Source organism: Kistimonas asteriae (assembly GCF_018263925.1).
Lineage (GTDB): Bacteria > Pseudomonadota > Gammaproteobacteria > Pseudomonadales > Endozoicomonadaceae > Kistimonas > Kistimonas asteriae.
In genome coordinates, this window is the sequence record NZ_JAEVHF010000005.1 from 57,672 (window position 1) to 115,342 (window position 57,671).

The following is a 57,671-nucleotide window of genomic DNA, read 5'->3' on the forward strand; positions in this document are numbered from 1 at the left end:
CCTCCCAGCGGGTCGGTACATTGGGCAACGCCCGAACACTATCCCTATCCCCACAGGGTTGCAAGGCAGCTGGCTGACGGTCATCCGCTTTATTTTCTTACGAGCCATTGACGCTGATTACGGCGCCCCGTTAGCAATACATGCGTCGTAGACCAGTGTGGCAATGATGATGTCCTGCACCGCTACGCCGGTATAGTCAGCGACAGTGAGCCTCGCAGCAGAAACATCATGTCCTTCCGCCAGTGCCTGTCCAAACGATACAGCTCGGGCTGCGACCGGTTCCGACGCATACTGGAGTTCGCCATGATCACGGCACTGGTCGTAGCTGTCCACCAGCAGCAGGTCCGCACGTTCCAGCACATTGGCACAGAGTTCCCGCTTGCCCAGGGAATCACAGCCGAAGGCATTCACATGGGCACCGGGTTTCAACCAGTCGGCATCCAGGTAAGCTTCCTTACTTGGCGTCACGGTTGTGATGATGTCCGCCTGTTGGCACAGAGACTCGATGTCTGACGCTGGTGTGACGGCTATATCGTAAGGCGCCAGCCGTTCAGCCAGTGAAGCAATCGAGGCCGGTTTACGATCAAAGGCGATCACCTGGTTGATGCCTAATGCCTGGCAGGTATCGCGTGTCTGGTAATACCCCTGAATGCCACAACCGACGATACCCATGGTTTTCGCCGACGGTGCAAACCGTTTGGCCATCATGGCACCGGCCGCCGAGGTTCTCAGGTCCGTCAGCAGGCCTTCATCCTGCAACAGTGCGAGTGGGAAACCGGTCTCAACATCGATCACCATCAGGCAACCAGAAGACGACGGCAGCCCCTTGCTCGGGTTCACATAACTGCCCGCTGCAATTTTGATCACCGCATAGGACGAGGTGGCAGCCCGACCATACTTCAGGTGCAGCTCGCCGTGGGGCAATGCCAGGTAACCCACCGGGGGAATATCGTACTGACCCTGGGCGTACTCACGGTAACCATCGGTAATGGCGGCCATCAGTGCCGACAGGGACGGCAGGTTGGCTTCGATGTCCGCTTTAGTGAGTATTTTCATGGTGCTCGCCCCCGCTGTTGATAACCCCCTGGAACACGACATCCGTGATGTTCTGTCCACACAGCACCACCACAACCGTTTTCCCCTGGTAATGCGCCTTCGCCTGCAGCAATCCGGCCACCGCAACACCCGCCGCACCTTCAATGACATACCCGTGCGCGCTATGCACGAGGCGCATGGCGTTGGCAATCGCGTCTTCGGAAACGGTCAGGGTTTTCGTAATGGTCGCTTGGCACAGGGGCAGGGTAATAGCATCATCATCAATCCCCCCGGCAGTGCCATCGGACAGGGTGTCCTGCTCTTCAACCTCAATGACCTTGCCTGCCCGCAGGCATTCCAACATGGCGGGGGCGTTGGACGGCCAGCATCCGACAATCTCGACATCCGGTTTCACCGCAAGGGTGTTGGCGCCCAGGCCGCTGATCAACCCACCGCCGCCGACACTGGCAAACACAGCCTCGACATCTGGCAGATCAGACAGGATTTCGCGCCCGATGGTGCCCTGTCCGGCAATCACATCAGCATGGTTGTAGGGGCTGACGTAACAAAGCCCCTGCTCACGGGCGTCCCGTGCCGCGACCTTTTCTGCCTGATCACTGCTGCCCGGCACCTTGACCAGCTTGGCCCCGGTGGCCAGGATTTTCTGTTCCTTCGTCGGGCTGATGGATTCCGGGACATAAATCGTCACCGGGATACCCAACGCGGTCGCGGCGGTTGCCGTGGCGGCGCCATGATTGCCGGAACTCGCCGTTAATACGCCCTTGACCCGATCCTCAGGCGCTAACCGCAGCATGGCGCTGACCGCCCCCCGGATCTTGAAGCTGCCGGTGGTCTGTGCATTCTCACACTTCAGGTACACCTTGCAGCCACTCAGCGCTGATAACGGCTCTGAATAGATCAAGGGTGTCTTCACAACCCGGCCATCGGCATAAAAATCCGCATCCGGCAGGGCCTCGGTCTTCGCCACAATGGCTTGTCTGTCTACGGACATTCTGACATCTCCAAACTACCAAAATAAATACTTTTATGTATACTATGGACTTTATAGTACACGGTAGATTTTGAGTGTCAATCGCACTGAAACGTTGGATCATGTGCCCAACGCGTACGGACAGGTATCCGAGTCTCCATCAATTTCAGTGATGCCTGGCGCTCAAAAACAGTGTCCGTTCAACGACATCAGGTAACTTCATGACCACCCACTTACCAAAAGCCACACTCATTCGTTATCCCCAGGGGGAGACCAACGCCACGGGAACCGTAACGAAGACCGTACCCCTGGACGACAACCGGAGCGCCATATTGGTGGACAACACCCCCTTCCATCCGGTCGACTACCAGTGGCCGGATCAGCCCGGCGACCGTGGCGAGATACACTGCGATGGGATGGTTTACCCCATCGTATCCTGCCTCACTGGCGCCATTAATCTGGAAGATGACGCGCTTTACCTGGATACCGATATCCCGGTCAAAAAAGGCGCTGACGGCTGGTGTTTTGTAGTCGTGCATGTGGTTGAAGGTACACCGGATCTGGCCGGCAAAACGGTTCAGCTTCAGGTGGATGCATCCTACCGTCATGCCCTGGATTGCGGCCACAGCGCCTGCCATATCACCGCCCTGGCGTTAAACCGCGCCCTCCAGGGTTACTGGAGAAAAGACCCGGGACGACACGACGCCCTGGGACAGATCGATTTTGACCAGCTGGCCATCACCCAATCATCCATCGGTGAATACCAGAGCACTGACCGCTATCGCTGCGGCAAATCACTGAAGAAAAAAGGCCTGTGTGCAGCGGATCTGTTCACCGATTTAAACAACATTGAGCAAGCCGTTAACCAACAGCTGGCTGCCTGGCTCGCAGAGGGTGGTGAGATCCATGTCCGTTGCGAAGGGGAGACACTGACTGACCGTCGATACTGGGAATGCCAGCTGGGTCAGGAAAACAAGGTTGTGATTCCCTGCGGCGGCAGTCATGCGACCACGCTGGGAGCACTCGGGAACGTCTCGGTGTCGATGCACCCGCTGGATGAACAAACGTTTGAAGTCATCACCCGCTGTCAGCTATAACCCAAACAGGGCATACGCCCTGTTGGATGGTTTGATCATCCTGTCATAACCAGCGCGCTATCGGCTCCGGTGCAGTGATCAGCGGTTGAGCGGCGGTTGTCGAACAGGCTATACCGTTTTTCTGCAACAACTCACAGGCATACAGAGCGATTTCATAATGGGTATGGGCGCTGGGATGCACCGTATCGAAGAAGAAATGCTCATCCGGATTGGAACACATGCCTATGCCCTGCCCATCCGCAGCGGCACTGGCAACGTGGGCAGCATCCGCCAGCGACGGATTCTGGAGAATATGATTCACCAGGGATTCTTCTGCGCTCTCTTTACGTCTGTTAACGGTTGGCAACCCGGGCGTACTGTCCAGGCAGGCTTTATCCGTGACAATGCCTCGCTGGGCAGCACCGGCCAAAAGCTGGTTCAGCATGGCGGCAGCGTCCAGCTCAATCAACGCAACATCCGGATAACGGGTTCGCAACTGGGCCAGTGACTGTTTCAGCTCACGGTTATTGGTTTCAATGGCATTCGCCATCCACGTCTGAAGATGCTTTGACGCCTCACGATAACGGGGGGTCAGACTGATATCCGGCAGGTTAATCACCACCACATGTTTCGCGCCCAGCCGAATCAGTCGTGTGATATCCGCCGTGTATTTGTTCACCACCTGTTGCGAATCGGGCCACTGGTTGAGGTAGTCATTAGCACTGTTGAAGAAAATCACCAGCGTTGAGTCACTGTCGACCGTACCAGTCTGATCTGCCCAGGCACTGACGATCAGCCCTTCACACGGCGGCACCAGACTACCGGAGACAAACTCCTCGGCCATACTTTCCGGACCGCTGCAGATATGCATCAAGTCACCCAGGTGATCCATCTTTTGAGTGGGGCACAGCGTCCAGCTGCCGGCCATGGCCCGGTTATCCAGTTCGGCGCCCAGCATCCGGTAAAGGTAGAGTGGCCAGACGCCCTTGTAATCGGTACCGCCGGTAAACATGCCGGTCAGGTAATAATGTGGATCAGGCAATATCGGGATCGGCAGCGTTTTTGTCATATCCAGAAAGGCAGTGAGCGCATGCTTTTCCAGGCTGGTTAACTCATCCCTCAACCACTCGTGGTGGGTCAGTTCCGCATAGCCCGGCACATCCTGCTTCAGAGCATTATTCAGGAACGGCTGCAGATTCATCATCGGCTGGCCATTCACCGTATTCCCCTTCAGGGTATTTAACAGCTTCCAGGTGGAGTAAGTGCCATTGCTGTCAGAAAGACTGTCGCCAAACACCAGAACCTTTTTGACCTGAAGCTCATCCGCCTGACTGCCAATAGGCAGGCAAAAAAACAAAAACAGCGCAAGGAGCCAACGAGCCCCAGCAAGTAAAGCTTTCATGATAAGGATCCTGAACAACCCGGTTCGTTTATGAAAGTAGTCGTATAAACCCGGTTGCTCCATTCACATTGCACCAACGCAACAGTCGTGATTTACCGCATGGCATTGGCGTTCCAACAGGAATACTATGTCGCAATTTTTTTGAGCTACTGACCGGATCCCTGCCGTGACTATCGACCTTCTGGCGCTCCTCAACCAGAGTTCTGAGCTACTCCTGTTTGTTATCCTCGGTATTGGTTTGCTGATTGGCAAACTGTCGATTGGCACCTTTAAACTCGGGGCGACGATCGGGGTACTGGCCACCGCGCTGGCGTTCGGTGAGATGGGATTCTATCTGCCGCCCGGTATTGAAAGCGTCGGTTTCATGGTCTTTATCTTCTGTGTTGGCATTGAAGCCGGGCCCCACTTTTTCAGCGTCTTTCTGCGGGATGGCAAGTACTATGCGTCACTGGCCTTGTTCCTCACCGGCACCGCCTTCGGCCTGACCGTGCTGATGTCAAAACTGTTTGATTTTGACAAAGGCCTCACCGCCGGCCTGCTCGCCGGTTCACTGACCTCCACCCCTGCCCTGGTCGGTGCCCAGGAAGCCCTGAAAAGCCTTAGCAGCCCTGACGTGGTGGGGCAGCTCAGTAAGCTGCAAGACAACATGAGCATCGGCTATGCCCTGACCTACCTGGTCGGTCTGGTCGGTTTAATGCTGGTGGTTCGTTATCTGCCGCGCATTGCCCGTATTGACCTACCTGATGCCGCCAGCACCATCGCCCGGGAACGGGGAATAGACGACAACGAAAATCAGAAAACCTATCTACCCATTATTCGCGCCTACCGGGTCAGCAAGGATCTGGCGGCCGCCTTTGCGGGCCAGAACCTGCGTGAAGTCGGCATCTACCGGCGCACCGGTTGCTATATCGAAAGAATCCGACGCAAAGGCATTCTGGCCGAACCCGCCGGCGACGCCATGCTGCAGAAAGGTGACGAGATCGCCCTGCTGGGTTACCCGGACAGCCACGCCCTGCTCGATCCCCTGTTTCGTGAAGGCAACGAGGTCTTTGACCGGGATCTGCTCGACATGCAGATTGTCACCGAGGATATCGTGGTCAAGAACGATCAGCTGGCGGGCAAGCATCTCAGTGACCTGAACCTGACCGAGGCCGGCTGTTTTCTGAACCGGATTACCCGTTCCCAGATAGAGATGCCGGTTGAGCGAGACATTCTGCTAAACAAAGGGGATGTGCTACGCGTCAGTGGCGAAAAACGACGGGTGGCCGCCCAGGCGGACAAGATTGGTTTCGTCAGCATCCACAGTCGTGTCACCGACCTGGTCGCCTTTTCCACCTTCCTGGCCATTGGCTTGCTGATCGGGCAGATAACGCTGCGTTTCAACAACTATGACTTTACGATCGGTAATGCCACCGGCCTGCTGATTTCCGGGATCATGATGGGTTATCTCCGCGCCATGCACCCCACCATTGGCCATGTGCCGGAGGCAGCATTACGCCTGTTAAAAGACCTTGGGTTGCTGGTGTTCATGGTCGGGATCGGTTTGAATGCGGGGCGGGGTATTCTTGAATACATGGGCCAGGTCGGGCCTGTGATCATTGCATCCGGCCTGGTGGTCAGCACGGTGCCCGTTATTTTGTCGTATATCTTTGGCCGTTATGTCCTGAACATGAACCCTGCCCTGCTGCTCGGCGCCATTACCGGCGCCCGCACCTGCGCACCGGCCATGGAAACCGTGAACGACCTGTCCCGCAGCTCCATTCCCTCACTGGGCTATGTGGGCACCTATGCACTGGCTAACGTGTTGTTCACGGTGGCCGGCTCATTGATTGCCACGCTGTTCTGACAATACGTCAGACCCCTGTCGTTATCCTTCTTTGTATTCAGCAGATGTTACCGGACGCGCTTCATTGCTACCGGCAACATCCTGCTGAACTAACGGATCGGCACAAGGCCAATCGCCAACAAGACGAGTCTGTAACGCTGGCAACAATCGGCCCGTCGTATGCAGCAAACGATACTGGTCAATCATCAGGTCATGATCTGCCGTCGTATACCGATTCTGGGCCGCGAAGCTTTCCTGCTGACTGTCCAGCAAATCAATCAGTGTGCGTTTACCCACCAGAAACTGTTTTTCGTACAGGCTACGCGCACGATCAGCCAGCGAGACATGGTTCTTCAACGGTTTGAGTCGAGTACGGCCAAACTCAACCGCCACCCACGCCAACCGGACGGATTGTTCCATTTCCTCAATCTGATGCTGTCGACTTTCAATGGCCTCACTGACTTCATAGCTGGCCTGCTGTCGCCTGGCCATATCGGCACCGCCATTGAACAAGTTATAGCGGATGTTCAACAGCGCGGACTCATCATACTCCGTGCCTTTGACCCCATCCCTGTCCTTGGCCCAGGAGGTTCCCAGGGTAACGTCCAGCTCAGGCATATACCCGCTTTTGCTGGCGTCATAGACGGCTTCTGCCGCACGGATATCGGCATCGGCGGCCGCAAGCAACGGGTGACCTTCCATCAGTTGCTCAATCGCCAACGCCTGCCCGGCCGGCAACCCAGCGGCCAAAACGGGTCGGACAAATTCATCCGGTAACGCGCCAACCGCTTTCCGGTAATGGGTTCGGGCATTCCTTAGCGCAGCCTCTGCGCCAATCCGGTCAGCCTGGGCCAACATCAACCGCCCTTCTGCCTGGGCCAGATCGGCATCATTGCTGACGCCCTTCTCGCCCTGTTTCCGGATCAGGGCCACCAGCCGTAGGTGTTCATTGAGATTGATCCGGGCATGATCTCGCAGGGTCTGCGCCTTCAGAACATTGAGGTAAACCTCTGCCACCTCCAGCCCCAGGTTTTCGGCAGAGACACAGACCTGCTGTTCTGCCGCCTGTTGCCGGGCACGCTGTTGACTGACGTCACCCCGGGTCGCAAAGCCATCGAACAGCATCTGCCGGGCGACCAGAGAGGCCTCCCGCCGGGTTCGCACCTGTGACTTGTCATCCGCGTTGCCATTGCCATAAGCGGCAACCGTCGTTGTATTACGACTGTTCTCGTAACCAGCCGACGCATTGAGATCAAGGGTGGGCAGGTAACCGGCACGGGCTTCCTGAACTGATTCGCGCCTTGCATCGGCCACGGCCATGGTCATACGAAGTTCAGGATTGTCCCGTAATGCTTCTGCGACGGCTTCCTGCAACGTCATCGCCGAACTACTGCCAGCATACCCTGCCAACGTGACCGCCAGTAACCATTCCCTGATATTGGCGTGTTGCATGATCTCCGCCTCCTGCGTTGCAACCGGACTTTCGTGTAGTGTCTGTCTGGGCTATACGATCAATTGCCCATTCGTGATCAGCTGTAATAACACATCATCGCCGTTTAACAGGTTATCCCTGTTCTGGTCAGACCAGTGGTTTTCATCCAAACCCTGGAACTGCACCACCAGCTGGTGCGTTTCCCCTTCAGCCTGCGCACTCACCTGCAGGGTGGTTTGTTGCTGTTCATGCTCAATGGAAGCAATCACTCCCTGTGCCTTCAGGGACTGCAGCAAATCGACGGGTTCCAGGTCAATGCCGCTGGAAAAATCCAGCAGTTCTGATAAATCCAGCCTGTCGGCATCACTGCCGAGGGCTGCTGGCTGCCCCAGGGTAAAATCCAGAATACGATCCAGCTGATAGCGATCATCCTCGACAAGATCCGCCAGACTGAACCGGAAGTCATCACGTCCCGTACCACCGGTCAGCACATCGTCACCCTGTCCCCCCATCAGTACATCATCCCCGCTGCCACCATCCAGTGTGTCGTGGTCACGGCCGCCCATCAGAAGGTCACGATCCTCACCGCCATACAACCGGTCATCGCCGCCACCGCCAATCAGCGTGTCATTGCCCGCTTCGCCGGAAAACGTATTGCTGTGGGCATCGTAATCAACGACCAGGTCGTGACCACCGCCCGCGGCAAAATCATCATCCACATTGCCGCCATCCTTGAAATAATCGTCCGCAGATGTGCCGGATTGCGTGCCGTTTCTGTCGGTGATGCGATTCAGGTCTTCAGCAGCTATATGACTGAACACCTCGCCACTGTCCGTGACTGCCACATCAACACTGCTGCTCACACGACTGCCGTCTGAATCCTCGACAGTAAAGTCAAAGGTCAGGTCAATCGCGTTCTCTACATCCGCTGGCCGAAAAACATATTCACCGGTCAGGTAATTCACCGTTAACCAACCCGCCGTGATGTCCGGTGATGCCTGTACCTTGAACTGTGTATAGGGTGCCTGAGGGGTGGTGTTCAGCAGTTGTTCCCCCGCCCCGTCACGAAGATCCACACTGTAAACCGTGACCAACCCATCTCCGCCGATATCACGGCCAACCAGATCCCCTGTTGCGAGTCGCTGCGGTACAGTCTCTACGAGTCTGTCTGACAGTGTGCCAGCGGTATTTTCATCCAGTATTTGGGCATTGCCAGGAAAAGCGATCGGTTCCAGATAGGCCAGATCAGGGCCTGTGACCGACTCCCCGGGCTCCCTGGTCATGATGCCGATCGCATGGACGTCGCTGACACTGTGGTTCTGCAGAAACGTTTCCCATGCCCCCTGATCGGGCCTGCCGGTACTGCGTGAGGGTTCTCCCGCTGTAATAAAGTACATCGCATGATTGTCCGCAGGATCAATCTGGCCATTCTCCAAGCCGGAGATAAAACCGTCCTCAGCCTTCTGCAGAGCACCTTTGTAGTAGGTGCCACCTTGAGGATCAGAAAAATCATTAATGGTATTCAGGGTCTGCAATACCGCATCGTCCCCCGTATGCCAGCCGTATGATTGATAATTACCACCGCTGAACGTCACTACCTGAATCGCCAGCTCAGCCATAAACTGGTAATGGTTCAGCAGATTTGCCAATGCCTCCTGCATGAGTTCCAGACCGGTCTTACCCACATTTTCTGCCGACGGCCAGCCCATGGGTTCGGATAAATCGAGCATCAGTGTCAGGTTGAGTTTTTCTGCCACACTGTCGTCAATACCCACATCGAATGACGGTGGCTGCGGCGCCCTGTCCTCTACCGTAATGATGACATTCGCATCATGGGTATTCCCCTGGTTATCGGTTGCCTGGTATTGGACGGTCACCGTCTCGGTTTCACCCGCTTTCAGGTTGAAATCATTCTCTGTGGTGTAGGCGAGACGGTTATCGACAATTATGACCGCCCCCTGACCAGAAGAAATTTCTGCCCCAGTCAGCGGATCAACAATCATCGCACGCTCAAGCGTCAGTGAAGTGTTATCACCTGCCTGCGCACGGTCATTCGTTAATACATCGATTAACAACTCACTGTTTTCGGGTAGCAGCCCAATGTCATCAATTGCAATCCACTGAGGACTTTCAGGTTCTATTTGATTCGCATCATTGACTATTGAAAACCGGAAACGAGCCTCTTCTTGAAAGGGTCTGGTTTCCAGTGACTCATCCATCCCTGATAGCGCATGTTCATCGTTTGATAACGGTGATGCCGGTTCAATCGGAGGCAACCCGTCGGTCGTTGTGAACGTAGCGTCCGTATCAGTCAGGCGGTTAAAACGACTGACAGGTGGCGGGTTGTCAGAGGCAGGCTCTGATGATGCTTCACGGTTTGAGGGCGTACCCGCGAGTGGCGGGGGAAATAACAGGGAAGGATCGACACCATCAGCTATCAGTTGTTCAACCGACAAGGCCAGTTGCTGCCACAGTTCAGCCATTTCCAGCTGCTGACCGGCAAGGATTTCAACACTCTCGCCATTGACCAGATCCAGGTGGGCAAAACCACCCTGCAGGGCAACCAGGGTTTCATCATTGTAAACCCGGTCGCCAATAGACAGTTGTCGTATTGAACCGTCCGCCGCCATGGCGCCGACATTGCCGGAGACATGATGAAGAGAACCTATCGCGACAACTGTGCCTGCATCCATGATGACAATCCCTGTCTCTCAACGTAGTACTGGTTCGAAAGTACAACTATGAGCATAGACAGGGATACAGAGACCAGCCAAAGCCACGTACGTTATGATGCCTGAGCCTGCTCCTCACGGATAATCCCCAGCTTCTGCATACGCGACAGTAACGTAGTTCGAGGCAACGCCAATTCACGAGCCACCGCAGAAAGATTATGACTGTGTCGTTGTACCGCTGTGCGAATCAGTTGTGTTTCATAACTGGCCAGACTTTCCCGCAACGGTCTTGCAGCGGGTAGCGGTAACGCGCCACGGTTATCCAGTCCGGAGGCCAGGTCAGACAAACTGTCCGGCATCAGGGTAACGGTTTCCATAGTGGCATCATTACCCGCCAGCAGTAGACTGCGACGAATCACATTTTCCAGTTCACGCACATTACCCGGCCAGTTATGTTGCTCCAGTTGCCGGATCGCGGTTCCCCCCAGGTGAGTCACTGCCGGATTCAAAGCCGGGCCATAACGGGAAACAAAGCGCCGGGCAATAAGACCAATGTCGTTCATTCGATCTCGCAGGGGCGGAATCACAATAAAGCCGACACTGATCCGGTAATAGAGGTCTTCACGCAGGTTCCCATCCCGCACGGCATCAAACGGTGGCTGGTTCATGGCGGTAATCAGACGGATATCCGCTTTCAATGGTTCCTGGCTCCCCAGCGGCCGGTAATAGCCATCCTGCAGAACCCGTAGCAACTTGCTTTGCAGGGTAATGGGCATGGAATTCAGCTCATCCAGAAACAATGTGCCGCCATCCGCCAGTGCCAGAAGCCCCTTGCGGTTTTCTGCCCCGGTAAATGCGCCGCGGGTCGTGCCAAAGAGCGTACTTTCGAGCAGGTTCTCAGGAATCGCCGCACAGTTCAGGCAGAGCATGGATCGACCTGCCCGGGGACTCATGGCATGGGCCCGGCGGGCAAACAGTTCCTTGCCGGTACCTGTCTCCCCGTATATCAGTACGGGCAGTTCACTGGCGCCATAAATATCAACCGCCTCGATCTGCCGACGCATGGCCGGGGCGTCACTGATAATCTCCGGGATTTCATGTTGCTTGTCGTTTTTATCCGGCCCAGCAGTCAAGACACGGCCAATTTCGATGGCGCCGATAATGTCGCTACTTCGCCCGTACAGCGGCATGGCACTGTGCATATAGTGCAGCTGCTCACCAGCCACACCACTGTAAGCCTGATAATGATCCGTAAAACGGGTCTGTTCCGACAGGCAACGTAGCAAGGTACTGTCGTCTGTCTGTAGCCATGGGCTGACCTCAAGGACATGGTGGCCCAGGATATTGGCCGGATCGACCCCATCCATTCGCGCACTGGCCCGGTTGTAGTAAACAAAATACCCGTCGCGATCGACAATTGTGACCGGTTGCGCCAATGAATCCAGCACATGTTTCATGCACAGAACCAACCAATTCAGCTCTTCCACCCATCCCCCTTTATCGTTTTTTCGACAGATCTTGATCAACACCCTTTGTTATCAGGCAACTTTATCTGTCGTATTTTCGACAGCTGTCGAAAAATAGATAAACACACCGGCAATCATTGCTGAAAGCGGCCTACTGCTCCAGAAAAAACACTGAAAAACCGGACAAACAGCACCTTTTTCCTGATCTGTATCAATTCTCACCGACACCATCTTGGCACGCATGTTGTTAGAGGAAGAAGCGTAGATACAACGACGAAAAAGGTAGCAGTTCATGTTCAAGCACATCATCGCCCGTACCCCCTGTCGTGCACTGGTTGACGGCCTGAGTGAAGCTAGCCTGGGCAAGCCCGATTACGCAAAGGCGCTGGAGCAACACAACACCTATATCCGAGCCCTGCAGACCTGTGGCGTTGACATCACCATTCTCCCTCCCGCTGAAGACTTTCCCGACTCTGTTTTTGTTGAAGACCCGGCGCTCTGTACCCCCCATTGTGCCATTGTCACCCGCCCGGGTGCCGACAGCCGTCGTCAGGAAGCGGAACTGATTGCCCCTGTGCTGCACCGTTTTTACAAGAACGTTGAACGCATCGTTGAACCCGGCACCCTGGATGCCGGTGATGTGATGATGGTCGGCAGCCATTACTACATTGGCAAATCCGCCCGCACCAACGAGGACGGCGCACAACAGCTGATCGCCATTCTGGAGAAGCATGGCATGACCGGCTCCATCGTCACCCTCGAAGAAGTACTGCACCTCAAGACCGGCCTCGCCTACCTGGAAAACAACAATCTGTTGGCGGCCGGCGAGTTTGTCACCAAACCCGAATTCCAGCAGTACAACATTATCGAGGTGCCGGTCGAAGAGTCCTATGCCGCCAACTGCATCTGGGTCAACGGCACGGTCATCATGCCCTCCGGCTACCCCAACACCCGCGACAAGATTGCCTCCCTGGGATACGAAGTGATTGAACTGGATACCTCCGAATACCGCAAGGTAGACGGCGGTGTGAGCTGCATGTCTCTGCGTTTCTGAATCATCCCTGATGGTTCACACCCACAACAGGGATGCCCGTGCATCCCTGTTCCCGCCCTTACCCACAGGCAGACACGGAGTACACAATGACGCAGGGGCATGAGAAAAAGCTGGGCGTTGTCGCCATGACCGCCCTGGTGGTCGGCGCAGTAGTCGGCAGCGGCATTTTCAGCCTGCCACAGAACATGGCGGAAGGCGCCGGCGCCGGCCCCATCCTGATTGCGTGGGTCATTACCTTTATCGGTATGCTGGCACTGACGCGTATCTTCCAATGGCTTTCCCTGAACCGTCCGGATATCAACGACGGTGTTTACGGTTATGCCCGCACCGGCTTTGGTGATTACCTGGGATTCAACGCAGCCTGGGGATACTGGATCTCGGTCTGGGTGGGCAATGTCGGTTACCTGGTGCTGCTGTTCAGCGCCCTCGGCTCCTTCTCATCACTGGGCTTCTTCGGGGAAGGCAGCACACTGCCCGCCATGCTGTGTGGCCTGGTCGTTCTCTGGACGCTGCACAGTTTTGTCCTGCGAGGCATCCGGTCAGCCGCCATTCTCAACATCATTGTGACCCTGGCCAAGATTGTACCAATCTGCCTATTTATTCTCTGCGTTATGCTGGCGTTCAAGGTAGAAACATTCCAAATGGATTTCTGGGGTCACGAAGCCCTCGGCAGTATTACCGACCAAGTCAAGAACACCATGCTTTATACCGTCTGGGTATTCCTGGGCATTGAATGTGCAACCGTCTATGCCAACCGTGCACACAATATGAAGGTGGTCAGCCAGGCGACTCTGATAGGCTTTTTCATTACCATCTCATTGCTGGTCTGTGTATCGGTACTGTCTCTTGGGGTTGTGCCACAGGCGGAACTGGCCACCATGCGTAATCCGTCCATGGCAGCGGTGATGGAACGGGCGGTTGGCCCCTGGGGTGGCGTATTGATCAATCTCGGTCTGATCATCTCTGTTAGTGGTGCACTGCTGGCCTGGAGCATGATCTCTTCCGAAATGCTGTACCTCGCGGCACGGGGAAAGCAGAATACGGCACCGACTTTTTTTGGCCGCCTCAACAGCCATGGCACGCCTGCTAACGCCATGTGGCTGACCAACGCACTGATCTCACTGTTCCTGATCATTAATCACTTCAACGACGCCGGTTACAACCTGCTGATTCAGCTGGCCTCCTCCATGGCGCTGATTCCTTACCTGCTCTGTGCAGCGTTCGGACTGAAACTGGCGCTCAAGGCCGAAGTCCGTTCCGTCACGTTGATTGGTTTAACTGCACTGGGAACATTATATGGTGCCTGGTTGATTTACGCCGGCGGCACGGAATTCTTGTTGCTGTCGATGATCCTTTATATGGTGGGAGCGCCGTTTTATCTCAAAGCGCGGCATGAACGGGGTGAGAAACTGTTTGCCTCACCGCTGGAAACAACTGGCGCGGTTTTTGTTGTCGTGCTGGGGATCTCTGCACTGTACCTATTAAACGTCGGTGAACTGGTTATCTGATTTTCTACATCGACCCGTGTCATCGAATCTTTTTTGCAGATTCACATCCAGCCGGGCTGACAACGTAATGCTTTGTCAGCCCGGCTGTCCTGTTTGTTATGTTCTTCCTCAGGCTCTACAGTTAAAAAAATTGCAGCAAAAATAACAATTGTTGAACAGGGTTCAGCCCTGTAGTCTGCAATCCCTTTTTTACCTGCTGACCGGAACCGGGACGACACATTGATTACCACCGCCAATATCACCATGCAGTTCGGGGACAAGCCCCTGTTCGAAGACATCTCCGTCAAGTTTGGTGACGGCAACCGCTACGGCCTGATCGGCGCCAACGGCTGCGGAAAATCCACCCTGATGAAAATCCTGAGCCGGGAACTGGAACCGTCTTCCGGTACGGTCAGCAAGGATTCCAATGACCGCGTCGCCAAGTTGAGCCAGGACCAGTTTGCCTACGAACAGCACACGGTGGTTGATACGGTCATCATGGGCCATGCGGACCTCTGGAAGGTCAAGCAGGAACGCGACCGTATCTATTCCCTGCCGGAGATGACCGAAGAAGACGGCATGCGTGTGGCTGACCTCGAAGTCCAGTTCGCGGAAATGGACGGTTACTCTGCCGAAGCCCGGGCCGGTGAACTGCTGTTGGGCGTCGGCATTCCCACCGAGCAGCACTTCGGTTTGATGAGTGCCGTTGCACCTGGCTGGAAACTACGTGTACTACTGGCACAGGTACTGTTTGCGGATCCGGACATCATGCTGCTGGACGAACCGACCAACAACCTGGATATCAACGCCATTCGCTGGCTGGAAGGCGTGCTGAGCCAGCGTGACTGCACGATGATCATCATTTCCCACGACCGTCACTTCCTGAACAGCGTCTGCACCCATATGGCTGACCTGGATTACGGCGAACTGCGCGTCTACCCCGGCACCTATGACGAATACATGACCGCCGCCACCCAGGCTCGCGAACGTCTGCAGGCTGACAATGCCCGCAAGAAAGCCCAGATCGCTGAACTACAGTCCTTTGTCAGCCGCTTCTCCGCCAATGCTTCCAAGGCGAAACAGGCGACATCCCGCGCCCGCCAGATCGACAAGATCAAAATCGAAACGATCAAGCCTTCCAGCCGACAGAGTCCATTTATCCGGTTTGAGCAGGAGAAAAAACTGTTCCGCCAGGCGCTGGAAGTGACCAACCTTTCACAGGGATATGGTGATGAATTACTGCTTAAGGGCGTCAAGCTGCTGGTAGACGTCGGTGAACGCATTGCCGTGATTGGCCAAAATGGTATCGGCAAGAGCACGTTCATGAATACGCTGGCCGGTGTAATGGCGCCGAAGTCGGGTGAAGTGAAATGGTCAGAAAACGCCAATATCGGTTACTACGCCCAGGACCACAGTGCGGACTTTGAGTCCGACATGACCCTGTATGACTGGATGGACCAGTGGAAACCTGCCGGTAACGATGAACAGTTCACACGAAGCTTCCTCGGTCGGATGCTGTTCTCCCAGAACGACATCAAGAAATCCGTAAAGGTGATTTCCGGTGGTGAGCAGGGACGGATGCTGTTCGGCAAGTTGATGATGCAGCAACCCAATATCCTGCTGATGGACGAACCGACCAACCATATGGATATGGAATCCATCGAAGCCCTGAATCTGGCGCTGGAGAATTACGAGGGTACGCTGGTCTTTGTCAGCCATGACCGGCAGTTTGTGTCATCTCTGGCGACACGGATCATTGAGATTTCAGAAAACGGTATCACCGATTTCCATGGCAGCTACGATGATTACTTACGCAGTCAAGAACTGACCACTTAAAACTACTGTTTAAAATACGGCCACATGTGGCCGTATTTTAAACAGATCTAATGATTAATTTGCTGCCGCATCCTCATCACATCACTTTTTAAGTAATCTTTAACATACTGATGTGAGGCACTGTCAGATCAGATCTAAACCTCTACAGGTCGCACACCTGCAGGCGTGTCAAATTTGTGGATGTCCTTCTTATATAGGCTTTTTCAGGAATTCCACATTTTAATGTTCCATTAAAACAGGTAGACTCGCCCCAACTTTCATTTGCACGAGGGCATTTTACATAATGACTCCGCCTTAGATGCTTGCCAGCATCAAGCTGTAAGCCTCCCTGCTTCCCGCCTCTGATAGATACAAAAAGGTATCAATTTTTCTATTTGAAAAAATAGACTGCTTTTTTCCCCTCAAGCTTCTGTGTTGAGGCGGATTGTTGTGTTTAAAAAATATTGTCTGTTGAGTCTCTATGTTGCGAAGTTTCAAATCTGCATGGTTATCGAACCCTAAAAACGACCTGCTATCTGGCGTGGTTGTAGCGCTAGCGCTCATACCAGAAGCTATCGCATTCTCCATCATTGCGGGTGTGGACCCTAAAGTCGGACTGTATGCTTCATTCTGTATCTGTGTTGTTACGGCCATTACCGGTGCGCGAGCGGGAATGATTTCAGCGGCTACAGGTGCTATGGCCCTGTTGATGGTGACCTTAGTTAAAGACTATGGCCTTGAATACTTATTGGCGGCATCATTACTTACCGGTGTTCTTCAGATTGCTATTGGTCAGCTGAAACTGGGTAACTTAATGCGGTTCGTGTCTAAATCCATTGTAACCGGGTTCGTTAATGCATTAGCCATTTTAATCTTTATGGCTCAGCTACCAGAGCTAACCAATGTCACCTGGCATGTCTATGCGCTTACTGCAGGTGGTTTGGGTGTTATCTATTTGTTCCCGTACCTCCCAAAAATCGGGAAGCTGCTGCCTTCTCCCCTTGTGTGTATTCTGATTATTACCGCTTTAAGCCTAAGCCTGGGTCTGGATGTGCGAACAGTGGGGGATATGGGGGATTTGCCTGACTCATTACCGGTATTCCTATGGCCAGATGTCCCTTTAACAATGGAAACATTCAGAATCATATTACCTTACTCCCTGGCGCTTGCGATGGTGGGTATCCTGGAATCACTCATGACAGCCACCATTGTTGATGATCTGACTGATACTGATAGCGACAGAAACAAAGAGTGTAAAGGGCAAGGCATCGCTAACATTATTGCTGCGCTTATGGGGGGAATGGCGGGATGTGCCATGATTGGCCAATCAATTATCAATATCAAATCCGGTGGCAGAACAAGACTGTCAACGTTCTCAGCTGGCGTGTTCCTTTTGATAATGGTTGTTTTTCTGGATTCATGGCTGAAGATGATCCCTATGGCCGCTCTCGTAGCTGTCATGATGATGGTAGCTATCGGAACATTCTCATGGCGCTCACTGGTTGAACTTAAAGATCACTCTCTTTCTACCAATATCATTATGATTTCAACGGTTGTTGCCGTTGTCTTTACTCATAACCTGGCTATCGGTGTTATTACCGGTGTTATTCTGGCTTCTGTTTTTTATACAAATAACAGTAGAACAATTATGAGAATTACTGATGATGTGATTAAAGAAGGTAAGCACACCACGCACCGTGTTCATGGTCAGGTATTCTTTGCCTCTTCAGATCAGTTTGTTCAGCTGTTTAATTATGATGACCCGGCAGAGCTGATATCTATCGATCTGACCGACGCGCACTTTTGGGATATTACGGCGGTGGCAGCTCTTGATAAGGTTGTGTTGAAGTACAGAAAAAAAGGTGCTGAAGTCGAAATCATAGGCATGAACGAGGCCTCGTCGACAATCATAGGTAAGTTCGCGGTATATGATAAGCCAGAAAAACGACTTAAAATGGTTGAAGGTCACTGACCTCCCCTGGTAGTGCCGGGTGGGAGATCTCATTCGTGAATCTCGACCAATATGTTGTGGGAGTTTATGGAATTTGGGGGCATAGATGCTCCCACCGGGCTTCTGATGATATGTAGCGGATCAAGTTTGTCACTTGTTTTTACAGGTGTCCTATTTTCACAGGTTTGCCAGGCGGTGTTTAACTTAATAGTGGATTGACCAAATAGCCCTATAATGACTGCTGGTTGTACATTAACGTCCCATAAAGATGGGGAAGTTGTCATTGATCAGCAGCCGTTCCTCACTCTTCTTGACTCCATCAAGTCTTTCACCCCACTTCATTTTCAATGAACTCTGCAGATTGATGTAACTTTTTGACTTTCAAAGTACATTTAACAGATCATCGAGGGCAAACGGCTTCTCCAGGATAACATCAGCACCTTCCCGTTGCGCTTTACGCAGATAAGAACCGACCAGGTTATGGTTTTCCTCGGAGACCTTTCCGCCGCCTGATATCGCCACAATCTTCATACCAGGCCGGCTTTTCCGTATTTCCGTGCATAACTCCATGCCATCCATTTTTGGCATCAGGATATCCGTAATCACAATGCTGACATCTTCCTGTTGCTTCAGCACGTTCAGTGCCTCCACACCGTTTTCTGCCTGAAACACCCGGAAGCCTTCATCTTCCAGGCAGAGGGCCAACTCTTCCCGGAGTTCGACCACATCATCCACTACAAGTATTGCCTTAGTCATTGTTATGCTCCTTATCCAATGTCAGGATGAAACAGGTATTGGGGCATTGGGCATCCACACGAATGACACCGCCATGCCCGCGGATAATGGTCTGAGAAATACTGAGCCCCAGGCCTGTGCCCTTACCAATCTCCTTGGTGGTAAACATGGGATCAAATATCCGTTCCCGAATCTTGGCGGGAATACCGGGACCAGAGTCCATCACCCGGATAATCACCTGCTGTTCGGATTGACTGATCTGGATACGAATCCATTTTTCGTCACACTCACTGACTGCATCACAGGCATTATTCAACAGATTGACAATCACCTGGGCCAGGTGCAGCCGCTGGCAGTCGATGACAACCTTATCGGTTTCTTCAAGGTATTCCACCGAGAAATCAATACCGTTGACCTTGCACTTTTCCTCCACAAGGTCGGAAGCATCAGTAATAAAAACGGCAACCTGACAATGTTGAAAATCTTCGTTGTGACTGTTTCGGGAAATCTTGCTGAGACTATTGATAATGCCGGATACCCGGCTGACCGATGCAGAAATTTTATTCAGTGAAACAAGATCCTTTTCACCCAGCGTCCCTTTCTCCATCTTTCGCGTTAATCGCTCGGCACTCAATTGAATGGCCTGTATCGGGCTGTTGATTTCATGGGCCATGCCACTGGCTATATCCCCCAGCGCCGCTTTTTTGGCTGACAGCATCGCCTTGGTCTGGTTCTGTAGAACAGCAAATTCTTTTTTCTTGAGCTCCCGGCGCATGGCTTCAAAAGCCCGGGCCAGGTCACCGATTTCATCACGCCGCATCTCAGGCAATGAAACCGAGTTGTCACCATTGGCCAGCGCATCAGATGCCTTGATCACATCCTTCAGCGGATTCAGAATGCGCCGTGTCCAGGCACCGACAATGATCATGCTGACAAGCACCAGCAACGATAAATAAAAAAGATTCCGGTTGAGCAGGCTGATGGATTCATCCAGCATGGCCTGCTCAGACGCCAGTAGGAAGACGCCAACAAATCGATCATTACTACGTGAATCAAACTGTGCACGTACCATTTGCAACAACCAGGTATCCTGGTTGTTGTCAAAATGCTGCACGCCGCCGGCCGCAGTCGCCTCCATCGTCCAAAGTTTTTCCGGCACCCGTTCGCTAATGCTGGAGTCTTCATCAAATTCAAAGGCAAAGTTCAGTGAGCCATCGGGGTTGACCAGAATATCGCCCTGGGAATTCGTCAGGTACATCGAGTAATGTTTAGGTGACGAAGCAATGATGCGCTGAAACACAGGTTTGAACGCCATACTGATGACAATCAGACCATAGAGTTCTCCGTCGATATAAACAGGGCTGGACGCCCGCATGACGGGCGTATACGGTTGCGACACATCCCCAAACTCACGATTCAGGGTGATGTCGGAGAGATATACCCCACCAGCCTCTAGCCTCAACGATTGCTGATAAAACGGTCTGTGCCGTTTATTTTGCAATTCGTAGCCAGGCATCAGATAAACCGCGTCGCCATGCCGTTCGATGGCCAGAATCTCTTCACCGCCATTTTTTACACCAATCACTCGTACCTTGTAGTAATTGGGTTTTGATCGAGCGAAGTGCACCAGCAGATCCACAAGGTGTGTTTTATCGTGACTGTTTTGGTGTCCCTGCGGAGAGTCGGTAGACGTTTCGCCCAACACAGAAAGTACCGAGTGCAGGTTACTCAGGAAGACAGCATCGCTGCTGAGGTTATCGATCTCCTCGACCAATATCATGCTGGCGATATTGGCTTCGGTGGTCAGATGCGATTCCGCCTGCTCGAACAGAATATGCGACGACCCCCGGAACAGCATTAACTCCACCGCCACCGCCGCCAGCGCAACAGAAACGCCCGTCAGCAGGGAGAATTTCCCCGTAATGGTCAGCGCCCGCCGGAACGGCCAATAGAGCTTAATCATCCCTGAATGATGCCTGATAGTATTCAGTACCCCAATCTATTCAAGATAGTTCATCGGGCTATTGAGCCCTCTCCGCTTCGGACATGAAAGGCACTAATCTGAGGGTATACTTCTCACAGCAATGAAAATGGCCGCCAAAATAACAAAAAAATGGCAGACCATACGGGTTTAAGCGACAGACCTTCCCGGCAGCATCCCTCAATCAATAAAGACGAGCGACAGCCCACAATGGTCTGGATAGAACTTGATGAAATAATAAGAACGATAAACCGCTTTTATTGATGTAATGCAGGCAGGGGAAACACGGGGAAATGATATAACGACGCAGACAACAACCCTGTACAGCAGTCACCGGCTATGTCTCATTTGCAACAGATCTATGATGTCGATATCAAACTGCTGCGGCTGTTCATGGCCATTGTCCGCTGTGGTGGGTTTTCGTCAGCCCAGACTCAGCTGAATATGAGCCAGTCCACGATCAGCCACCAGATGAGTCAACTCGAAGAGCGGCTTGGGCTGGTGCTCTGCCAGCGGGGACGGGGAGGGTTTTCACTGACGCGGGAAGGCAAGGCGGTATTCAGTGCCGCAGAACGGCTGCTGGCCGCCGTGGAAACGTTTCGGCAGGAAGTCGGCACCATCACCCATGTATTGTCGGGTGATCTCAGTATCGGTGTCGTCGATAACACCATCACTGATCGCAGTATGCCGCTGACAACCGCCATTCGTGAATTCAGAAAACTCGGCGGCGATGTCAATATTCACATTACCGTGGACTCCCCCGAACATCTGGTAGCGGATGTCGTACAGGGAAGACTTCACCTGGCCATCGGTCTGTTTCCTGTCGCTCATAATGGATTGAACCACACGCCGCTTTATCGGGAAAAACACTGCCTCTACTGCGCCAGCAGTCATCCTTTTTATCATGAGACACCATCACTCTATGATCTGGCGGAATGCCCGGCAGTCCTGCGCAGTTACATGTACGACAATGACCAGAAAACCATCGGCAATGGCACCCGGAATGCCTATGCCAATAATATTGAAGCATTGGTCACGCTGATACTGACCGGGGGCTATATTGGTTTTTTACCGGAACACTATGCGCGCAAATGGCTGGAGACCGAGGAGCTGAAAGTGCTGCATCCGGACACCTGCGTCCGCTATTCGACCTTTGATATGATCACGGCCAGAAAGCAGCCCGATACACTGGTGCTCAAACAGTTCATGCAGCTGTTCAGGTCTTTGCTGAATCAAAACCATCCAACGCCGGCGGCCAACTAAACACAGCTCAGGTTCATTTGTTGCTGTCATTGTCTGATGTTTCGTGCTCATCGTTACCCTGCAGCTGTGAAAGCAGCGTCATAAACTCAGACAATTTGACCATTGTCATTTCGATATCATCCTGCAATTGATGATTCAGGTATTCCATATCAACACCTGATTCTTTGCAGATCTTTTCGAGAAAACGATCAAGATTGTTAAATAAATCATCCATAACACAAACTCCTTTAGTCATCACTTGATGAACGATTCAGGTAACAAGGCAAGTCATTTAACCTCATACTCACTGCGACTCCTGACTCACCTTGTTCCTGAAAACAACGATTCAAACCAGGACGTCAGGCGCTTTTCTTAGCTTCATTTTTAGCGTTTTCAGCACCGCTCTTTGCGGTAGCCTGAGCCTTCTTGATGGCTTCACGGCTTTTCTTCCTGGCAGCCTTGATGGATTTAGAATCTTTGGCCTTGAGGGATTTAGCACCATCAACCGCTGTTCGAGCCCCGCGTCCGGTTTTTGTTGTGCCAATAACACCCGTGGCCGTTGTCCCGACAACGGTATCTGCAAACGTTGCAATTCTCGCATCTGTTGCACTGTCGCTGACTTCCGTTTTCAACGTTGCCGAGCTTTCTTTCACACCCGCTTCGGGCTCACCGAAGCTGACATCAGCCCCAAAGGCCTTGGCAATACTCAGAACACTGCTTGTCACTGTTGCCAGTGCTTCCAGAACAATCAGAATACCGGAAAGCACCTTGACGTATCCCTTGGTCTTGGCTGAAGCATTTTCTGTAAATTTCTGGATTGATGCTCTCAACAGTTTCAACGCATTCGCACCCGCACCAATACAGGCAATGCCCAGTGTAAACAGGCACTGGATGAAACCATTGATAAAGCCAAGGCCTGCCTCAACCAGACGAACGGTATTAATCGTTGAGGTCATTTCAGCTTTCTTGGCCGGATCTTCCGTCTCATTGATCTTGTTCATCAAGTGAGAGCGATAGAACTTCAGTCCACCAATGATCAGACTGGTGATACCGGAACCCAGCGCCAACAGCCCCAGAGGGGTGCCAAACCCGGTCGCCAGCAGAAAACCGGCTGCGACGATCTTCACCACACCGGCAATAATATGACCGGTACCTTCAATCTTTAACGCCGTTGCCGGGTTGGTGACGGTTTCCAGAAACCCCTTTGGCTGAACAACGCTTTGGGCAGGCCATTGCGCGCGTAACTGAAAGGGCGCCTGTTCTTCTTCCTTGTTACAGCACTGACAATTGGAACCGGTGCACTTCCTCTGAACAGCGCCATTTGCCCCAGAAAGCCAGGCAGGGTTTTGTTCCTGTTGCTGTGCACTTAGGGAGTTTTTTAATTCTGTATTGAGTTTTCGCCGTTGAATAGCGGGCAGTGCCTTGTAAGACAAGACAGGATCATAGTTCCTTGCATACATGAGAAGGTCCTTCCATGAACCGGTTTGCGACAAACCCTCTCACATCGTGGAGAGGATGACTGAATCATTGAATAGGTTGTTTTGCTTAACAAGAGGGGAAGAATAAGTCAGCGTGGGGTTTTGATGGCATGATTCCAACAGGGAAACTGTTTTATTCCCAAGGTTTGTTAACGGGTTTCAGATTTCTCATGAACAGCACATTGTTACGGAACCGGTCCCAATTCGCATAGATATGATAAAACTCCTGTGCTGTCACTGATCCCTTGACCGGGTTAAATTTACCGACAGAGTAGTTTTCATCCTGATCAATAATGGCCCTGATGATATTGCGATTAAATAAATTCAGGTGAAAATAAATCACTTCATTATTACTCAATGCCGTTTCCAGTCGTACGACAGAAATTCGGGCATTGTTCACATTGCGTACATAGTTGGTTCTCTCCCTCATTGCAGGTGACCGGTCCAGCCGCCTGATGGCTTGCTGAATATTGGCAAAAGTCAGTTCTGTCCCGCCATAGACATCTTTAGCCGGGCCTTTCGCCGCTACCCCAAGTCCTTTGATCGTGGAGTTGTTACCGAAATGGATAATATTATGGAAACCTCGTCCTCTCATGGCGGGGCGTCCCAGCGTAGCTTTTAAGTCATGCGAAGCTTCGTCTTTATAGGTGCGCATTTCGTCAAATGCTTTGGCATCAGCACCAAAGGCATCACCACCCTGAAGTGGCAGGCGATCCATAAGAGAGTTCGGTACGTCATTCTCAACCGGGTTATCATTTTCCTGTTCATGATCAGCGACCAGCGCAGGTAAAAGAACCTGAGGATTGACAACATCATTAACCGGTTGCTCATTATTCAACTGCTGCAGTTCCGGCTCAGGATTCAGCCCCAGATTCAGCGCAGGCATCTGCTGATCTTGCAATGGGTTATTGACCGGCTGACCTTCTTCACCAGGTTGAGCCCGGCGTAGTATTGCATCCAAGTCTTTGGATGATTTGACCGTACCTAGAAACTCCAAAAATTGCGATGAAATCTTGCTGAGTTTCTGTCCCTCCATGTCTTTACCTACTTCATTTTTCAAAACCGCCTTCTTAATGTCGGTCGTTAACGTTGTACGCTGTTTCGCAGTAACATCGCTCCACTCTAATAGTTGTGCGGGAAAAGACGATTTGTCTGAAAAATTTCCATTCAAGGTAGAGCAGGACAGTGTATTTCTTTTTTGATCAAAACCAGATGTAAGCAATGATGAATTATTTTTCACATCACGCTTACCCTTTAGATCCATCCTTTGTATTTGCATCATGCACTCACAAAATCGTCACGTAGACAAAGCCTAACTCAATGAATAGCATTCCATAGACTTTACAATAAGAAAAATCCAAAAACCGATTAATATTCCTGACATAATACAGACCAAGAACAACTAAATAACATTCTGAGTTCTTAACGTTTGCTGATAATTTCGCAAGTTACCTCTGACATTATTGACCGGCAAAGGCCCATGCCCTACGGGCTCATCAATCTGAGTACCACCTGCATCCCCCAGATTTGCAGGCCAGAAGAAGAGATTGCGTGGATCATTAGCCAGATTAGCGACCATATCATCAATTTCAGTATTTAGAGTGCCTTCATCATACGTAGGATTTGCGATTGTCCCAGTATTAGGAATATTAGCCTGTGGTATACCGCCACCAACATTAACCCCATTTGCATTCGCTACAGCTGTAGCCAAGTCTGGAGACGTTGTCAGCATATCTTCAATTCCATCACGCACCATTGCATAAGGCACATGATGATTGCACCAGCCTGGAGCAGCACCTGCATTGACATAGCCACTGTTCACAGCTGCAGTGTTACGCTCAGCATTCGTCATAGAAACCCTGGCATGCCGCATGGCATTAATATTGTCTCCCCCCGGGCGCTGATAGGCTGGTGCATAGGCAAGTGCAGTCAGCATCTGTATAGGCTGACTATTACTCATACATTTATTTCTTACACCGGAATCTAAACGAACTCCCTTTTCTTTATGTTTTACTGTTTGCAATGTAGCATACATAAGCATTTCCTTTATAAAAACCTTATCTATTAAACATCAAACCCAAAAAATCAAAACCAACAGTTAAAAATCACTCCTTATTAGAAAGCCCATTAAAAACCTGAAGATATTTATTATGCCCTCTCCAATTAGCAATATTACCTGCACCTATTGCCGAAGTACCTGAAACTGTTACAACATGCTTTGGATTTAATGCATCAATGTGTTTTGCTGATGTTTCATATACATTTTCTTCTTTATCCGAACGGCCCAGATTTGCTTCCAATATTAGCAAATCCAAATTATCCCACCTACTATTAAGTCGACGTAATATCCTAGGTACTGCCCGCTGATCAAGCGCGTCTTCTTTTGTATTATATGCTGCTGGAGCATTGGTTATCTTCACTACCCAGTGAGCATCAAGTTTAAGCAAATCAGCCGTAGCTTTAATTTCTTTCAACTTAGGACTATCATGTAAAAGTACACCTATCCATATTTTTTTCCCTTTCCCTCCTGTAATATCTTTCGATCTGGGATCAATTAACAAACTCGCCAATGATTGCTGAGCATTTTCCAAATCAAGTTCATAAATGACTTCATCATCAATCAAATCCTTCAACAGTTGTTTCTGGTTATTATCATCCAACTCGTCAGAAAGCCTTTTAGGATTGTACTGTATTATTTCGGCAACATCCTCAAAACTATTTAATTCGCGCCCTTCAGGATTCGTCTTTATTTTTCTTTGTACTAACCCACTTCCACCCCACATTTTTTTCGGTATACAATCAGAATTTCTCTGATTAAAAACAACATGATCACCTCCTAGTTTTTTTTGCTTAACAGCATCACAAGAAGGCACGTTCTTTTTCTTTTCCATATACACAATCAAAAGCTCCAACAATAACATTAAAAAAACCGACCACGAAAATCATGCTGAAAATATGTATTCTATATCGCCCAACAATTCAGAAACCAAAAATAACTAATTGTATATAATTGTCAAATGTAAAAGTTAGAACGTAGGAGAAATCATATTAATCTATGCCCCACATACTCAGCCCGCTCTCCCATATAGTCAGCTTCTCTTTCCAAAGCCGGGCTATCATTAATCGCCTGCCCTGCAAACTGCGTCGTCGGTGCTACCCGCCCCTGCGCCTGTTGCACCACATGCCAGGCTTCATGGGAAACGTGCCTGTCTTGTCCTGGCGCCATATGAATCTCGCTCCCCTGCGCATAAGCGTGGGCATTCAACTGTGCGGGTTTCGGTGAGTTATAATGTACGCTTACATGATCCATACTCATACCGGAAAGGTGTTCAATCCCCGCCTTAACATGATTGGGCAAACCGGTATTATTTGCCTTGCGTTGTACGAGTGACCGTTGATGTTGTGGAATCTCTTTTTGTCGTTCCTGTTGTTGATACATAACACTCTCCTTGTATTTCTGTGATCAATATATTCAGTGATAACTATCAACCTATCACTGAAAATCCGGAGCCCATCCGTTCCAGCAAATACACCAGCTCAGGTTTACACGTCTCTAACTGCCAGTCGTCGTCGAGGCCACAACCATAGAACCAGACGGGTTCGCCCTTGGCGAGGCCCTTCACCGCAAGCCGTTTGAAATCAGCCTTTTCCAGGGCTTTCTGTGAAGGTTTGTTATCGGGAAAAACTGCCGTATACAGTGCATTAATGCCCAGCCTCACGGCCTGCTGTGCAACCAGCGCCGTCGCCCTCGGTCCGTAGCCTTTTCCCTGGCAATCCGTTCCCATCCAGAAATAAAAAAACGCCACATCGCCCACCAACGCCAATCCACAGATACCGGAAAAACCAAAATCCCGATGCATCACGGCATACGTCACACTCTGCTCATTGGCCTGTTCCTGCCGCCACCAACGGTCAATGTCTTTTCGGTTTTTCATAGGCGGAAGATTCACTCGCCGGGCAATCGCCGGATCACGAAACTGGAATAACATAGCAGGCAGATGACGTTCATCCACGGGTTCAAGGGATATATCGCCATCTTTAGCAAACCGTCGCTCAAACCATGCCAATGATCTCCAATAACGATCCCGTGCCGCCAGCTCCTCAATCAGCGCCTGAATATCCTCATCCTCTGGCTGCAGCTGTCGTGCACGAACAAGGTGGGACAGCGCCGCCTCAGGCCTTCCTGTCGCTACTTCACACAGGGCAAGGTTAAAACGGGTCGCAGGATTATCCCCGTAGCGACTGAGACAGGTCCGGTAACAGCCCTTGGCCAGCGCCCAGAAACCATCCTTTAATGCCTGGCACCCCAGATCAAAGCACCACTGGGCGCGTGATCTGGCCGGGATCAGTGATGCAGGTTTCTGTTCCTGAGCAGGTAAAGGCAACCCGCCCAACAATGTAGTGTCGGTAATCAGTAGCGACATAGTCCTTTGCCTGAGTTAGAAAACATCAACAGAAACGAATGAAAAGAAAGTGATACAAAACCACGTCTAATCGTTTTGTATCACGATAGAATCAGAAACGTTTTTTCTTATTCATCTGCACATGATGAGCAATACGCAGTGGGTTAGCGCATCAGCAAATTGGTTTTATCCCGACTGGACTGAGTTGTACCAAAGAAAAACTGCATGGAGCCAATCCACGCCGTCGAGAGGGCCCCGAGCATCACCTGCAGTACTGCTTCATTTTCCGGTGCGACCTTGCCAGTAATCATGGCCGTCAACACACTGAAGAAGCCCAGGGTCAGCAGCACAGCCAGAATCCCCGGCATTTTGTCCTTCAATGCCCGCTGCCGCGCCCGTGCATCCGCCTTATCGTCATACAGCAGCCGGTGTTCCCGGATGCCCAGTTCCTTGAGCTGTACCCGTACTTCTTTTTCCAACAACTTGAGTTTGTTCAGGTCTTCGACCCGCGCAGAACCCAGTGTGACTGCAATATCGTCTTCCGTCGCCTGCGGATCATTCAGCAGATTTTCCGCCAGCATACTGACCGCCACTCCTGCCAGTGGTCCCCCCAGCATCCCTGCCAGGGTCGGTGCCACACTGCTGACCAGCTCTTTCCACTGGGAACCTTTCTTGTCCATATAATCCTCCTTGCTATATGGCTCAGAATGGCCCGGTTAACAACCGGGCCGGTACTACTCAGGCATTGTCGCTTATGAATCGCTGTGCAACTGCCAGGACAGATGCGACAGCGCCTGATTCTCCGCATCACAGAGGTGCCGGAAGACATCCTCGTAGCGATGTTGCCAGCGACGCTCCCAGTTACGCTTGTCGATCCCGGCAAAGCGGTAGCGGGAACGCGCACTCATCGGCTTGCGTCCACTGCCATGGCATTCATCACACTCCATACCATTGCGCCGCAGGCCTCGCCCCCGGCATGCCGGACAATGTGATGTCTGCAGGCTCTCATAACAGGCCAGCTGGGCCAGTTTGGTCAGCAGTGTGCCACGCGCACGCCACTGCCCTTTCTTCGCCAGAGATTTCACCAGACCGCTCACCAGCTTGACCAGAGACTCGGCACAGCTGCTATCCTGGCAATATTTGGTGCGCGCCAATACATACGACAGCTGATTAAGGTTCCCCATACTCAGGGCAACCGCGATATCTTCCCAGCGGAGTCTATTGTGACCTCCTGAAACATCAGACCAGGATGGACTCTTCGGATTCAGTAGTAATAAATAACGTGCCGTTTCCATAAGCTGACCTCACACTCCCTGGTTCTGTTGACGATTTTGTTGATTCTTCTGACGCAGACGGTAACGGGCATAGGGCCTGTAGATCCCTTCCCAGCTGATTTCACCACCGCTTTTTTCGATAATTTCCAGTGACTGAAGAGGTCCCGGGGCCCGCTCCATGCGCCGCCAGGCGGCAATCGTACGGCGAGGTACATCAAACAACTCTGCCGCTACCTCGTCAGAGAGCTTCTGGATAAAGACAGCCAATTCCATGATGATTTCCCTTTAACTCCTGTCTTATAGGCCTGAAAGGCATTACCCGAAGCACCGGTTTCCTTCCCCGGACATGCAGGTATGCGCCATACCACTGGACAGGCGTGGTTTTCTGGGCTGTTCAGCAGGGGGAAATCAACCGGCTTCACCTCGGGCCTGCACCAACGAGTTCTGCGAGCACGGTCTATAACCGGGGGCATGGAAATACCATGTCCGGACACAGACGCACCGCCGGACTCATGGTTCGGTTGCCGGTACAGCAACAGGCAGGGAAATGCAGGGGATACTCTCAGGGAGTAACCAGGCTTATCGACACTTCACCGCTGGCTTCACTGGTGCACCGACAGTCACAAACAGGGATTGCAAGCCACGTCTTATTAGCGGAGTCGTTTTTGTGACGAAGCATCGCCTGTTTGCAGGCGTATTGAAAGCAAGGCTTTGACTAGTTAGTCCGAGGTCTGAGCACGGGCTCAGTGTGTTGGAAAGGTAATATCGACACTGGCGGGTATCCGTTGGCCATTGTCATCACGCTGCACTTCAAGCACTTGCTTGCCGGTTGCGGTGTCTGTCGGGGCATGCTCAGCCCAAAGCAGGTATTCACCGTCAGGCAGGTCAGGAAAGAAATAGAAACCGTCGTTGGCCGGCGTGATCGCCCAGCGCTCAGGGCTGCCGACGGAGCGGGCATGAATAGTGATATCATCCGGCGCAAAGTCAAACGGTGCAGAGATAAAACCGGAAACAGCCAGGTTGTGCTCCGGACCGGTGTCCCAGTCATCCGGTAGATGATCCATATTGCCAATCCGGGTCTGCAGGTTAGCCACAACCGGTGCCGTTACCGGGGTATGCACAGGCACGGGCACGGTCAACTCCAGGTTCAGTACCGGCTTGGGATGGGCGCCCAGCGCATTCCAGAACTCCCCCTGCGTACGTTTACTGTCCTGATCCAGTAACATTTTCATCACTACGCCCGAGGGACCGGGATCGTAGCTCTGCTCCTGCAATAACTCAATTGGCATGGTCTGATGCCGCCCGAGTCCCTGTACAACACGTGACAACAGATATTGCTCCACCAGCGCCCGTTCCTGCAGCCCCATGCTCCAGGCGCTGATCATATAGTTCAGATCGACCAAACGGGGTTGCCGCCCAATGGTTTTCTGGCTGCGGTCCTCACTGACCGCCATCACCGGAAAGGCTTCACCATAACGACGCTCAAGATTCTCCTGCAGGCTATAGAGATAAATATTGAGCACCGGCACTTCCGGCAGGCTGCTGACAAACTCCTTGTCTGGCACTTCGAAGCTGACCTGAACACTCTCATCGCCGACAGCACTGGCCAGCACATCCCGCTCTATCAACGTTTTCAGGGTACGGGTGACGGCCACAAAGGGAGCAATATAGTCATTGGTCATGGTGAATCATCCCTGTTGCTTTCATTGAACCAACCGGCCAGTTGCTGGCTGACAAGAAAACTGTTGTCGTTTTTCTGGTACTCGCGGCGAATGGCGCGCCTCAGATGCTCACGCCTGACCTGGGGCTGCTGTTCATTGTCATGCATGGCCAGCGCCATGGCCTGCTGGGCAATATTGCGTATCTGGGCGCCATTAAGCTCCAGCTGTGCAGCCAGTGATTCAGTCTCCACATCCTCCGCCAATGGCAATAGCGCAGCCCAACGTGCCCAGAGTTCACGTCTAGCAGGACTGTCAGGTAAGGGAAACTCAATACTGAAATGCAATCGTCGTAGAAAAGCTTTGTCCAGATTACCCTTGAAATTGGTCGCAAGAATCAAAAGCCCCTGGAAGTGCTCAATACGCTGCAGCAGGTAACTGACCCCGAGGTTGGCATTTTTGTCATGGCTGCTTTCGACTTTGCTGCGCTGGGCAAAGATGGCGTCCGCCTCGTCAAAAAACAGGATGCCATTATGGTGCTCGACTTCATCAAACAGCGATGCCAGGTGTTTCTCCGTCTCACCGATCCACTTGCTGGCGATATTGGCCAGGTTTGCTTTGTACAGAGGCAACTTGAGGTGACTGGCCAGCGCTTCTGCCGCCATGGTTTTCCCCGTACCCGGTCGCCCCCAGAACAGCACCTGTAAACCCGCCACCTGGCAGAGTCCTTTTTCACACAAGGGTCGCCGCAGATGATAGCGGCCAGCCAGTTCTTCCAGCTGTGAACGAACATCCCCGGTCAACACCAGATCCTCAAACCGGTGTTGAGGTATCACCCGGCTTGCCAGCCCGGATAACGTTGCAGGTGTTCTGGCCAGGCATTGACTTAAAATGGCGTCAGTCGTCAGTGCTTCACCCGTCTGCCTGAGTTGCAACAGTACCTGAAGCATATCCCCCGGGGACAACCGGTATCGTTGCGCAATGGTCGTCCAGTCTACCGGCGCATTGACTGCCACCGGGTCACCGCAACAGAATTCAGCCAACGTTGCCCAGAGTTGTTCACTGGCATTGAGATCCGGTATCACCAGCCTGCGAGATACCGGCTGCCGGTTAGCCAAAAGGGGCGGCCACTGACAGGGTTGCTCACCGGAAAACCAGAGGCAATGGCCTCCCCAGCCTGCAACCTGCTTAGCAGCAGCCGGGCGTTCAGCTAATGCCTGTAAACCGTCTGGCCAGAACAACTCGCCATCTGCCAGTGCAACAAACCGGAGAATATCGCGCAGGGTGTCAAGCGGTTCAGTGAATTGCCAGAGCCGGTTGATATCCAGCTCATACAAGGGATGACCACGCTGAGTCGCGGTTTGCAACGCCGTCGTACGCCGTCCGCTCCCCGCTATGCCGGTTAACTGCACAAGCGGGCTTTGGACAGGTTCAGTCAGAGGAATCAAATCGTGTTCAGGCACATCCACCCGGTGCAAACACTGGTGTATATCCTGAGACTGACGCTCTGCGCCCCATAGATAATCAATCACATCCGGTGCAATCCGAACCTCCCCCGTCATCAGGTTGCCGGCCTTTTCCGGCAGAACCAGCAGCCGTTGCGTGAGCAGTGAACTATCGGCCAGCAACACCTGTATCCCGCTCTGCTTGCGTTCCGGATAAGCGCACAAGACATTCAACAGCATTTCAAGACATGGAAATGGCTGACGTTCAGGATGCAATTCGGCATAGAGAGACCGATACCGCGGATCCATGTGTGGTAATGCGGTTAACAATAGCAGGGCCAGTTGCCACTGTTCCAGATCAAACAGTGATTTCAACCGGGTCAAACGCGGACTCTGCCCCAGCTCCGCCACGACCCGGGCTCGTTCGGCTGACCAATCTGCCAGCAGGGCATCATGACTGCCCTGCTCCTCTTGCGCCTGTGCCAACTGCCAGGCACCTTCCACAATACCGGCAATCTGTACCAGTTCTTCCTGAACGGTCATTGCTCCCCCCGGCACATCATTTCCGCCAGCTCATGGGCACGACCTTCAACCTGCTCCGCCCAACGTGAATCGAGCATTTCATCAGCGGCACGCAGGTAATCACCATCCCGCAAAGCAGTCAGCATGTTGCGAAAGGTACACAACCTTGGCAGGCCAAGATTAAACGCCATGTTGATTAATACCTCCTGTCGAACACGATCCAGATCGGCTATCCAGGGAAAACAGCGATTCAATTCATCCTTCACTCGGCGTATATCATTCGCAAGCAGGCAGCGGGCTTCCTCTTCCGTCAGACCCATATCATCCAGATTTCTGCCAATGCCAATCGTCAGTTTCCCAACAGAGTCCCGATAGGGAAAACGACGCAGGCCTTCATGGCGAATCAGGGTATCAACCAGTGTTTTTGACATGGTTCAGTCCTTTGTTCCGGAGAGGTAGTAATGGGCAGGAAAGCGTGTTGACAGGTTTCAGTGTGCGGAAGTCACCGCTGACAAACTGAATCCTTCCCCTTTTTTCCAGTGGATGCTGAGTAGATCGTTTAACCAGGGCAGGCGGATAATGCTGATAGGCCAGGGGAGCCCCTGAAGCAGAACATCCTGGGCCTGGTCTGCTACGGTCAGGCGCCAGCCACTATCACATCGGTCCCACAACCCGTGTCGCTGCAGGAACATGGTTCGTAATCCGGCGGGCGGCATGGATTTCAGAACAGGCCATTGCTGGATAACGGCCAGCAGCATGTTCTCAATGGCCTGCGTTTCCTGTTCGGTTACTACGGGTAATGCGTCTGATGACGTCTCTGCCGGCAGCCCTGTTAGCAGCGCTGCGGTCATGCATTGCGGCGTTTTATCTTCGCCATACTCAATACCTGCTGCAGCGACCAGCAAGGCCATGCCCCGCAACTGAGCCGCTTCATTGACAAAAGCCGTGCCTGACTGGGTCAACAGCTGCAGTTTGCCAAACAGGGTGGGCAAATGCGGCCACAGTACGGCAAGCCCGGCGTCTTCTGTCAGCCCGTCATCCAATGACGATACCTGACGTATGCTGGACGTCGGCTTTTGAACCGTCTGTTCAAGCTCATGCAATAAAGACTGGATGGACGCACGAGCAGGTTCAGGCAGGCAGCCTGTTTTTTGTTCTGACCTGCTGGCTAAAACCCCACCCAATAGTTCCCGGACATCACGGTTTACGATGGGCTCCAGTACAGCGGCGGATACCTGAGGGTCAGCGCCTGCCAAACCACTGGACACAACCTGACGAAAGCGCAGCATGTCTTCTTCTAAAGACTGTGCTTGATTGTTGAGTGCTTCCTGAAAGTGCTGGATCCTGGCGTTCAGTTCATCACGCGACGGTAATGCTCCGCTTGCCAGCTGTGTCGCCAGCGATTCACGAAATGCTTCAGGGTGACTGACCTTGACCTGCAGATATTCCCGGCACATTGGGACCAGATCTCCCTGCTGCAAAGATGCCTTCAACCGGGATAACTGTTCCTGCCCATACACTAGGCTTCGAGCCGCTTGTTCCTGTTGCCTGAATGCAACGTTTACCGGTGCCGGAAACAGTGGATTCCCCGTGGCGCACGTTGCGGGATCCAACTGAGATACCCATCGTTTCCACCGTTTACGGCGAGGGCGCAACCAGTGCGACATGGCAGGGTGTTCAACCCCAATGAAATCAAGCAACACCAGTAACTGCTCAAGCGCAACAGCTAGTGACAGCCGATCATCCGCACTCGACAAACGTTGGTGACAACGCTGCCCCGCTGAACGCCAGACGGCGGGTAAGGTAATCGCTATGGCATCATCCAGTTCATGCAACAATTGACTGCGTATCGACAGGCAGGCCGTATCAATCCCTTTCGGCAACTGCTGCCAGGCACGCAATTGCTTTAACAGGGCACGCAGCCATCGATTACGATTCTCTACCGGGATGGTCTGACCGTTATCCCGCCACTGCTTTAACGACCGGGCTAATGCCAGGGGTAAATGGGGATCTGTCAGCAGTTCAGTCACGACACTCTCGGGACGCTTTCCTGATGCTGACCGGGTGTCTTGTATCAATGGCGCGTGGGTTTCTGATAGCGCCTTGTCCGCTTTCTCAATCCCCACGAGTGACCACGGCCTGGTAAACGCACCAACACCTTCATTCTTCAGTGCCTGCTTTAACTGCCGTATAGACTGACGACGCAGAAAACCCGTTGCCGCCCCATACGACTGCAACCATGCCTTGATACCGGTTTTATACGCATCCGCTACATCCTGACTGTGTAATAACCCCTCAATGGCTTGCGCCAGCAACTGATCCGCCGCAGTAGATGCTGCAAGCGATAGCACTTTCTGAAACGCAGACGAAAAAGTGGGCGGGTTTAATACAGGATCAACACCTGGAAACTCGACGCTCTGCAGTTCAACGAACGTTTCTGAGAGAACGGGCTGGTTGAACGTTTCAATAAACGGTTTCTCTTCTATACCTCTGGTATCCCAGTCACGGTATTGAGCATCATCGAAAGAATGATCCATACCCTGCAAAATGCGTTGTCGAAGAACCTGCAAGCGATGGCGACGTAGCCATGCTGGCAACGTCGCCTGTGATTGAAGCCACCATTTCAGCGGAAATGAATGCGGGATAGGTGTCCCTGATCCAGCCAGGATTCTGCGTACCTGGTCTTCAACCTCATCAACAGGGCGAGTTGATTGCAATAACGACAATAGCTGATCATCGGCAGTGATAACCGGTGAGATTGTGTCCCGTACCGTCGATTGCTCTTCCAGCCATGCCTGTAATTGATCAATCTGAGACCTGCGCGTATTGGTTGTTTGACCGACACCTGACAAAGTGCCCAACAGAGACTTTAGCTCTTTAGCCAACGGCGAAGGCACATCAATGTGACTGACCATCGATTCAATTCTGGTGATAATGGCATCACGTTTTGTGGGCGTCAGCGCCACCCCCAGTAGCAACCGCAGTTGCTCCAATAACTCAGACAACACATCAACCGTGAACGCCTGACCGGCAGCGTCGATGGACACAGGATTTTGTATGAGTCGTGCCAGTTGCTTGCGTATCTGATGCGTCAGGCGATGGCGGAAATCGGCTTCCAGACTTGCAGGCGACAGGTCACTGATATCAATAGACAGTCTATCCAGAGATACGTGAGCCAGCCCGGGAAAATCCTGTAATGGGAACTGCGCCAGCGTATCCAGCAGGCAACGCTCAAGCCGTTCACTCAACCGCTCCTGATCATGGCCACTGTCAAACTGCAGATTAAGGCGCGCCTTTTCAATCCGGGCCCTCGTCACCGGCGTAGATTCTTGATTTCACTGACGGCCTCCCGATAAGCCTGATAGCGGGCATGCTGGGGGTTTTCGACGCCTAGATTAATAAACGCCTCTTCACACCCTTCATCCTGCCGTTCACACCAGACCTTGATCAGCCGAAACGTTTCCCGATCCTGTTCATTGTCATGTCGGCGGCTTTCATGATCCCTGGCCGCAATACTGTTGACGGTGTGCAGCCACTGCCCCTGGCTTTCCCGCACCACGACCGGTGCAGAACCTTTCGGTGGCAGCTGCTGGTAAAGCTGGAACTTCAACTGATCTTCCGGACTGTTAGGCTCCCATGCAGCCTTCAGGCCATTGGCTATCGGTTGTACCTCAACCCAGAAAATATTGGGATTGCCCAGGGGCGCCGGCCGATCATATAAACGGTTACTCATCACCAGCCCATTATCACGGGCACACTTGATGTAGCGAGACATGTCATGTTCTCCAAACGGTAGGATTGACCCGGCAGTAAACTGCCGGGATCACGGTTACAGGTTGTCGCTGCGCCACTCGCTTTCCCAGAAGCTCAGCCGTGCGCCTACATAATCGCCACGCCAGAAATGCTCTTCCTGATTGCTATCGCTCTGGTAATTGTTGGCGTAGATATGTTTGTAGTCGGACAAGCCGTTATTACCGGCCCAGTAACCTTCGCAGATGAGATCACTACAGAAACATGCGCCACCACCATACTGGCTGGCGGCACAATCCCGGGCATGGACTCTGGACTGATGACAACGAAACACCCCGCCACCGTACATGGCTTCACAACGCAGGGCCGTTATCCGGCTTTCGTTGCAGAATGCCGCACCGCCCCCCTGTGCCGAAATGCAGTCTTCCATCCGCAGTATGGAGTCGTGCAACCCATAGGCACCACCGCCGTACGTGCTGTTACCACTGTTGAGCGCCTGACAGTTACGGATATGTTCTGCCCGGATACGGCTGCTGTTTTCAGCGAAAATCCCACCGCCGTTACCATTCACATGGTGTCCTACGATATGGCAGTTCAGGACACAGTCTTCAGCATTGTCCAGATAGAACGCACCACCGTTCATAACCGCTTCCTGGGCGCCGCCATTGAAGGTCCATCCTTCCAGATGAACATCTGAGATCCGCTCACCGGCAGGAGCACGGAGCTCAAACCGGTAATGAGGCTGCGCCTTGACGACCAGCGTTGTGCTGGGGTTATACCCCACAATACTGACGCCGGTGCTGAGCGTAACGGAATTCTTCAATACATAACTGCTGACAGCAGGCCAGGCATCAGGCTCAGCCAGTTCCGCCGTCATGCCACCGACCACGACCGGACTGGACTGGTTGTTTTCCATGGGGGGCAGAAGAATCACTGTGGTGTAAGGGGCAATAGTGACATCCGCACTACCATCACCAAACACCTGCTCAAACGATGCCTGACTGCGTACAGCGATGGTGCGGCCACCATAACCAAATGGCGATGCATAAGTATCAACATACGTTTTCACCGCGCGCTGGGTTGCCAGTACCCGATCGGAACTGTTCATGCCCCCCAGATAGGGATCCTCTTCTACACGATCCACCTCTGCCCCATTGGCAAAGACCAGCTTGTCGCCGAGCGAGGCCCCCTGTCCCAATGAGGCATAACCGGCCACATTGAGGTCCTGCCGAACCAGGGCGTCATCCTCGATGGTCAGTCGCTGGCGTATCAGGGTTGCACCGGACACCGTCAATGAACGATTCAGACGACTGTCACCACTGACATTAAGCTCACCCTGGATCGCTGCATCATTCTGCACCTGCAGGTGACCACCCGCATCGATATCACTGCCAACCTGCACCGGGCCATTCACCGTTGCCTGGCCATTAACACGCAGGGCCTCGCCGGACAGCGGATCCGCCATGGTCACCAGCCCCTGGCCGGTATACAGCTTACCGCTTAAATCAACATTGCCATCTATTTCCACATTACCGCTGATATCACTGTTACCAGTGACGGCAAGTGCCAGCTGCGCGGCATTATCATTCTTGACCTGCAGCGTATTATCGATCCGGACATCGCCATAACAACGGCTGTCGCCTTCCACCAGCAACTGGCCGCCAATATTGGCATCTCGACTGACCTGAATATCCCGGGAAAAGTTACCGTCATTATCAACCGCCAGATGCCCGCCCACATCCATGCTGCCACTGACGGTCTGACGACCATCCAGTTCCAGATCGCCACGCACTTCCAGCGCTGGGGTTGCCGGTGAACTGGACGCAACAACCATCCCTTCAGACGTCTGCACCGATCCGGTGAGCGACATGGCGCCGTCGATCTCAATATTACCGGCAATGACCATAGCCTGTTCGGACAGGTCCCGGTTTTCCACCACCAGGGTTCGATCTACGCGGCAATCACCATAAACACGGCTGTCACCGGAGACCGTCAGGTCATTATTAATACGTGCATCACGACCGATGTTGATATCATCGTCCACGGAGATATCCGCACGTACCCGAAGGTGGCCGTCTATTTCTGATTGCCCGCGCACCAGCTGGCGTCCGTCAACCGCCATCTCGCCATTGACTGTCAACGCAACGCTGCTATCTGGATCCGTGGCAATGGTCATGCCCTGGTCTGTATGAAGGGTGCCGTTAAGCTGGAAATCGCCATTCAGAGACAGGTCTCCCCGAAGTTCGGTGACACCTTCCACGCTCAGGGCAAGGGCTGAGCGGTCACTGTTTTCAATCTGCAGGGTTTTGTCGATCCGGCTGCTGCCAAACACACGACTGTCACCGGAGACACTCAAATCATGCTGAATCCGCAGGTCACGCCCCACATTGATATCATCATCAACCGACAGGTCTTCCCTGATTCGCATATGGCCATCGACTTCTGACTGGCCGCGCACCAGCTGGCGGCCATCAACCGCCATTTCACCATTCACCGTCAGCGCTACCGTGGTATCCGGATCCGTGGCGATGGTCATACCCTGATCTGTATGGATAGTGCCATTCAGGATCAGGTCACCCGCAACCTGAACATTCCCGGTCAGATGGCTGTTACCGGAAACCGTGAGCGCCTGTTCCGTCAGTTCACTGTTTTCAATAAGCAGGGCACGATCAATCCGTGTTGTTCCCATCAACACGCTGTCGCCAGTGACCAGCAGTTCCTGATCAACGGTGACTCCCTGTCGGACATATAAATCCTGTTCAACCGTGACATCCGCCCGGGCGCTGAGATCCCCCCGAATCACACTGTTACCCAGTACCTGCTGCCACCCCTCTACGGTCAGGTCTCCAGCCAGCAGGCTATCCCCGGACAGCACTAGCGCCTGGCCAGTGCCCGGTTCAGCGGCAACACTCAAACCGCCGCCAATGCTGACATGGCCCAGCAAGGCTGAATGGCCACTCACTGTTAATGTGTTATCAGCCAGAGCATCGCCACCGACGGTCAGAAGCCCCTGCGTCTTAACCGGTCCGATCAGTTCGCTGTCGCCGGTTACGGTCAGATGACCGCCCAATTCACTGTCACTGCTGACCGTCAGACGGCCACCAACCGCGGTATTGCCATTGACAGACAGATCCTTGTCCATCGTCGTATCATTCTGAACAGTCAGGCTGCCATGCAGTTCGGCTTCACCGGCGACGGTCAGAGCACCACGAATCGCAGCATCTTCCTCTACGGTAAGGTCCTGATTGACGGTTGATCCGCCCTGCACTGTCAGGTAGTCCCGAACTGTCGCAGTACCGGCAACCTCCAGCTGCCCCGTAACATCAATATTGCCATTGACTGACAGTGCATCATTCGTATCCGCATCGGCATGAATGACCGCACCACTGTCCAGTTGCATCGCGCCGAGGATGTGGGCATTGCCATCCACGACCTGCCCGGCATGGACATGAAGATGACCGGCCAGTTCGCTGTCGCCATTCACTGTCAGTGTTTTCGCCAGTCCGTTGTCCGGATCAATGACAGCCTCGCCGCCCCCCAGCACCGTTGCCTGAGTCACCCGAACCTGTCCCTGAAGTTCGGTATCACCCTGCACACAGAGCTCATCACCTACATTGATGTCGTCCGTTACCATCAGGTCACTTTCGACATAGAGTTGCCCGGTCACCCGGGCATTGCCGTCGGCCAGCAGTGCCAGGTTATCCTCTGCATGACCGGTGATAGACAGCCCCTGGTCGATGACAGCGGCACCTGCTATATGGCTGTTGCCGGTAATTTCCAGAGCCGTCTCCGCCATGTCTTCATTAACGACGACGAGCGCTTTATTCACCGTTGCCCCGCCCTGAAGCTCACTGGCTCCAGTGACGGTGATACCGGTAGTTTCATTCTCCGCATTACCCACGGTGAGTACGCCGCTGATCGCCAGGTCTCCCTCCACATCAGCCTGACCATTCACAGTGAGGGCAACCGCATCACTGGCAACATCATTGTCCACCACTAAATGGCCAGCGACGGTTGCATCACCGTCAGCCTGGAGATTACCAATCAGTGATGTATGGCCATGGACAGCCAGTGCGGTATCTGCACCACCGGCATTATTCACAGTCAGCGTTTTATCAACCGTCGCGTGATCATTCAGTAGACTGGCGCCCGCTACGGTCAAACGATCCTCTAAACGGGTTTCTCCTGTCGCATGCAGAGCCCCCTCAACGGCAGCATCACCACTGACACTCAAGGCATCGTCTTCATCAAGGCTGTTGGTAATGGTCAGACGCTGGTCAACGGTGAGTGTGCCATCCAGCATACTGTTGCCGGTCACCATTAATGCCGTGGCTGCATTTTCTGCATTTGTCACTGTCAGCGTTTTACCGACGGATGCATCGTCATGAAACAGGCCCGGCCCTGTCACAGAAACACTGCGGTCAAAGTCTGCCGTACCGCTTACCTGAACATTGCCACTCAGGGAGGAATCCCCCGTCACAGCGAGTGCGATAGTCTCTTCCCCGGTATTACTGACCGACAACGTCTGTTCAATCGTAGCCCCACCGGTTGTTTGCAGCTGCCCGTCGATCAGGCTGTCACCCGCTACAGTGAGTATTTTGTCGGTTGCGGCATCACCACCAATCGTCAACCGCTGGTCTACACGGGCATCGCCTTTGAGGTGGCTGTCCTGATCAACCGTCAGCTTCTGCTTGATACGGGCATCCTGATCAATATCCGCCGAACCATGGATTTGGGCATCGTTTTCAATAACAACATGCCCCCGTGCAAGAATCGCCCGGTTTTCCGCCACGGTGCCATCCACGGTCAAACCATGATCAATGGCAGCGGCCCCCAGTATCGCGGCATTGTCGGTCACCGTCAGGTCACCACTGACATGGCTGTCACCATCAACTGTCAGGCTTTTGCCGTTCATAACCGGCCCGCCGATGCTCAACGCGTCATCAACCCTGGCGTCGCCATGCAGAACGGTATGCCCCGTCACATCCAGAACCTGTTCTTCGACGGTTGTCGAATCCCCGATGGACAGATGTTCGCTGATAGCTGCCATACCATCGGCTACCAGCGCTTTCAAATCTGCCTGAGAGTCGCCGGTCACCGTCAATCCAGCTTCAACAGTGGCATGCCCCTCTGCCTGAAGGTCACCCTGCAGTGATGTATCGCCAGAAACTGTGAGCGCCATGTCCGTTTCTGCGTCACCACCGATCGATAAGGCATCATCAATGCGGGCATCACCGGACACTGACAGCACCTCCAGCGAACGGGTGCTTTCATCCCCCAGTGCAAGGTGTTCACTGATCGCGGCAGTACCCGACGCGGTAATAGCCCGATTGCCATTCGCACTATCGCCACCGACGGAAAGCCCGGACTGTACGCGGGCATGCCCCGTCGTTTCACTGTTACCAGTGACAGACAATGCGGTTGTCTCGTTTTCCGTGTTACTGACCGTCAGTGTTTTCGCAACGCTGGCATGATCATTTAATGCGCTCAGGCCAGTCACTGTCAGAGAATCTTCCAGTGTCGCGGCACCTGAGGCCTTAAGTTCACCAGTCACGTCCGCGCGCCCCGTGACAGACAATGCCGTGGCAACATCGTCACCGTTGTCAATGGTCAGGGTTTTACGGACAGAAGCATCACCATCCAGTTGACTGCCACCGGTGACCGATAAGGCATACTCAACACCATCAACATTGTTAACAGTCAGCGTTTTGGCAACACCGGTGTCATCATTCAAATAGCTGGGGCCCGTTACGGTCAGGCTCTGATCCAGAGTGGTTTCACCGGTCGTATTCAGGGAACCAGCCAGCCGGGTGCGACCGGTCACAGATAACGCAGTTTCTGCCCCTTCACCATTTGTAATGGTCAGGGTTTCATCAACGGATGCATGCCCTTCAAGGACACTGTCACCGGCAACCGTTAACGCTGTCTCTGCTGTATCACTGTTCGATACCGTCAGCGTTTTGCCGATGGAGGCGTCACCGGTCAGGTCACTGTGCCCAGAGACGGACAATGCCGTCGCTGCATCATCGGTATTACTGACACTCAATGTTTTGGCAACGGAAGCATCCTGATTAAGATGAGCCATCCCGTTGACCGTCAGTTCGCTGGCAACTGTTGCACTATCATTCAAGGTTGCCGAGCCGGTCACCGTCATGCCTTGATCGACCTGTACTGTGCCTGTCGTGTGCAGGTTGCCATCCAGCACCGCTTTGCCAGAAACCGTTAATGCCGTATCAGCAGCCTGTGAATTGCTGATAACGAGCGTTTCGTCAACAGTTGCCTCACCGTTAAAGGCACTGCCTCCATCTACCGTCAGGGCTGTATCAGCGTGGTTGTCATTGTTCACCTGTAACGTACGGCTAACCGCGGCAGAGCCAGTCACATCAAGCGCTGTCTCCGCCTCATTCCGGTTCGTTACGGTCAACGTCTCTCCGACTACCGCATGATTATCAAGCGTTGCCCGTCCTGTGACTGATAATGTGTCAGTCAGCGTCGTTGGCCCAGATGCCGTAACATCGGCAAACTGTGACGAGCCCTCAACGGTTAATGCCTGGCTGACACCCAGGTCACCGTCCATACGACTATCACCAGTGACCGTCAGCGCATCACCCTCATCAGAGACATTGTTGACGGACAATGACTCTTGAATGGTTGCACCCTCACGAACGGTCAAATCACCCGCCAGCTCAGTGGATCCCGTCACACTGAAAATAACGCCAGCTAACGGATTAGCGCCGACATGCAGCCGGTCATCGACCACCGTTGAACCATCAAGGAACACGTCACCGGTCACATGCAGTGCTTGGTCTTCACCAATCCCCTGGCCAACCGTCAGGCCTTTACCCACGACAGCTGTCCCCGTGGTGAGCTGGTTACCATCGAGCGTCGTTTCACCAGAAACCGTCAAAGGGCCTGTGGTCAGTGATGGATCAATCTTGACCTCCGCAGCACTGGCGCGGAGCCAGGGGGCATTGCCTGGCGACGAGAGACGCATGGCTTCATCACTCGTGGCACTCTCAACATGGAGTGAAGCTTGGGGATTATCTGTCCCTATGCCGGTACGACCACTCTCATCCACAATAAACGGGGTTTCATCATTGCGCTGATCATCAACACGCAGGGCATTGCCGCTCCCATCCCAGACAACATGCATCGCGGCGTCAGGGCTCTCGGCACCCAGCACCATATGCCCATTGTCGTTCAGAATCATCTGGGGGCTGTTGTCAGGCGCACGTACGGATACCCCGGGTCGACTACCATCAGTGACATTGCGCTGTACATCCAGCAAAGCTTCTGTGTTATCTGCCGAGTTCACCTTGACACTGTCACCAACGGACAATCCAGAGTCGATTGAGGTATCACCACTGACATCCAGAGTCCCGCTCACCGTGGTATCACCGGCGGCCAGTGCGGCGCCCACTGAAGCATCACCTGAAACGGTCAGGCTGCTGCCCGTCATCCCGTCTGCTGACAATGCTGCGACTGATGTATCACCGGCATTCAGACTACCGCCAACCGTTGCCGCGCCAGAAACAGACATACTGTCACCCGAGACCGTACCGGTTGTGGTCAGACTGCCATCAACCTGGGTATTGCCTTCAATCTCAGCCGTTCCCTTGACGTGTAATCGGGCCGACGGCGCATCAGTGCCAATACCCAGTTGCTGGTTTTCATCCACATAAATCGCATCATCAACCTGATTAATGCCCGACTCGATCAATTCAGCAAAGTTTTCACCGGTAGGGATAGCGTTATCTGAAAAGACAGACGTCAGCTCCGTTCTGTTCCTTTTGGCCATGTTCTAGTCCTTGTCACGGGTGGAATAAGGGGTGCGGATACGGGTTACGAAAGGTTCATCAGCACTGTTGTCATCAGGATTGATACTGGCCGTGCCGATCCGGCCGGCATCCGTCGCCTCCGGGTCATAAGCCAATGAATCAACACGGGTATAACCGATGGTGTACTGACCGATAGGGGTTTCACCCAGGCTGGGGAACGTTAACGGCCAGTCACTGATGTCAGGTGGTGTACCCGCCAGACCGTCCTGAATAAAACGGTTCAGGAACCAGGTAGACTGTTTGACACGGTACTGACGCAACGTGTCCTGTTCATCGAGTATCTGGGCAGGTAACCGTGATAAGGCGTTTCTCCAGCTGTTATAAACCGACTCAAAATCCGCCATACATGCTCGATCGAGCCACAATAATCTCGGCGTCAAATGCGCTGGCAATTCTTGCAGCAGGGTATCAACGAACAGTTGTCTGAAGTCCGGGTCGGCCAGGCGACTGGGCCAGGAGGGAATGACGACATAAATCTCGTGAAATGCCGCATCAACTTTATCACCGCTGTCATCCTCTCCGTGCCGCAGGAGGGTACCTTCCACCAAGTGAAAGCCTTCACCATTGTGAGTCGCCAGGCTGTTCATTGCGACCATGGGCAATCCGAGTCGACGATATATACGATGACGCAAACCGGACACATTGCCTTTGCCCCAGATCGTCGGATTGGCATAGTCACCAGATTGCCCCCGATGACTACCGGTTGCCGGCAGATCCAGTAGAAACGCCGCCCGGTCGAGGGCACTTTTCAGCTGCGCCAGGCGACGGGTGAGCTGATCAGCATCCAGCGTGGTTGGTGCATCCCTGTGTGTCAGCAAGCGATCGCTGTAATGGCTATACAGCTCTTCATACTTCAGCAGCGCACTATCAGGCACCTGCTCATGGAAACGTGCGAGCTGGTGTTCCAATGATCGGCCCAGACGCTCCAGGTGATCATCAGAAAACGGCATTTCCGTCAGTCGCTGAAACGCTTCTGCGAAATAATCCGGCAGATGCTCCGCCAGAATGGCCGGTAACTGTTGGAGTTCCTGTACAGGCTGGGATTGCCAGGTTGGCGGTAATGCACTGATCGCCTGCCAGAAACCACTAATGTCAGTATCCGACAGCGACGCACTGGCCTGCATTTTTTCCATAACCTGCTGCAATGGCTGCAAACCGTCAGACTCGGGTAAGCCGAGTAACGTTCTGGCATGCCCAAGCTGGGCAAACTGATTGCTCAATACCTGATCAAACAGCAACAGGTAGGCTTGAAGTTGCTGTACCTGAGCAACACGTTCCAAACGCTCACCGGCGGCGAGGCCTGCCTGGCCAACGCCGTACATCACAGGTAAATCATGCTGGATCGACAGGTAATCGCCTGGTGTGCGATAACGCCCGGACAGTAACGTTTCTTTGGCTCGCCCCGGCGCCGAGAAAGGCGACAACAGCACGTCATACTGTGACTGAATCCTGTCTTTATCGACAGAAACAGCGACTCCCTGCTTTACAACCGTCGTATAAGCCAGGGTTTTAGCCAGATCCAGAAAGGGAGCCTTGCGTTCCAGCGGAGAATAAATCCAGGATTCCCAGGTATCATCATCCGGCCAGGTGGCATCAGTCACCTGCAGTGTTTCCACCTGCTCAATGCCATTAACGGACAATGCTTCCGTCATCAGGCGGGAAACATACAACCGATTGTGCAATGCAGGCAGTGCCAGCATGTCAGCTGACAAATACCCCCGTTCCAGCCAGGGGCCGGTGCTTAACTCATCCGGCGTGATACCGGCTGACAGCATGTCATCCCGGGACTGGAAGCGGATACGCGGCGCAATGTAATCGGCCAACCGGGCGAGCAACTGCGCCACTGTGGACGCTGTGTCAATCCCATCCGCCACGGTGATGTTCAATTTGAGGACGACAGGATAGGTCTCCAACACCTCAAGCCTGCCCAGGTCCTCACCCAGGTTACGGTGATCCAGGTAACATTGTCGTACCTGCTCCACCAGATCTACCGGCGCTCCCGGCTCTGGAATGACCTGAATATCCCAGAGCGACGGACGATCCTCCTGCGTGCTGACGGACACATTGCGAACGCCCTGGAGGTCTAGCATCAAACGACGATAATCATCTGCGGTAATGGATGCACAGGGTAATACCTCCGCACGCCCCCAGAAATGGGTTGTGCCAGGACTATCTGGCCCGGGAGCCATCAGATCAGGGACAGGGAAATCCAGCCGGTAACCCAGATCTGTAATGGCAAAACAGGCAGCTTCCAGCAATGTAATACCGGGATCATGCAGGTTGTGATCCGTCCAGGTAGTACCTGCCAGACGTTGTATCGTCTCAACCGCCTCATTGCGCAGGGCAAAGAAATCCTGTGCCGTCTCACCGGGTGGACGGTTCGGGATAGTGAGGTTATTCATGCTTACAGACCAAGATCAGTGCGGGTGACAGACCGACCATCCGCTTCAAGCTTTTCCAGAATTTTCGTCAGTAATACATTAAGTGAGACATTGTCCGACGATGTGATTTGTTCTGAGCTATTGATATCCAGGTTACCCAGCACCGCGGTTAATACATTTTCCAAACTGGTCTGGGTGATTTTGTTTGCGTTCAGGGTGATTGCATTAAGCTTGTCAGCCTCTGAGAGATTGCTGGTATCCAGTTTGTTACTGGTGAATGTCAGATAATCCAGGCGAGTTTTGTCCGCTGCGGCCATCAAGCCATCAACACTGGTTGTTGCTGCAGGTATTGCTACAAGGCTCGACTGGGTGATTTTCCCGGCATTCAAAGTAATGGCATTCAGCTTGTCGGCATCAGACAAATTGCTGGCATCCAGTTTGTCACCAGTAAAGGAGAGATAATCCAGACGGATTTTGTCTGAAGCTGCCAGTAAACCATCATCTGTTGTTGTTGCGGTAGGTATGGCTACAAGGCTGGACTGGGTGATTTTCCCTGCATTCAGGGTAATCGCATCCAGCTTGGCAGCGTCTGACAAATTGCTGGTATCCAGTTTGTCACCAGTGAAGGCGAGATAATCCAGGCGGGTTTTGTCAGCTACGGTCATCAGCCCATCAATACTGCCTGTCGCTGTCGGTATGGGCTCAAGGCTGGAGAGTGTAATCTGGTTACCATTCAGGGTAATGGCATCCAGCTTGGCAGCATCTGACAAATTACTGGTATCCAGTTTGTCACCAGTGAAGGAGAGATAATCCAGGCGGATTTTGTCAGCTACGGTCATCAGCCCATCAATACTGCCTGTCGCTGTCGGTATGGGCTCAAGGCTGGAGAGTGTAATCTGGTTACCATTCAGGGTAATGGCATCCAGCTTGGCAGCATCTGACAAGTTACTGGTATCCAGTTTGTCACCGGTGAAGGAGAGATAATCCAGGCGGATTTTGTCTGAAGCTGCCAGTAAACCATCATCTGTCGTTGTTGCGGTAGATATTGCTACAAGGCTGGACTGGGTGATTTTACCGGCATTCAAGGTAATGGCATCCAATTTGTCCTGGGCCCCAGCTGCCAGCTTCAGACCATTGACGGATACTTCCAGCGTGCTGTCGCCCGTTGTAACACTATCCAGGTTAATGGCAAGATGATCCGCTGCGTCCAGTTTCAGCCCGGTCAATTGATAATTGCCATCCGCATTACTGACAAGCCGCCCCACATAGGCGGAATGAATCAAGTCGCTGAAATCCTGCTGGTTGGGTTTATCACCACTCTGGAACTGGCTGAGAATACCGTCCAGATCCGGCAATGAAGCGGTCGAATAGGCCATTGCGTTATCCCTGTGATAGTTATTTAGGAGTGTTATTGCCCCCGGCTCCGCCAGGGTAAGAAAATGCCCGTCGCGTTATGCGCGGGAAAAAAGAAACCGGCCCTGAGAGTCAGGCGGCAACAATAAAATCAGTGTCTATAGTCATATGGCTAACACCCTCAGTGATCACGGGCACATCGGCCACGGCAAAGTCATGGCCGATCTCCATGAGACTGATCCCTTCGAACACTTCAGAGCCTGGTGGCAATGCCCTGAGTGCATGCCGGGAAGCAGGCACCAGAATGACATTGTCTGCCTGCGGATAGATCACACCACCGGCCACGCGTTGCCACACCAGTCCGTCTCCAGAGGAAGACTCCAGCGCTGTCGACACCTCCACTTTCAACACCACCTCTACAAACGGCAGTTGTTCAATGAATGTCACAATGTCAGAGACGTTGATCTCACGTCGAAAACCACCGGCAGAATCGGCTGCCGTCCAGGGGCTGAGCCTGGCAACCAGACGGTCATTCAGCGTCTGGAGCACCAGGCCCGGGTCATATTCCGGATAAAAGGTCAGTGCAATCTCAAAACGGACTTCCTGAAACTGCGGACTATCAACGGATAACCTGGCCACCGGCGGCATCAGGGGTTCCAGGTAATCCCTGATTTGCTGCTGCAGATAGCGGGGTGTACGGGGCTTAAGCAATAACGGATCGGTTGTCCTCGGTACCGCCAGTATCCGGATACCATAAGGCGTATCCGCAATACGCTGGCAATTCACCAGGAACAGTTCAGGGAAACGTTCAAGCACGAGATGCTCGTAATCCCAAACGGTCAGCGCCCGCCCTTTGTGCCGTAACCTTTCACTCACGCGCATGGCAAAAGAGTCTGTTGTTTCAACCGGGCGCCCACCGAAGCTGTCGTAGGGTTGCTGAATACCACTGATCGCCACATTTTCAGTCACCAGTGCATTGACGGTGGCAGACGGTAAAGGTTCAGGCAGGTGGTCTGGTATCTGTACAGTGTCGTCAAATCGAACTTTCACCGCCTGTGTGTGTACCCCCACCAGCTTTGACCAGGCCACCGGCTTACGCGCTACACCGTCAATGGTGGCTCGGAGCCAGATTTGACCATCTCCGGGAAACCCGCCGGTGCGGGTCATGGCGGGTTCCTGCCCAAAAGTGATAATCCCGGAGTCCACCAGGTCATTAGTGCCATCGCCCAGGATAAGGGCCCGGTCACTGTTTTCCGTCTGGTTATCCACACCAAAGGGCAGCCAGCGATTATTTGCCAGGTAACTCCAACGTAAGGACGCATTCGCCAGTGCGGGATCCCCATCGACCGGTGCGAGCTGGAACAGCAGGTTCATAGCGCCACCTGCCGGTGGACTGGCAAGACCGATATAAAGGTACCCCGCATTTTCCAGCGACGGCAGCAGTGACTGCTGGTCTGCGTCGACAACCGGTTGACTGCCCAGGGGGTGAAGATGCAGTAACTGGTTCGTAGATCCAGCACCCGCTTCATTCACGGAAATGGTCGTTTTAGCCGCATAATTGACCGCTACCCTCTGGGCCAGTGGCGTCCATGGCTGGGGGACTTCTACCGGCTCACCCGGTGGCGTCGGTTCTACGGGACTGACTGGTGCTACGGGCGTGACGGGTGCTGCAGGTGGGTTGTAACTCGAGTCCGGTGCAGGCGACGGCTCCGGATAATTGTGTACCCCGTTCTGCGCCTGGCTGTAGTTGAGTGAACCGTTGCTTCCCACACGTACCGTTCCCGCGACCCAGGTCGCTGTATCGTGGTCATCCGCCGAAACACGTTCAAACCCATTCCCCGCACCAATACCGGGCCGGCCAATCAGTAAATAGCTGCCATGGCTGGCGAGTGAACCATGCGTGATATAAGACTCAGACGCACCGCAGCGGAACAGCTGATTTTTCAAATCCGTATGAGTGATCCCACCGGAATAGAGACCCGTGTAAATCACGACAGAGTGGCCGGCATTCAATCCTGCCAGATGGTTGGCCATACTCTGGGCTGAGCTGGACAACGTATACGTGTTATGACTTATCCACCGTCTCGTTGCGTTGTCCCATACCGCGACCATGTAATAATTGCCGACACTATACAGACGCTGCCCGGAACCATCATAGATACCGGATTCCCGGGGCGCAGAAGAGCTATGTCCCTTTGATACAACGGTGAACCAGAGCTGTGACCAGTGATCTTCCCAGTCATCATCATACGCAGCCTTTTCGGCTTGGTACGCCGAGTAAACCTCAAGCTCTGATTGATAAGCCGCCAGCTCCTGCTCGTAACGCTCCTGGGCAGTCTGGTATTCAATGAACGCATTCTGGTAGGCGATCTGTGCCTGACTGTGCTGACTGGCAAACCAGGTCGTCACCGGTGCGTACAGGCTGTGTCCAAAATCATCCTCACTCAGTACCAGGCTGTACCAGAAGGGCCAGTTCCGAGGTTCCGGACTGTCCAGCGGTAAATCACTGAACGTTGTCCATTGATAACCATCAGGATAGAGGTCTGACAATGGGTAACTGGTGCTGTTCTCAACCGTTGGGCGCCGCAGTGGATGATTAAATAAAGACGTTGCCCCGGTTTCAGCAAAAGGGGAACCAAACTGGATCTGATGCGCCGGCCAGCCAGGATTACCAAGGTAGGTTCGATAAGGCTGGTAATACGTGCTGACATCATCCGGTTTGCCACTCCAGTCAAGATCCAGAGACAACCACTCCAGCGGTTTCAGGTTAAGCTCAGGGTGACTGAACTGCATCCGGCTGCCAGGCCGAGGTTGACTGCCAAACGGTTGCACCGGACCGGTTGGGTCCAGTGAGCTCTCATCATTGCGCAGCAACAACTGGCGCAGCCCATTGACCTGTACGTTGAGCTCTACTTCCGTCAACACCAGCTGGTGAAGCTTCTCATAGGCAATGTATCGCCCATTGTCGTCTGACTTGACGGTTAACTGGAGCCACGGCGTTGACAAGCCATCATGGGGTGGCTCAGGTGCCAGCGTAACCGGAGGAAACAATGGGGCAAGTGTCAGGGAGACGGTCAGTCCACTACTGTCAGCCCAGGAGTTCACCGTCACCAGGTCAGGATTATTCAGTGGCAGCATCCCCTCAGCGGTGCTGATCGCGATGTCAAAATAAGCAACGAAATCCCCCGTCAACCCGTTGGATTGAACTGCCTCGGCAAAATCGGCATCCAGCTTCAGCGTAATAACGCGAATACCCTCACTCAGCCATAGCAGGGGTGAACCCAGGACCAACCCAACGACAGGGCGCCGCTGACGTTCACTATCCAGCAGCACATTTTCTCCCAGAGCCATCGCGCCTTCTGGCGGAAACGACAGCCCCTTATCCTCATCCTCCAGATCCGTCAGCAGAAAACCCACATCATCCCCATCCTGATCCAGGCTCAGCGTTCGTAGCGTTTGAATCCTGGCATGGCTGATGGCGCTGGCGTCCTCCAGAAGATACTGCCTGGGTTGATCATTGCCATCGACTCCCGCGGCAAACGCCGTGCCCGCCTCCAACACCAGAGGATCCGCAGTTTCGTCCAATGTGACCAGCAAATGGCAATAGTCTGGCTCTGCTGGCTTTTCCCAAAGCCCCAGTACGTCCCGGTAGTAATACTGCAGATGTCGTTCAGTGAGCCGCCGGAATTGATCCCTTGGATGCCGCTGCAATTTCAGAAAAGCCAGCAGCAGAGCCATATGCGGTCTGGATGCAATCTCCCTGACAGCCTCATCGACCGTCGTATTACCATCCAGCCAGGCGACCAGTTGCCTGAGTGTTTCCTCATCAGGGAAAAAGGCAGACCAGTCCTCCGTCCATGTACCATCGGTCTTTTGGAAGCGTAACCAGCTGGCAAAGCGACGCAGGTATGACAACCATTCGGCTTCCGTACGCTCTTCGACAGAGAAATGGTTGGGATTCAGCGCCTTGAGACCACGCTGGCTTTGCAAAGTCCCGGCATGCTGCCGAACGTCGGACGACAGGATAGTGTTATTACTCATGATGATCAGGCCGCATTAAACTTGAGATTAAGAGAGGTGAACTGTCCCTGTCCGGCATACTTGGGCGTTGCATCCGGTACCGGACCATTGGGCGTTGGCTGCTGTGCCGGTGCAGTGACCTGCATCTCCGCCTGAAAATTGGATCCCTTGAGCATCAGCTTCTTGCCATTCAGCAGTTTGGTGGACAGTTGATCACCACCCAGCGCTGTTATTTTCAGTACCCCCATACCCGGAATGACATAGGGCCCCTGGATATAGTTAATCGGTAACTGCACATTTTTTTCGTCGCCTTCCAGGCACACTTTTTTACCGGTGATCATCAGTGTGCCTGTGCCACTGAGGGGAACCATCAACATGCCAATCAGGGTCGCCGCGCCCATGGCTGGCTGAAACTGGGCCATGTCACCTTCCAGAATAACGGTATCCATTGGCAGAATTATCCCGTCGTGTTTTCCAGCAGGTAGAAGGGGTAGACCAGATTATCCCGGGTATTGGTTTCCCGGATCGTGTAATGAATCTGTACGTTCAGAATGCCATCTGGCCCCTGACTGTCATCCACATCCACACTCTCCAGGTCAATACGCGGCTCATACCGTACAATGACATCGGCCAGGCGCTCTGACAGCAGGGAAACACTGTCCGCGTCCAGCTCACTGAACATGAAATCTGCCAGGGGACTGCCAAACTCGGGCCGCATGGCACGCTCCCCCAGTCGTGTATCAATCAGAATGCGAAGCGCCTGACGGATATCTTCATCGCCCTCGACCATCGCGGGCCCAAGGGCCGGGTTTGAAAAGACCGGCGGGAAAGACCAGCCACGACCGGTTAGCTGTGAATCACTCATCGCAGGGCTCTCTTCAGGGTTAGTGGGAGTCGTTGATAATGCTTGGCCAGTGTGCCCGGGCAGCAGGCGAAATGACGGAGAGGCTGATGATGGACTGGCCGTACTGATGGAGGAAAAGCCACCTATTTCCTTGACGGTGCCATCAGACGTCCTGATAAACAGTCGTCCATCAGCGGTATTAATGCCAAGCTCCCCTTCCGCCAGGTCCTCGGGGCGGGGAACCACCCCGGGAACGTTACTGCGCTTGAAAAGTATGCGGGTTGCCATACGGGATAGTCAGTTCAGAAAACACCGCCATCCAGTACCAGTCCTGACATATCCGCCGAGGTGGGATCAAACGAAATCACACCGGCAGCAATGTTGACACCATCGCCTTTCTTAACCCCGCCGAGGGTATTCAGGTCAGCCTCCGGCAGTACAAAGTTATTGGCATTGCTTTCAACCGTCTGCAGCTTGTCATGGTCAACCTGACCACCGATGGACACAATGGAACCATCATCCAACCCGATAAACAGTTTGTCGCTGACCTCGGAATAGGCCAGCTCACCCGGTAATAGCGAACTGGCTGCCGGTTCAGCGGTTGTAATACTGCGTTTGATCTGAATGGTAGACATCGTCGTTCTCCTTTCGCCGATCAGTCTTTCAGCGCCATGATCACAAAGCGCATTCCTGGGGGGGTTACTGTATTTCCGTTTTGCTGGCGGTAACCTGACACTTACCGCCCGCTTCGATCACGGCATCCGCACCGGGCTTCAGGATCAACTTGGCGCCCGCCTTGAGCGTGATGTCCTTATCACTCTCAATGACCATCTCCTTGCCAACATTGATCTTCTTCTCAGCCACGGTGATTGCCATGCCATCCTTTTCAGCAAGCACCTGGTTTGTATCCTTGCTCGCCGAAAGGGTCAGGGTTTTCTCTTTTTCATCAAACATCAGGGTCAGTGCGTCCTTCGATACCACCAAACCGCGCTGTTCCATTTTTTCGTCATACACACCGGGGGGTTTGTTTTTGGGATTATGAACAGCGCCAAGAATCACCGGTTCTGAGGGACTATTGCCAAACCAGCCCAGCACTACTTCATCATTAGGCTTGGGGGGAAGGAACAAACCCACTTCATTGCTGGCATACGGTGAAGCAGGCCGGGCCCAGACAATATTATCCTTACTGCCAAAGGTGGGTACCTTGACGGGCAAACGGAAAAGCTTGTTAGGATCTTCCTTGTAAGGCTGTACCTGACCCACCAATAAACCACGGACCGCAGCCCGCCGTTTATGTAACCCCTGAAAAAAGGCTGTGCGGGTAATCGGTATACCGATACGGACTGTCGTTCGCCAGCCCTGCTGATCCACCTCATGCCGGATACCCGTGACCAGGTACTCCCCCTGGAAGACCTTGCCGAAATCCTCCAACTTGAGTTTATCGCCTGGATTGATATCACCAGTGCCATTCATCACCAGGCTTCCCTGGTAACGATCCAGCTCACGGTAGAGCAATTCGCCGGCCACCCAGCCCTTGAGTTCCTTCGCTGCGGAAGCGGCTTCGGCCGCCGGGACATCCGATACGGCCACCCATTCACTCCGCGCCATGGCCTTTGCTGCCAGCTGGGCCGTCTCACTGCCGCCACCAATTGCCGGCACGGCCCCCTTGACCGGACTCGCGTCCTTCTGTTCTTTAACACTCCAGGCAGTGGCGGACACCTTGTCCAGTGCCGAGGTATCGTCTAGCTTCAAGTTCGCATCAATGAAATGGTCAATTTTGAAGGCGTGCGACTTACCCTCAACCTTTCCGGGTTCATTCACTACAACACTGTTCACAACCGGCATCAGCACCAGTCCATTGGCTTCTGCACGGTATTTAATAAACGACCACGCACTTTCATCGAAGATGGCCAGCTGGGTATGTTCCACCTCGGTTTTGGCAATATGCTTGTCTTCGAACTTAACGCCTCCGTCTTTCAACAGTGTCTTGATCAAATCTCCATCTTTGCTCTTTTCCTTGAACACCTGGGTCAAACGAGGCTCTACGAGTTTGATGAGATCACCGTGCAATTGCAGCACCAGACGGCTACTGCCCCGAGACACCTGAATCTGCTGGCCAGTAATCAGTCCGGAAAAAACGACGCTTTCTTCCGCCTTTTTACCCATATAGCTCAACGCTATCTCAACCGTTTTTCCTGGCGCCAACTGAGCCAACTCCGACGCCGGATACTTCCCATCCGCCGGATTACCATCAGAAACAACGACCGTTGCTTCCGGTATGCAGTGACACTCATAGCGGGTTGTTAGCGAAATGAACTTCAATTCCCGGCTCAGATCTTTTCCGTCCGCCTTGAAGGCAATATTGGCCGCTTGACTCATCTATTGCTCCAGGGGGGGAAAGACCAATGACTGTCCCACCTTCAACCGTCGAAAGCTGTCCAGCCCATTCACCCTGGCCACATCAACCAGGTAACGGGGATCCTTGTAAATGTCCCAGGTTTTGTAAGGCAGGGAATCGTTCACCAGCACCTGACGAATATGGGTGAGATCCGGCGAACTCTTGTCTTCCATCTTCTCTTGGGCTTTGTCGGACAAGTGTTCAATAAAACGACAACTGACTTCAGCCACCAGCGGCTTGCCATCACCACCGACCAGGGTGAAATTCACATCCATTTTTTTCAAACGACAATAAAAACCGCCACCCTTGCTATTTCCCAATGGCATCTCACCCCACTTGAGAATGAGAAATCGGGATTCATGCACCTTGCCGTCCATGGAGTAAACCGTATCCATCAGCGCTTTGAGCTGCTTTTTCAGATCCCGATTTTTGTCAAGCAAGGGGCCAGCAGTAAACGTGACGATATCGTCATAGATGGTGGTGTCATACAGGAACGTAACGTCAACAACCGCCGGTTCTCCCCCCTGGTATTGCCCGCCACCACTGACGCTGTTAATCGTGCAATCGCACTCTATCTGGTTCGCCATGGATAGCTTCAGGGATTCCGCCTTGAACGGCAGTGACAGTTTTTTTTCACCGGTTTTCCGTTCATCATCGGCGTACGCCAGGATGGTCATCCGGGCATCGCTGCCAAATAACGCCATACTTACCACCGCTTCCTTTCAAACAGTTCCAGTAATAACGACTCAGCCAGTCGCCCCTCGGTACTCCCAGTTGACCCGCCCTTGTTTTCACTACTGCAACAGGCTTCCCCTTTGTCACTGCCTTTTTTATCAGGCGCCGGATTATTCACCTGCGCGTTGACTTCAAGTTCCTTCAGTTCAATGGGCATCATCAACTCCTGTCAGCATCAATGATCAGATCGGTAACGGGATCAGCTGGGAATAGCTGTAGGTCATGGACTCAATCAATACCTGATTGTTATCTGCGCTCAAGCTGTCCCACTCAATGGTCTCCAGGAATGCCCTGGGTACCATCCATGCTTTGGTGGGATAAGGGATCGGCGTATCACTGAGCAACGCAATCAGCATATCTGTGCGGAGTAGTCGCCGGTCCCAGTAGGCCTGCTCGATCAGCTGCACCACCTGTAGGGGGGTCGGATCATTGGGCATTCCCCTTTTGAGGGTCAGCGTACGACGCTGTACACCCGGTTTGAGCAGTCCCCAGTTATTGTCACTGGCCAGGGAACGGGTCACCTTGAGCCCCTGGATCTCCTTGAACCGGAGATCAACCGGCGCCAGCTGTGGAAGCAACCCCGTCAGCAGTACTGCCGCAAAACGGTAGCCCACCAGTGGCGGTGCTTCGCCCAGAATGCCATCGAGTATGTCTGTTGCTGCCACGGCTCTGCCCTTATTAGCTGAATTCGATCTTCACGTTGTCCGCCATCAGCTCCAGGGTTTCCACTGCCACTTCATTGGAGCCACCGTTAAAACTGGGTGCAGTCAATTTTTTGGGGAAGGCGTTGGTCACCGTCCAGGTCACCAGCGGCTCATCCCCCGTCTCATTGGTGAGACTGACGGTAATGTCTTTCTTGTCGATCAGGTTCAGGCTGATGCTGTTGATCCAGTCATAGAACTGGCTCTTCTTGCGAACAATGCCGCGCTTGAGCGAAATGTTCACATCAGACGGCTGACCGGGCATATGCTTCTTGCCCAGACCATCCTTGTAAGTAATGGTCTCGTAACTGATGTCCAGACCGGACACCTCCGAAAAGGCAATCGCTTCGTCACCAAGGGTGACCACAAAGCGGTAGACCGGGATCGGGTATTCATTCTTGATGTCGTCGACCGTTGTCGCCATGACAGTTCTCCGGTAATCGTCCCTGGCAGCCAGTGCTTGAAACCATTCAGCGCCGGCTGCTTATTAGCAGGTTCACGCAAGGTCAACCTGAGCAAAAAAATCAGATAGATGGAAAGCGAGGATTTCCTGATCTAGCTGGAAACCGACTTGTGAGAGAAGGTCAGCACAATGAATTCCGCAGGCCTGACCGCAGCAAGGCCAATCTCAATGTTCATGATGCCGTTATTGATGTCCGCTTCGGTCATGGTCTGGCCAAGCCCAACATTGACGAAGAAAGCCTGCT

At 53.1% G+C, this 57,671-nt stretch carries 44 protein-coding genes (1 of these 44 only partly in view); 7 read left to right on the forward strand and 37 right to left on the reverse strand.

What is annotated here, in order from left to right; genetic code table 11:
- Positions 1 to 117: 117 nt before the first annotated feature.
- The gene (locus KHS78_RS07415) at positions 118 to 1,056 is read right to left on the reverse strand and encodes an ornithine cyclodeaminase family protein (protein WP_211826770.1); all 939 of its coding nucleotides are present in this window, start codon (positions 1,054 to 1,056) and stop codon (positions 118 to 120) included.
- Complete coding sequence (locus KHS78_RS07420) at positions 1,040 to 2,047, reverse strand: threonine/serine dehydratase (protein ID WP_211826773.1); 1,008 nt, start codon at positions 2,045 to 2,047, stop codon at positions 1,040 to 1,042. Before KHS78_RS07420 ends, KHS78_RS07415 begins: the two co-directional genes overlap by 17 nt.
- 200 nt (positions 2,048 to 2,247) lie before the next feature.
- Between KHS78_RS07420 and KHS78_RS07425 the strand changes: the two genes are divergently transcribed.
- Positions 2,248 to 3,123 (forward strand): alanyl-tRNA editing protein, encoded by an 876-nt coding sequence (locus tag KHS78_RS07425; protein ID WP_211826775.1) that lies wholly within the window; start codon positions 2,248 to 2,250, stop codon positions 3,121 to 3,123.
- Positions 3,124 to 3,166: 43 nt separating this feature from the next.
- On the opposite strand, the gene KHS78_RS07430 is transcribed toward KHS78_RS07425, so the two are convergent.
- Entirely contained in the window at positions 3,167 to 4,504 is a 1,338-nt protein-coding gene (locus KHS78_RS07430) for an SGNH/GDSL hydrolase family protein (RefSeq protein ID WP_211826777.1), read from the reverse strand.
- A gap of 166 nt (positions 4,505 to 4,670) precedes the next feature.
- On the opposite strand from KHS78_RS07430, the gene KHS78_RS07435 reads away from it, so the two are divergent.
- Positions 4,671 to 6,350 (forward strand): aspartate:alanine antiporter, encoded by a 1,680-nt coding sequence (locus KHS78_RS07435; RefSeq protein WP_211826778.1) that lies wholly within the window; start codon positions 4,671 to 4,673, stop codon positions 6,348 to 6,350.
- A 21-nt stretch (positions 6,351 to 6,371) separates the two neighbouring features.
- On the opposite strand, the gene KHS78_RS07440 is transcribed toward KHS78_RS07435, so the two are convergent.
- The 4 genes from KHS78_RS07440 to KHS78_RS07455 all read right to left on the reverse strand — a co-directional run bounded on the left by KHS78_RS07440 (position 6,372) and on the right by KHS78_RS07455 (position 12,193).
- On the reverse strand, positions 6,372 to 7,781 hold the full coding sequence (locus KHS78_RS07440) for a TolC family outer membrane protein (protein ID WP_211826780.1): 1,410 nt from the start codon (positions 7,779 to 7,781) through the stop codon (positions 6,372 to 6,374).
- A 51-nt stretch (positions 7,782 to 7,832) separates the two neighbouring features.
- The gene (locus KHS78_RS07445) at positions 7,833 to 10,454 is read right to left on the reverse strand and encodes an Ig-like domain-containing protein (RefSeq protein ID WP_211826782.1); all 2,622 of its coding nucleotides are present in this window, start codon (positions 10,452 to 10,454) and stop codon (positions 7,833 to 7,835) included.
- Positions 10,455 to 10,546: 92 nt separating this feature from the next.
- On the reverse strand, positions 10,547 to 11,920 hold the full coding sequence (locus tag KHS78_RS07450) for a sigma-54 interaction domain-containing protein (protein WP_343216889.1): 1,374 nt from the start codon (positions 11,918 to 11,920) through the stop codon (positions 10,547 to 10,549).
- 51 nt (positions 11,921 to 11,971) lie between these two features.
- The gene (locus KHS78_RS07455) at positions 11,972 to 12,193 is read right to left on the reverse strand and encodes a hypothetical protein (RefSeq protein WP_211826783.1); all 222 of its coding nucleotides are present in this window, start codon (positions 12,191 to 12,193) and stop codon (positions 11,972 to 11,974) included.
- Between KHS78_RS07455 and ddaH the strand changes: the two genes are divergently transcribed.
- The 4 genes from ddaH (at position 12,192) to KHS78_RS07475 (ending at position 18,227) form a co-directional block, all read left to right on the forward strand.
- Positions 12,192 to 12,953 carry a dimethylargininase gene (gene ddaH, locus KHS78_RS07460; protein WP_211826785.1) on the forward strand — a complete coding sequence of 254 codons (762 nt, stop codon included), beginning with the start codon at positions 12,192 to 12,194 and terminating at the stop codon, positions 12,951 to 12,953. The two genes, KHS78_RS07455 and ddaH, sit on opposite strands and share 2 nt — an antisense overlap.
- Positions 12,954 to 13,039: 86 nt before the next feature.
- On the forward strand, positions 13,040 to 14,461 hold the full coding sequence (locus KHS78_RS07465; protein WP_211826787.1) for a basic amino acid/polyamine antiporter: 1,422 nt from the start codon (positions 13,040 to 13,042) through the stop codon (positions 14,459 to 14,461).
- 219 nt (positions 14,462 to 14,680) lie between these two features.
- Positions 14,681 to 16,276 (forward strand): ABC-F family ATPase, encoded by a 1,596-nt coding sequence (locus KHS78_RS07470; RefSeq protein WP_211826789.1) that lies wholly within the window; start codon positions 14,681 to 14,683, stop codon positions 16,274 to 16,276.
- A 460-nt stretch (positions 16,277 to 16,736) separates the two neighbouring features.
- Positions 16,737 to 18,227, forward strand: a complete 1,491-nt coding sequence (locus KHS78_RS07475) for a SulP family inorganic anion transporter (protein WP_211826790.1) — start codon at positions 16,737 to 16,739, stop codon at positions 18,225 to 18,227.
- A gap of 360 nt (positions 18,228 to 18,587) precedes the next feature.
- On the opposite strand, the gene KHS78_RS07480 is transcribed toward KHS78_RS07475, so the two are convergent.
- Together KHS78_RS07480 and KHS78_RS07485 are read right to left on the reverse strand one after the other, a co-directional pair.
- Positions 18,588 to 18,962, reverse strand: coding sequence for a response regulator (locus KHS78_RS07480; RefSeq protein ID WP_211826798.1), 375 nt, complete (start codon positions 18,960 to 18,962; stop codon positions 18,588 to 18,590).
- The gene (locus tag KHS78_RS07485) at positions 18,955 to 20,904 is read right to left on the reverse strand and encodes a sensor histidine kinase (RefSeq protein WP_211826800.1); all 1,950 of its coding nucleotides are present in this window, start codon (positions 20,902 to 20,904) and stop codon (positions 18,955 to 18,957) included. The genes KHS78_RS07480 and KHS78_RS07485 overlap by 8 nt, the downstream gene beginning before the upstream one ends.
- A gap of 357 nt (positions 20,905 to 21,261) precedes the next feature.
- Between KHS78_RS07485 and KHS78_RS07490 the strand changes: the two genes are divergently transcribed.
- Positions 21,262 to 22,185 (forward strand): LysR family transcriptional regulator, encoded by a 924-nt coding sequence (locus KHS78_RS07490; protein WP_211826802.1) that lies wholly within the window; start codon positions 21,262 to 21,264, stop codon positions 22,183 to 22,185.
- 13 nt (positions 22,186 to 22,198) lie between these two features.
- Here KHS78_RS07490 and KHS78_RS07495 read toward each other — a convergent pair whose 3' ends face one another.
- The 28 genes from KHS78_RS07495 to KHS78_RS07630 all read right to left on the reverse strand — a co-directional run.
- On the reverse strand, positions 22,199 to 22,399 hold the full coding sequence (locus tag KHS78_RS07495) for a hypothetical protein (RefSeq protein ID WP_211826804.1): 201 nt from the start codon (positions 22,397 to 22,399) through the stop codon (positions 22,199 to 22,201).
- A gap of 124 nt (positions 22,400 to 22,523) precedes the next feature.
- Positions 22,524 to 23,624, reverse strand: a complete 1,101-nt coding sequence (locus tag KHS78_RS07500) for a hypothetical protein (protein WP_211826813.1) — start codon at positions 23,622 to 23,624, stop codon at positions 22,524 to 22,526.
- Between the two features lie 151 nt (positions 23,625 to 23,775).
- Positions 23,776 to 24,921, reverse strand: coding sequence for a hypothetical protein (locus tag KHS78_RS07505; RefSeq protein ID WP_211826815.1), 1,146 nt, complete (start codon positions 24,919 to 24,921; stop codon positions 23,776 to 23,778).
- A 123-nt stretch (positions 24,922 to 25,044) separates the two neighbouring features.
- A complete protein-coding gene (locus KHS78_RS07510) occupies positions 25,045 to 25,677 on the reverse strand; it encodes a hypothetical protein (RefSeq protein WP_211826817.1) in 633 nt (210 codons plus the stop codon).
- Positions 25,678 to 25,747: 70 nt separating this feature from the next.
- Positions 25,748 to 26,533 (reverse strand): hypothetical protein, encoded by a 786-nt coding sequence (locus KHS78_RS07515; protein ID WP_211826819.1) that lies wholly within the window; start codon positions 26,531 to 26,533, stop codon positions 25,748 to 25,750.
- Positions 26,534 to 26,685: 152 nt separating this feature from the next.
- A complete protein-coding gene (locus KHS78_RS07520; RefSeq protein ID WP_211826820.1) occupies positions 26,686 to 27,081 on the reverse strand; it encodes an eCIS core domain-containing protein in 396 nt (131 codons plus the stop codon).
- 46 nt (positions 27,082 to 27,127) lie between these two features.
- The gene (locus KHS78_RS07525) at positions 27,128 to 28,066 is read right to left on the reverse strand and encodes a GNAT family N-acetyltransferase (protein WP_211826822.1); all 939 of its coding nucleotides are present in this window, start codon (positions 28,064 to 28,066) and stop codon (positions 27,128 to 27,130) included.
- Between the two features lie 143 nt (positions 28,067 to 28,209).
- On the reverse strand, positions 28,210 to 28,725 hold the full coding sequence (locus KHS78_RS07530; RefSeq protein ID WP_211826823.1) for a hypothetical protein: 516 nt from the start codon (positions 28,723 to 28,725) through the stop codon (positions 28,210 to 28,212).
- A gap of 72 nt (positions 28,726 to 28,797) precedes the next feature.
- Positions 28,798 to 29,340: a hypothetical protein gene (locus tag KHS78_RS07535; RefSeq protein WP_211826825.1), complete on the reverse strand. Its 543-nt coding sequence runs from the start codon at positions 29,338 to 29,340 to the stop codon at positions 28,798 to 28,800.
- 9 nt (positions 29,341 to 29,349) lie between these two features.
- Positions 29,350 to 29,592 carry a BRCT domain-containing protein gene (locus KHS78_RS07540; RefSeq protein WP_211826827.1) on the reverse strand — a complete coding sequence of 81 codons (243 nt, stop codon included), beginning with the start codon at positions 29,590 to 29,592 and terminating at the stop codon, positions 29,350 to 29,352.
- A gap of 470 nt (positions 29,593 to 30,062) precedes the next feature.
- Positions 30,063 to 31,001: a Pvc16 family protein gene (locus tag KHS78_RS07545; RefSeq protein WP_211826829.1), complete on the reverse strand. Its 939-nt coding sequence runs from the start codon at positions 30,999 to 31,001 to the stop codon at positions 30,063 to 30,065.
- Positions 30,998 to 32,965: an ATP-binding protein gene (locus KHS78_RS07550; protein WP_211826831.1), complete on the reverse strand. Its 1,968-nt coding sequence runs from the start codon at positions 32,963 to 32,965 to the stop codon at positions 30,998 to 31,000. The genes KHS78_RS07545 and KHS78_RS07550 overlap by 4 nt, the downstream gene beginning before the upstream one ends.
- Positions 32,962 to 33,375, reverse strand: coding sequence for a glycoside hydrolase family protein (locus KHS78_RS07555; RefSeq protein WP_211826833.1), 414 nt, complete (start codon positions 33,373 to 33,375; stop codon positions 32,962 to 32,964). Before KHS78_RS07555 ends, KHS78_RS07550 begins: the two co-directional genes overlap by 4 nt.
- Before the next feature lie 57 nt (positions 33,376 to 33,432).
- A complete protein-coding gene (locus KHS78_RS07560) occupies positions 33,433 to 36,261 on the reverse strand; it encodes a contractile injection system tape measure protein (RefSeq protein WP_211826835.1) in 2,829 nt (942 codons plus the stop codon).
- Positions 36,258 to 36,719: a hypothetical protein gene (locus KHS78_RS07565; RefSeq protein ID WP_211826837.1), complete on the reverse strand. Its 462-nt coding sequence runs from the start codon at positions 36,717 to 36,719 to the stop codon at positions 36,258 to 36,260. Before KHS78_RS07565 ends, KHS78_RS07560 begins: the two co-directional genes overlap by 4 nt.
- Before the next feature lie 54 nt (positions 36,720 to 36,773).
- Entirely contained in the window at positions 36,774 to 44,492 is a 7,719-nt protein-coding gene (locus KHS78_RS07570) for a beta strand repeat-containing protein (protein WP_211826839.1), read from the reverse strand.
- A gap of 3 nt (positions 44,493 to 44,495) precedes the next feature.
- Positions 44,496 to 46,934: a hypothetical protein gene (locus tag KHS78_RS07575; RefSeq protein WP_211826841.1), complete on the reverse strand. Its 2,439-nt coding sequence runs from the start codon at positions 46,932 to 46,934 to the stop codon at positions 44,496 to 44,498.
- Positions 46,935 to 46,936: 2 nt separating this feature from the next.
- A complete protein-coding gene (locus KHS78_RS07580) occupies positions 46,937 to 48,289 on the reverse strand; it encodes a hypothetical protein (RefSeq protein ID WP_211826843.1) in 1,353 nt (450 codons plus the stop codon).
- Between the two features lie 109 nt (positions 48,290 to 48,398).
- Positions 48,399 to 52,307: a hypothetical protein gene (locus tag KHS78_RS07585; protein WP_211826845.1), complete on the reverse strand. Its 3,909-nt coding sequence runs from the start codon at positions 52,305 to 52,307 to the stop codon at positions 48,399 to 48,401.
- 5 nt (positions 52,308 to 52,312) lie between these two features.
- Positions 52,313 to 52,735, reverse strand: coding sequence for a hypothetical protein (locus tag KHS78_RS07590; RefSeq protein WP_211826847.1), 423 nt, complete (start codon positions 52,733 to 52,735; stop codon positions 52,313 to 52,315).
- A gap of 8 nt (positions 52,736 to 52,743) precedes the next feature.
- A complete protein-coding gene (locus tag KHS78_RS07595; RefSeq protein ID WP_211826849.1) occupies positions 52,744 to 53,418 on the reverse strand; it encodes a GPW/gp25 family protein in 675 nt (224 codons plus the stop codon).
- Between the two features lie 14 nt (positions 53,419 to 53,432).
- The gene (locus KHS78_RS07600) at positions 53,433 to 53,765 is read right to left on the reverse strand and encodes a hypothetical protein (RefSeq protein WP_211826850.1); all 333 of its coding nucleotides are present in this window, start codon (positions 53,763 to 53,765) and stop codon (positions 53,433 to 53,435) included.
- A 64-nt stretch (positions 53,766 to 53,829) separates the two neighbouring features.
- On the reverse strand, positions 53,830 to 55,509 hold the full coding sequence (locus KHS78_RS07605) for a phage baseplate assembly protein V (protein ID WP_211826852.1): 1,680 nt from the start codon (positions 55,507 to 55,509) through the stop codon (positions 53,830 to 53,832).
- Positions 55,510 to 56,232: a CIS tube protein gene (locus tag KHS78_RS07610; protein WP_211826855.1), complete on the reverse strand. Its 723-nt coding sequence runs from the start codon at positions 56,230 to 56,232 to the stop codon at positions 55,510 to 55,512.
- A 2-nt stretch (positions 56,233 to 56,234) separates the two neighbouring features.
- Positions 56,235 to 56,420 (reverse strand): hypothetical protein, encoded by a 186-nt coding sequence (locus KHS78_RS07615; protein ID WP_211826856.1) that lies wholly within the window; start codon positions 56,418 to 56,420, stop codon positions 56,235 to 56,237.
- A 25-nt stretch (positions 56,421 to 56,445) separates the two neighbouring features.
- Entirely contained in the window at positions 56,446 to 56,928 is a 483-nt protein-coding gene (locus KHS78_RS07620; RefSeq protein WP_211826864.1) for a phage tail protein, read from the reverse strand.
- A 13-nt stretch (positions 56,929 to 56,941) separates the two neighbouring features.
- Positions 56,942 to 57,388 (reverse strand): phage tail protein, encoded by a 447-nt coding sequence (locus KHS78_RS07625; RefSeq protein ID WP_211826866.1) that lies wholly within the window; start codon positions 57,386 to 57,388, stop codon positions 56,942 to 56,944.
- Positions 57,389 to 57,519: 131 nt separating this feature from the next.
- Positions 57,520 to 57,671, reverse strand: the final stretch of a protein-coding gene (locus KHS78_RS07630; RefSeq protein ID WP_211826867.1) for a phage tail sheath family protein. 1,252 nt of this gene lie beyond the right edge of the window; 152 of the gene's 1,404 nt are visible here — the last part of the coding sequence; the start codon falls outside the window, past its right edge; the stop codon is at positions 57,520 to 57,522.

Bases quoted from the DNA above. Each gene is read 5' to 3' on its own strand.
- KHS78_RS07415 (WP_211826770.1), bottom strand. From the start codon at position 1,056: ATGAAAATACTCACTAAAGCGGACATCGAAGCCAACCTGCCGTCCCTG.
- KHS78_RS07420 (WP_211826773.1), bottom strand. From the start codon at position 2,047: ATGTCCGTAGACAGACAAGCCATTGTGGCGAAGACCGAGGCCCTGCCG.
- KHS78_RS07425 (WP_211826775.1), top strand. From the start codon at position 2,248: ATGACCACCCACTTACCAAAAGCCACACTCATTCGTTATCCCCAGGGG.
- KHS78_RS07430 (WP_211826777.1), bottom strand. From the start codon at position 4,504: ATGAAAGCTTTACTTGCTGGGGCTCGTTGGCTCCTTGCGCTGTTTTTG.
- KHS78_RS07440 (WP_211826780.1), bottom strand. From the start codon at position 7,781: ATGCAACACGCCAATATCAGGGAATGGTTACTGGCGGTCACGTTGGCA.
- KHS78_RS07445 (WP_211826782.1), bottom strand. From the start codon at position 10,454: ATGGATGCAGGCACAGTTGTCGCGATAGGTTCTCTTCATCATGTCTCC.
- ddaH (WP_211826785.1), top strand. From the start codon at position 12,192: ATGTTCAAGCACATCATCGCCCGTACCCCCTGTCGTGCACTGGTTGAC.
- KHS78_RS07455 (WP_211826783.1), bottom strand. From the start codon at position 12,193: ATGAACTGCTACCTTTTTCGTCGTTGTATCTACGCTTCTTCCTCTAAC.
- KHS78_RS07465 (WP_211826787.1), top strand. From the start codon at position 13,040: ATGACGCAGGGGCATGAGAAAAAGCTGGGCGTTGTCGCCATGACCGCC.
- KHS78_RS07475 (WP_211826790.1), top strand. From the start codon at position 16,737: ATGTTGCGAAGTTTCAAATCTGCATGGTTATCGAACCCTAAAAACGAC.
- KHS78_RS07480 (WP_211826798.1), bottom strand. From the start codon at position 18,962: ATGACTAAGGCAATACTTGTAGTGGATGATGTGGTCGAACTCCGGGAA.
- KHS78_RS07485 (WP_211826800.1), bottom strand. From the start codon at position 20,904: ATGATTAAGCTCTATTGGCCGTTCCGGCGGGCGCTGACCATTACGGGG.
- KHS78_RS07490 (WP_211826802.1), top strand. From the start codon at position 21,262: ATGTCTCATTTGCAACAGATCTATGATGTCGATATCAAACTGCTGCGG.
- KHS78_RS07495 (WP_211826804.1), bottom strand. From the start codon at position 22,399: ATGGATGATTTATTTAACAATCTTGATCGTTTTCTCGAAAAGATCTGC.
- KHS78_RS07500 (WP_211826813.1), bottom strand. From the start codon at position 23,624: ATGTATGCAAGGAACTATGATCCTGTCTTGTCTTACAAGGCACTGCCC.
- KHS78_RS07505 (WP_211826815.1), bottom strand. From the start codon at position 24,921: ATGCAAATACAAAGGATGGATCTAAAGGGTAAGCGTGATGTGAAAAAT.
- KHS78_RS07510 (WP_211826817.1), bottom strand. From the start codon at position 25,677: ATGTATGCTACATTGCAAACAGTAAAACATAAAGAAAAGGGAGTTCGT.
- KHS78_RS07515 (WP_211826819.1), bottom strand. From the start codon at position 26,533: ATGGAAAAGAAAAAGAACGTGCCTTCTTGTGATGCTGTTAAGCAAAAA.
- KHS78_RS07520 (WP_211826820.1), bottom strand. From the start codon at position 27,081: ATGTATCAACAACAGGAACGACAAAAAGAGATTCCACAACATCAACGG.
- KHS78_RS07525 (WP_211826822.1), bottom strand. From the start codon at position 28,066: ATGTCGCTACTGATTACCGACACTACATTGTTGGGCGGGTTGCCTTTA.
- KHS78_RS07530 (WP_211826823.1), bottom strand. From the start codon at position 28,725: ATGGACAAGAAAGGTTCCCAGTGGAAAGAGCTGGTCAGCAGTGTGGCA.
- KHS78_RS07535 (WP_211826825.1), bottom strand. From the start codon at position 29,340: ATGGAAACGGCACGTTATTTATTACTACTGAATCCGAAGAGTCCATCC.
- KHS78_RS07540 (WP_211826827.1), bottom strand. From the start codon at position 29,592: ATGGAATTGGCTGTCTTTATCCAGAAGCTCTCTGACGAGGTAGCGGCA.
- KHS78_RS07545 (WP_211826829.1), bottom strand. From the start codon at position 31,001: ATGACCAATGACTATATTGCTCCCTTTGTGGCCGTCACCCGTACCCTG.
- KHS78_RS07550 (WP_211826831.1), bottom strand. From the start codon at position 32,965: ATGACCGTTCAGGAAGAACTGGTACAGATTGCCGGTATTGTGGAAGGT.
- KHS78_RS07555 (WP_211826833.1), bottom strand. From the start codon at position 33,375: ATGTCAAAAACACTGGTTGATACCCTGATTCGCCATGAAGGCCTGCGT.
- KHS78_RS07565 (WP_211826837.1), bottom strand. From the start codon at position 36,719: ATGTCTCGCTACATCAAGTGTGCCCGTGATAATGGGCTGGTGATGAGT.
- KHS78_RS07570 (WP_211826839.1), bottom strand. From the start codon at position 44,492: ATGGCCAAAAGGAACAGAACGGAGCTGACGTCTGTCTTTTCAGATAAC.
- KHS78_RS07575 (WP_211826841.1), bottom strand. From the start codon at position 46,934: ATGAATAACCTCACTATCCCGAACCGTCCACCCGGTGAGACGGCACAG.
- KHS78_RS07580 (WP_211826843.1), bottom strand. From the start codon at position 48,289: ATGGCCTATTCGACCGCTTCATTGCCGGATCTGGACGGTATTCTCAGC.
- KHS78_RS07585 (WP_211826845.1), bottom strand. From the start codon at position 52,307: ATGAGTAATAACACTATCCTGTCGTCCGACGTTCGGCAGCATGCCGGG.
- KHS78_RS07590 (WP_211826847.1), bottom strand. From the start codon at position 52,735: ATGGATACCGTTATTCTGGAAGGTGACATGGCCCAGTTTCAGCCAGCC.
- KHS78_RS07595 (WP_211826849.1), bottom strand. From the start codon at position 53,418: ATGGCAACCCGCATACTTTTCAAGCGCAGTAACGTTCCCGGGGTGGTT.
- KHS78_RS07600 (WP_211826850.1), bottom strand. From the start codon at position 53,765: ATGTCTACCATTCAGATCAAACGCAGTATTACAACCGCTGAACCGGCA.
- KHS78_RS07605 (WP_211826852.1), bottom strand. From the start codon at position 55,509: ATGAGTCAAGCGGCCAATATTGCCTTCAAGGCGGACGGAAAAGATCTG.
- KHS78_RS07610 (WP_211826855.1), bottom strand. From the start codon at position 56,232: ATGGCGTTATTTGGCAGCGATGCCCGGATGACCATCCTGGCGTACGCC.
- KHS78_RS07615 (WP_211826856.1), bottom strand. From the start codon at position 56,420: ATGCCCATTGAACTGAAGGAACTTGAAGTCAACGCGCAGGTGAATAAT.
- KHS78_RS07625 (WP_211826866.1), bottom strand. From the start codon at position 57,388: ATGGCGACAACGGTCGACGACATCAAGAATGAATACCCGATCCCGGTC.